52 protein-coding genes and 2 tRNA genes (2 of these 54 cut by a window edge) are annotated in these 57,671 nt (G+C 40.1%); 24 read left to right on the top strand and 30 right to left on the bottom strand.

What is annotated here, in order from left to right:
• Window positions 1–800 carry the 5' portion of an acyl-CoA dehydrogenase family protein gene (locus tag L0951_RS07870; RefSeq protein ID WP_234110679.1) on the bottom strand. It extends 340 nt beyond the left edge of the window, so only the first 800 of its 1,140 coding nucleotides appear in the window; it begins with the start codon at window positions 798–800; the stop codon falls past the left edge of the window.
• 171 nt (window positions 801–971) lie between these two features.
• On the opposite strand from L0951_RS07870, the gene L0951_RS07865 reads away from it, so the two are divergent.
• The 4 genes from L0951_RS07865 (at window position 972) to L0951_RS07850 (ending at window position 7,594) form a co-directional block, all read left to right on the top strand.
• The gene (locus L0951_RS07865) at window positions 972–2,750 is read left to right on the top strand and encodes an AMP-dependent synthetase/ligase (protein WP_234110678.1); all 1,779 of its coding nucleotides are present in this window, start codon (window positions 972–974) and stop codon (window positions 2,748–2,750) included.
• A gap of 84 nt (window positions 2,751–2,834) precedes the next feature.
• On the top strand, window positions 2,835–3,236 hold the full coding sequence (locus L0951_RS07860; RefSeq protein WP_234110677.1) for a VOC family protein: 402 nt from the start codon (window positions 2,835–2,837) through the stop codon (window positions 3,234–3,236).
• Window positions 3,229–3,576: a hypothetical protein gene (locus L0951_RS07855; protein ID WP_234110676.1), complete on the top strand. Its 348-nt coding sequence runs from the start codon at window positions 3,229–3,231 to the stop codon at window positions 3,574–3,576. The genes L0951_RS07860 and L0951_RS07855 overlap by 8 nt, the downstream gene beginning before the upstream one ends.
• A gap of 37 nt (window positions 3,577–3,613) precedes the next feature.
• Entirely contained in the window at window positions 3,614–7,594 is a 3,981-nt protein-coding gene (locus L0951_RS07850; RefSeq protein ID WP_234110675.1) for a T9SS type B sorting domain-containing protein, read from the top strand.
• Window positions 7,595–7,663: 69 nt separating this feature from the next.
• On the opposite strand, the gene L0951_RS07845 is transcribed toward L0951_RS07850, so the two are convergent.
• A complete protein-coding gene (locus L0951_RS07845) occupies window positions 7,664–8,488 on the bottom strand; it encodes a S1 RNA-binding domain-containing protein (RefSeq protein ID WP_234110674.1) in 825 nt (274 codons plus the stop codon).
• Between the two features lie 50 nt (window positions 8,489–8,538).
• Between L0951_RS07845 and L0951_RS07840 the strand changes: the two genes are divergently transcribed.
• Entirely contained in the window at window positions 8,539–8,742 is a 204-nt protein-coding gene (locus L0951_RS07840; RefSeq protein WP_234110673.1) for a KTSC domain-containing protein, read from the top strand.
• Between the two features lie 42 nt (window positions 8,743–8,784).
• Here the strand turns inward: L0951_RS07840 and L0951_RS07835 are convergent, their stop codons facing one another.
• The 7 genes from L0951_RS07835 to recQ all read right to left on the bottom strand — a co-directional run bounded on the left by L0951_RS07835 (window position 8,785) and on the right by recQ (window position 17,719).
• On the bottom strand, window positions 8,785–9,039 hold the full coding sequence (locus L0951_RS07835) for a DUF2442 domain-containing protein (protein WP_234110672.1): 255 nt from the start codon (window positions 9,037–9,039) through the stop codon (window positions 8,785–8,787).
• A gap of 85 nt (window positions 9,040–9,124) precedes the next feature.
• On the bottom strand, window positions 9,125–9,376 hold the full coding sequence (locus L0951_RS07830) for a DUF2442 domain-containing protein (protein WP_234110671.1): 252 nt from the start codon (window positions 9,374–9,376) through the stop codon (window positions 9,125–9,127).
• A 5-nt stretch (window positions 9,377–9,381) separates the two neighbouring features.
• On the bottom strand, window positions 9,382–9,639 hold the full coding sequence (locus L0951_RS07825; protein ID WP_234110670.1) for a DUF4160 domain-containing protein: 258 nt from the start codon (window positions 9,637–9,639) through the stop codon (window positions 9,382–9,384).
• 117 nt (window positions 9,640–9,756) lie between these two features.
• On the bottom strand, window positions 9,757–11,160 hold the full coding sequence (lpdA, locus tag L0951_RS07820; protein ID WP_234110669.1) for a dihydrolipoyl dehydrogenase: 1,404 nt from the start codon (window positions 11,158–11,160) through the stop codon (window positions 9,757–9,759).
• 140 nt (window positions 11,161–11,300) lie between these two features.
• Window positions 11,301–13,853 carry an adenosylcobalamin-dependent ribonucleoside-diphosphate reductase gene (locus L0951_RS07815; protein ID WP_234110668.1) on the bottom strand — a complete coding sequence of 851 codons (2,553 nt, stop codon included), beginning with the start codon at window positions 13,851–13,853 and terminating at the stop codon, window positions 11,301–11,303.
• A 219-nt stretch (window positions 13,854–14,072) separates the two neighbouring features.
• A complete protein-coding gene (locus L0951_RS07810) occupies window positions 14,073–15,152 on the bottom strand; it encodes a glycosyltransferase (protein WP_234110667.1) in 1,080 nt (359 codons plus the stop codon).
• 362 nt (window positions 15,153–15,514) lie between these two features.
• Window positions 15,515–17,719 (bottom strand): DNA helicase RecQ, encoded by a 2,205-nt coding sequence (recQ, locus tag L0951_RS07805; protein ID WP_234110666.1) that lies wholly within the window; start codon window positions 17,717–17,719, stop codon window positions 15,515–15,517.
• A 181-nt stretch (window positions 17,720–17,900) separates the two neighbouring features.
• Here recQ and L0951_RS07800 point away from each other — a divergent pair, with 181 nt between their 5' ends.
• Window positions 17,901–18,860, top strand: a complete 960-nt coding sequence (locus tag L0951_RS07800; RefSeq protein ID WP_234110665.1) for an SIS domain-containing protein — start codon at window positions 17,901–17,903, stop codon at window positions 18,858–18,860.
• Window positions 18,861–19,041: 181 nt separating this feature from the next.
• Window positions 19,042–19,866: a twin-arginine translocase subunit TatC gene (tatC, locus tag L0951_RS07795; RefSeq protein ID WP_234110664.1), complete on the top strand. Its 825-nt coding sequence runs from the start codon at window positions 19,042–19,044 to the stop codon at window positions 19,864–19,866.
• A gap of 259 nt (window positions 19,867–20,125) precedes the next feature.
• Here the strand turns inward: tatC and L0951_RS07790 are convergent, their stop codons facing one another.
• A complete protein-coding gene (locus L0951_RS07790) occupies window positions 20,126–20,587 on the bottom strand; it encodes an SRPBCC family protein (protein WP_317207197.1) in 462 nt (153 codons plus the stop codon).
• A 191-nt stretch (window positions 20,588–20,778) separates the two neighbouring features.
• Window positions 20,779–21,204: an SRPBCC domain-containing protein gene (locus L0951_RS07785; RefSeq protein ID WP_234110663.1), complete on the bottom strand. Its 426-nt coding sequence runs from the start codon at window positions 21,202–21,204 to the stop codon at window positions 20,779–20,781.
• A gap of 166 nt (window positions 21,205–21,370) precedes the next feature.
• Between L0951_RS07785 and L0951_RS07780 the strand changes: the two genes are divergently transcribed.
• The 4 genes from L0951_RS07780 to L0951_RS07765 all read left to right on the top strand — a co-directional run bounded on the left by L0951_RS07780 (window position 21,371) and on the right by L0951_RS07765 (window position 25,914).
• Entirely contained in the window at window positions 21,371–22,486 is a 1,116-nt protein-coding gene (locus L0951_RS07780) for an MBL fold metallo-hydrolase (protein WP_234110662.1), read from the top strand.
• 273 nt (window positions 22,487–22,759) lie between these two features.
• The gene (locus L0951_RS07775; protein WP_234110699.1) at window positions 22,760–23,719 is read left to right on the top strand and encodes an alpha/beta fold hydrolase; all 960 of its coding nucleotides are present in this window, start codon (window positions 22,760–22,762) and stop codon (window positions 23,717–23,719) included.
• Window positions 23,720–24,113: 394 nt separating this feature from the next.
• The gene (locus L0951_RS07770; RefSeq protein WP_234110661.1) at window positions 24,114–24,647 is read left to right on the top strand and encodes an FUSC family protein; all 534 of its coding nucleotides are present in this window, start codon (window positions 24,114–24,116) and stop codon (window positions 24,645–24,647) included.
• 49 nt (window positions 24,648–24,696) lie between these two features.
• Complete coding sequence (locus L0951_RS07765; protein WP_234110660.1) at window positions 24,697–25,914, top strand: acetyl-CoA C-acyltransferase; 1,218 nt, start codon at window positions 24,697–24,699, stop codon at window positions 25,912–25,914.
• A 414-nt stretch (window positions 25,915–26,328) separates the two neighbouring features.
• Here the strand turns inward: L0951_RS07765 and L0951_RS07760 are convergent.
• Together L0951_RS07760 and mce are read right to left on the bottom strand one after the other, a co-directional pair.
• Window positions 26,329–26,402 (bottom strand) — tRNA-Ile (locus L0951_RS07760).
• 75 nt (window positions 26,403–26,477) lie between these two features.
• Entirely contained in the window at window positions 26,478–26,876 is a 399-nt protein-coding gene (gene mce / locus L0951_RS07755) for a methylmalonyl-CoA epimerase (RefSeq protein ID WP_234110659.1), read from the bottom strand.
• A 95-nt stretch (window positions 26,877–26,971) separates the two neighbouring features.
• Here mce and rbfA point away from each other — a divergent pair, with 95 nt between their 5' ends.
• From rbfA to L0951_RS07725, 6 genes are all read left to right on the top strand, one after another.
• Window positions 26,972–27,334 (top strand): 30S ribosome-binding factor RbfA, encoded by a 363-nt coding sequence (rbfA, locus tag L0951_RS07750; RefSeq protein WP_234110658.1) that lies wholly within the window; start codon window positions 26,972–26,974, stop codon window positions 27,332–27,334.
• 59 nt (window positions 27,335–27,393) lie between these two features.
• A complete protein-coding gene (locus L0951_RS07745) occupies window positions 27,394–28,608 on the top strand; it encodes an ABC transporter permease (RefSeq protein ID WP_234110657.1) in 1,215 nt (404 codons plus the stop codon).
• Window positions 28,609–28,683: 75 nt separating this feature from the next.
• Window positions 28,684–29,808 (top strand): endonuclease, encoded by a 1,125-nt coding sequence (locus L0951_RS07740; protein WP_234110656.1) that lies wholly within the window; start codon window positions 28,684–28,686, stop codon window positions 29,806–29,808.
• Window positions 29,809–30,037: 229 nt separating this feature from the next.
• Entirely contained in the window at window positions 30,038–32,092 is a 2,055-nt protein-coding gene (locus L0951_RS07735) for an endonuclease (RefSeq protein ID WP_234110655.1), read from the top strand.
• Window positions 32,093–32,263: 171 nt separating this feature from the next.
• Window positions 32,264–32,998: an outer membrane lipoprotein-sorting protein gene (locus L0951_RS07730; protein ID WP_234110654.1), complete on the top strand. Its 735-nt coding sequence runs from the start codon at window positions 32,264–32,266 to the stop codon at window positions 32,996–32,998.
• A gap of 67 nt (window positions 32,999–33,065) precedes the next feature.
• Window positions 33,066–36,140 (top strand): VPS10 domain-containing protein, encoded by a 3,075-nt coding sequence (locus L0951_RS07725; RefSeq protein ID WP_234110653.1) that lies wholly within the window; start codon window positions 33,066–33,068, stop codon window positions 36,138–36,140.
• 139 nt (window positions 36,141–36,279) lie between these two features.
• On the opposite strand, the gene L0951_RS07720 is transcribed toward L0951_RS07725, so the two are convergent.
• Window positions 36,280–36,352, bottom strand: a tRNA-Met gene (locus L0951_RS07720).
• Window positions 36,353–36,440: 88 nt separating this feature from the next.
• On the opposite strand from L0951_RS07720, the gene L0951_RS07715 reads away from it, so the two are divergent.
• The 5 genes from L0951_RS07715 (at window position 36,441) to L0951_RS07695 (ending at window position 41,808) form a co-directional block, all read left to right on the top strand.
• Window positions 36,441–37,052, top strand: a complete 612-nt coding sequence (locus L0951_RS07715) for an L-threonylcarbamoyladenylate synthase (protein ID WP_234110652.1) — start codon at window positions 36,441–36,443, stop codon at window positions 37,050–37,052.
• Window positions 37,053–37,230: 178 nt separating this feature from the next.
• Window positions 37,231–37,989 carry a peroxide stress protein YaaA gene (yaaA, locus tag L0951_RS07710; protein WP_234110651.1) on the top strand — a complete coding sequence of 253 codons (759 nt, stop codon included), beginning with the start codon at window positions 37,231–37,233 and terminating at the stop codon, window positions 37,987–37,989.
• A 90-nt stretch (window positions 37,990–38,079) separates the two neighbouring features.
• Window positions 38,080–38,475, top strand: a complete 396-nt coding sequence (locus L0951_RS07705; protein WP_234110650.1) for an acyl-CoA thioesterase — start codon at window positions 38,080–38,082, stop codon at window positions 38,473–38,475.
• Window positions 38,472–39,032, top strand: coding sequence for a helix-turn-helix domain-containing protein (locus L0951_RS07700; RefSeq protein WP_234110649.1), 561 nt, complete (start codon window positions 38,472–38,474; stop codon window positions 39,030–39,032). The genes L0951_RS07705 and L0951_RS07700 overlap by 4 nt, the downstream gene beginning before the upstream one ends.
• Before the next feature lie 79 nt (window positions 39,033–39,111).
• Window positions 39,112–41,808, top strand: a complete 2,697-nt coding sequence (locus tag L0951_RS07695) for a copper-transporting P-type ATPase (protein ID WP_234110648.1) — start codon at window positions 39,112–39,114, stop codon at window positions 41,806–41,808.
• On the opposite strand, the gene L0951_RS07690 is transcribed toward L0951_RS07695, so the two are convergent.
• From L0951_RS07690 to queA, 5 genes are all read right to left on the bottom strand, one after another.
• Entirely contained in the window at window positions 41,805–42,782 is a 978-nt protein-coding gene (locus L0951_RS07690; protein ID WP_234110647.1) for a polyprenyl synthetase family protein, read from the bottom strand. The two genes, L0951_RS07695 and L0951_RS07690, sit on opposite strands and share 4 nt — an antisense overlap.
• Window positions 42,783–42,878: 96 nt before the next feature.
• Window positions 42,879–43,766, bottom strand: a complete 888-nt coding sequence (locus L0951_RS07685) for a hypothetical protein (protein WP_234110646.1) — start codon at window positions 43,764–43,766, stop codon at window positions 42,879–42,881.
• Between the two features lie 19 nt (window positions 43,767–43,785).
• Window positions 43,786–44,721, bottom strand: coding sequence for a sterol desaturase family protein (locus L0951_RS07680; RefSeq protein WP_234110645.1), 936 nt, complete (start codon window positions 44,719–44,721; stop codon window positions 43,786–43,788).
• Window positions 44,722–44,771: 50 nt separating this feature from the next.
• Complete coding sequence (rlmN, locus tag L0951_RS07675) at window positions 44,772–45,809, bottom strand: 23S rRNA (adenine(2503)-C(2))-methyltransferase RlmN (protein ID WP_234110644.1); 1,038 nt, start codon at window positions 45,807–45,809, stop codon at window positions 44,772–44,774.
• Between the two features lie 78 nt (window positions 45,810–45,887).
• The gene (gene queA, locus L0951_RS07670) at window positions 45,888–46,937 is read right to left on the bottom strand and encodes a tRNA preQ1(34) S-adenosylmethionine ribosyltransferase-isomerase QueA (protein ID WP_234110643.1); all 1,050 of its coding nucleotides are present in this window, start codon (window positions 46,935–46,937) and stop codon (window positions 45,888–45,890) included.
• Window positions 46,938–47,315: 378 nt separating this feature from the next.
• Here queA and L0951_RS07665 point away from each other — a divergent pair, with 378 nt between their 5' ends.
• Entirely contained in the window at window positions 47,316–47,864 is a 549-nt protein-coding gene (locus tag L0951_RS07665; protein WP_234110642.1) for a hypothetical protein, read from the top strand.
• A 32-nt stretch (window positions 47,865–47,896) separates the two neighbouring features.
• On the opposite strand, the gene L0951_RS07660 is transcribed toward L0951_RS07665, so the two are convergent.
• The 3 genes from L0951_RS07660 to L0951_RS07650 all read right to left on the bottom strand — a co-directional run bounded on the left by L0951_RS07660 (window position 47,897) and on the right by L0951_RS07650 (window position 51,347).
• Complete coding sequence (locus tag L0951_RS07660; protein WP_234110641.1) at window positions 47,897–48,622, bottom strand: DUF6090 family protein; 726 nt, start codon at window positions 48,620–48,622, stop codon at window positions 47,897–47,899.
• Window positions 48,623–48,818: 196 nt separating this feature from the next.
• Window positions 48,819–50,816 carry a S9 family peptidase gene (locus tag L0951_RS07655; protein ID WP_234110640.1) on the bottom strand — a complete coding sequence of 666 codons (1,998 nt, stop codon included), beginning with the start codon at window positions 50,814–50,816 and terminating at the stop codon, window positions 48,819–48,821.
• Window positions 50,817–50,858: 42 nt separating this feature from the next.
• Window positions 50,859–51,347, bottom strand: coding sequence for a PH domain-containing protein (locus L0951_RS07650; RefSeq protein ID WP_234110639.1), 489 nt, complete (start codon window positions 51,345–51,347; stop codon window positions 50,859–50,861).
• 166 nt (window positions 51,348–51,513) lie between these two features.
• On the opposite strand from L0951_RS07650, the gene L0951_RS07645 reads away from it, so the two are divergent.
• Window positions 51,514–51,786, top strand: a complete 273-nt coding sequence (locus L0951_RS07645; RefSeq protein ID WP_234110638.1) for a T9SS type A sorting domain-containing protein — start codon at window positions 51,514–51,516, stop codon at window positions 51,784–51,786.
• A gap of 76 nt (window positions 51,787–51,862) precedes the next feature.
• Here L0951_RS07645 and L0951_RS07640 read toward each other — a convergent pair whose 3' ends face one another.
• The 8 genes from L0951_RS07640 to L0951_RS07605 all read right to left on the bottom strand — a co-directional run.
• Window positions 51,863–52,207 (bottom strand): phage holin family protein, encoded by a 345-nt coding sequence (locus L0951_RS07640; protein WP_234110637.1) that lies wholly within the window; start codon window positions 52,205–52,207, stop codon window positions 51,863–51,865.
• Window positions 52,208–52,210: 3 nt separating this feature from the next.
• Window positions 52,211–52,675 carry a DUF2147 domain-containing protein gene (locus L0951_RS07635; protein ID WP_234110636.1) on the bottom strand — a complete coding sequence of 155 codons (465 nt, stop codon included), beginning with the start codon at window positions 52,673–52,675 and terminating at the stop codon, window positions 52,211–52,213.
• 108 nt (window positions 52,676–52,783) lie between these two features.
• Window positions 52,784–53,215, bottom strand: a complete 432-nt coding sequence (locus tag L0951_RS07630) for a DoxX family protein (RefSeq protein ID WP_234110635.1) — start codon at window positions 53,213–53,215, stop codon at window positions 52,784–52,786.
• 65 nt (window positions 53,216–53,280) lie between these two features.
• Window positions 53,281–54,162: a GTPase Era gene (era, locus tag L0951_RS07625; RefSeq protein ID WP_234110634.1), complete on the bottom strand. Its 882-nt coding sequence runs from the start codon at window positions 54,160–54,162 to the stop codon at window positions 53,281–53,283.
• Between the two features lie 357 nt (window positions 54,163–54,519).
• Window positions 54,520–55,287, bottom strand: coding sequence for a class I SAM-dependent methyltransferase (locus L0951_RS07620; protein ID WP_234110633.1), 768 nt, complete (start codon window positions 55,285–55,287; stop codon window positions 54,520–54,522).
• Window positions 55,288–55,453: 166 nt separating this feature from the next.
• Window positions 55,454–56,263 carry a type I methionyl aminopeptidase gene (map, locus tag L0951_RS07615; protein WP_234110632.1) on the bottom strand — a complete coding sequence of 270 codons (810 nt, stop codon included), beginning with the start codon at window positions 56,261–56,263 and terminating at the stop codon, window positions 55,454–55,456.
• A 345-nt stretch (window positions 56,264–56,608) separates the two neighbouring features.
• Complete coding sequence (locus L0951_RS07610) at window positions 56,609–57,040, bottom strand: BT0820 family HAD-type phosphatase (protein ID WP_234110631.1); 432 nt, start codon at window positions 57,038–57,040, stop codon at window positions 56,609–56,611.
• A gap of 94 nt (window positions 57,041–57,134) precedes the next feature.
• Window positions 57,135–57,671 carry the 3' portion of an acyl-ACP desaturase gene (locus tag L0951_RS07605; protein WP_234110630.1) on the bottom strand. The gene runs 441 nt beyond the window's last position, so the window shows 537 of its 978 coding nt (coding positions 442–978); its start codon lies off the right edge, out of view; its stop codon occupies window positions 57,135–57,137.

Here is a 57,671-nt window from a genome sequence, read left to right as displayed (position 1 = left end):
GTTTTAGCATATTTCAATGCCAATTCGTAGGCACCGGCTGCGATTCCCAATGCTTGAGAAGCAATACCGATTCTACCGCCGTTCAAAACAGCCATCGCGAAATTAAATCCAAAACCGTCTTCACCGATTCTGTTTTCTTTCGGGATTTTCACATTATTAAAAATAAGGGAATGGGTATCACTTCCGCGGATTCCCAGTTTGTCTTCTTTCGGTCCGATTTCGAAACCTTCCCATCCTCTTTCCACGATGAACGCATTGATTCCCTTATGTTTTTTTTCCGGATCTGTTTGTGCAATGACAATGTAGTAACTTGCGTTTCCGCCATTGGTAATCCAGTTTTTGATTCCGTTCAGAAGGTAGTAATCTCCCTTATCTTCGGCAGTAGTTTTTTGCGAGGTTGCATCAGAACCAGCTTCCGGTTCAGAAAGAGCGAATGCCCCGATCACTTCACCACTTGCAAGCGGTTTCAGGTATTTCATTTTTTGTTCCTCATTGCAGAATTTTTCTAATCCTGCACAAACCAGTGAATTGTTCACAGACATCACCACGGCTGCAGATGCGTCGATTTTTGCAATTTCTTCCATCGCCAAGACGTAGGAAATGCTGTCCATTCCGGCACCGCCATATTTCGGATCCACCATCATTCCTAGGAAGCCCAATTCTCCCATTTTCTTTACCTGCTCGTGTGGGAATTGTTGCAGATTATCTCTCTCGATCACTCCCGGCAGAAGCTCAGTCTGAGCAAAATCTCTCGCTGCTTGCTGAATCATCAACTGCTCTTCCGTTAAATTAAAATTCATAAAATTTACTGTTTATTTGAGGGTAAATTTACAACTTTTCCAAAAATGAAAAAATTTAATTGAACTGAGGCGAGTATTAGGTTTTGCCGGGTGAAATAAAAATGATATTTTTACATTAACTCAATATTAATAAACTCTGTTTTCAATTTAGAAATAATCAATCATTAAGCTATGACGATAAAAAGGATTTTTGATTTTGCTCACAATGCATTGGAGAAATATTCCAGAGAAGACATGTTTGTGACCAAATATCACGGAGAATGGGAGAAAACTTCCACTCAGGAATACATCAATATGGGCAATCAAATTTCCCGGGGGTTGTTGAAACTAGGCATCAAACCTGGTGACAAGATTTCGCTGATCACCACTGCAACCCGCACCGAATGGGCGGTGATGGACTTGGGAATTTCCCAGATCGGCGCAGTTTCGGTTCCGGTTTATCCATCCATCTCTCCGGAGGATTATGATTTTATCTTTAACGATGCGGAAGTGAAATACTGTTTCGTGTCGGATCGTGAACTGCTAGACAAAGTGATGCAGATCAAGCCCAATGTAAGCTCATTGCAGGGGGTTTTCACTTTCGATCAGATTGACGGTGCGGCAAATTGGAGGGAAATTTTGGATTTAGGAAAAGACGAAGAAACCCAAGGAGAAGTAGAAGATATTTCGAAAAGCATCGTTTCGGACGATTTGGCAACCATTATCTATACTTCTGGAACCACCGGAAAACCAAAAGGCGTGATGCTCACGCACAAAAACATTGTTTCTAATGTTTTGGCTTCTGATCCAAGGATTCCAAGAGTTAAGGGCATGGATTTTAAAGAAATTAAAGTTCTGAGCTTTTTGCCGATCTGCCACATTTTCGAAAGAATGTTGTTTTATCTGTATCAGTACAACGGCTACTCCATCCATTTTGCGGAAAGCATTGAAAAAATGGGTGACAATATCAAGGAAGTGAAACCACATCTGATGTCGGTAGTTCCACGTCTGATTGAAAAAGTTTATGACAAAATTTATGACAAAGGAACTTCAGCAGGCGGCTTGAAATCAAAGATTTTCCTTTGGGCATTGGGCGTAAACAAGGCAAAAAAGGAAATAGGCAAACCATCCGGTATCAAAGAAATCATAGCCGACAAACTGGTTTTCTCGAAATGGAGAGAAGGTTTGGGAGGAAACATCATCACTTTGGTTTCAGGCTCTGCAGCACTTTCGGCCAGGCTGAATAAAATGTTTCAAAACGCTGGAATACCTATTTTGGAAGGTTATGGTTTGACGGAAACATCCCCGGTAATTTCCGTGAACAGTTTCGGGAAAATTAAGATCGGAACGGTAGGTCACGTTTTGGAAAATCTGGATGTGAAAATCCAGGAAGATGGAGAAATCACCGTGAAAGGACCCTCCGTTTTTGTGGGTTACTTCAATAATGAGCAAATGACCCGAGAAGCATTTACAGAAGATGGTTACTTTAAAACAGGCGATATCGGACATATAGACGACGAAGGATATCTGCATATTACGGACAGGAAAAAAGAAATGTTCAAGACTTCCGGCGGAAAATATGTTGCGCCGCAAGTAATTGAAAACCTGGCTAAAGCGTCTAAATTCATCGAGCAAATCATGGTGGTTGGCGAAGGCGAAAAAATGCCGTGCGCTTTGATCCAGCCCGATTTCAACTTCGCGAAAAACTGGGCGGAAAGAAAAGGTTATCAACTGGGTGACCAGCCGGAACAGGTAGTAAAAAGCCCAGAATTGATCGCCAGAATCGGAAAAGAAATCGATTACCTGAATACCAAACTTGGAAGCTGGGAACAGATCAAAAGATTTGAGCTCACTCCGGATGTGTGGTCCATTGAATCGGGACAACTGACGCCTACGCTTAAATTGAAGCGAAAAGCGGTGAAAGAAAAATACATCAAACTGTATAACAAAATGTATGGTCACGAAGAGTAAAATTCAACCATAAGATTTTCAGAAAAATATCCGCTTACAAACGGATATTTTTTCTATATTTGAGGGAAGACAAATTCAATCATTTTGAAAATAAAAGGAGTTCATACTATTTTTTATGTCGAAAATAAGCAGCAGAGTACCGAATTCTATGAAAGAATCTTGGGAAGAAAGGCGGATTTGAATGTACCCGGAATGACCGAATTCAGGATTTCAGACGACTTTGTTTTGGGTTTGATGCCCAATTCGGGAATTGCCAAAATATTAGGAGATGAAACACCAAATCCGTCTTCGGGAAAAGGAATTCCGCGCTGTGAACTGTATCTGTATGTAGCGGATGTAGATAAAGTTTACATGGAAATCAGATCATTCAACATCAAAATTATCAGTCCGTTAGAAAAGCGAAATTGGGGAGATTACTCTTTTTATTTCTCGGATCTGGACGGACACATCATCGCATTTGCTGAAAAAATCGAATACAATGAATAACTGTCTGGAATGTGGCGACCAAATCATCGGGAGAAGTGATAAGAAATTCTGCAACGACGGGTGCAGAAACGCCTACAACAACAAACACAACAAGGATTCCACCAATCTGATGCGCAACATCAACAACAAGTTACGCAAAAATCACCGGGTTCTATCCGAACAGAATTATGTGGATGGAAAAGCAAAAACCACCAAAAACAAACTCACTTCCGAAGGCTTTAACTTTGATTATTTCACCAATATGCGCATTTACAAAAATGGTGCGGAATACCGTTTTGTTTATGATATCGGCTACAAATATTTAGAGGACGACTGGATTTTGCTGGTGAGGAAGGAGTGATTTGAAAAGTAATTAATCACTTATATTTACTTTCTTTATGAAAAAATTCTATATTTTTACTTTGCTTCTTTTTGGAATCACCACTTTCTGCCAACAGAAAGTTTCCAAGAGTTCCCAATATTTTTTTGCTGAAAACAAAGGCCAAATTATTGACCAAAAAGGCAAAGAAAATCATGCCGTGAAATACCTTTTCCATTCTTCGGGGTTGAATGTCCAAATAAAGAAAGATGGCTTTTCTTACGATGTTTATCAAGTTGAAAGAAGAGCCCGAAAATTAAGAAAGGATTCCGAAGACCGAGCAATTTCTGATTTAAAAAAAAGCCGAACAGAAACCGATTTTAAGTACCATCGTGTAGATATTGACTTTGTGAATGCCAACAAAAATCCTGAAATCATTGCCGAAGGGAAATCACCGGATTTTGATAATTACTACAATATTCCAGACAAACCAAATGGAATTGAGCGGGTTCATCGGTACGAAAAAATCACCTACAAAAACCTTTACCCAAAAATTGATCTTGTTTTCTTTAAGCCAGAAGATTCCACAAAAGCGGTTGAATATAATTTCATAGTCAATCCGGGCGGAAGAATTTCGGATATGCAGTTAAAATTCAACGGTGCTAAAACCAGACTGAAAGGAGGAAAGCTATCAATGAACCTTCGATTCGGTGAAATGCAGGAAAACATTCCACATTCTTGGGAAGAGCACGGAAAGATGAAAGAAAACATCAATGTGGAATTCCAGGATTTGGGAAGACAGGTTTTTGGATTTAAGGCAGAGAAGGACATTTCAGACAAAGTGATGGTGATTGATCCGGTTCCTACGCGGATTTGGGGAAGCTATCTTGGCGGCAGTGGAGAGGATTATGGCGATGTCAAAATTGACAAGAATAACAATGTTTATATATTTGGCACTACTGCAAGTCCTAATAATATCGCTACCAGCGGCACGTATCAAACTTTTTTATTCGGAGGTTATGATGCCTTTATCGTAAAAGTAGACAAAGATGGACAAAGGTATTGGGGAACTTACTATGGTAGATTGTATTACGATGAAACTGGCTCATTAGATACTGATGACAATCTTAATGTCTATGCAGCAATATATTCGGAAAAACCGAATCCACTTTATCCAGGAAACAAACTTTATTTTTATCCAAAAATAATATTCCTAAAACTTACTGTAAATGGAACGATGCTGTTCAATAACGAAATCGGGCCGGAAATTGGTAATCCTTGGTATTCATCCACCGATCTAATCAATATTTATGACTTAAGATTCGACAATGGAATTGCATACGTTGCGGGACAAACCGCAATTAATGGATTTGGAACACCCGGTGCTTTCCAAGTAAACAAGCCAAGTGCTTATTCGGGATTTTTCACAAGGTTTGACGGCACTACTGGTAATACTGATTTCTTTACTTATGTCGGTGGAAATAATGGAACATCAATTTACAACATCTTCAATATTGATGCTACCGGAGTTGAAATGACGGGCACTACTCGTGCAAATGATTTTCCAATGATCGACCCATTCCAGCCTGTGAATCCGAATCCTACCGGTTCTTACAACAATAATGGATTGTATATAAAATTCTCAACAAATGGAAATCTAGTAAAATCCAGCTACTTCGGCGGCAATGAAAACTATGTTTTCACGAGTACAAGACGCTTTGGAAATGAAGTTATTTTTGCAGGCAGAATGCAGTCAAAAAATAAGATTTGCTTTTATCGTGTTGACACCATCTTGAATACAATTCTTGATTATAAGGACGTAAACGTATTTGACAATTGGGGACATGTTTACGTAGATTCTCAAAGAAATATTTTTTCTGCAGGCATTGCTAGTCCGAATGATCCTTGGGTTAATCAAGTGACAACGCCAAACGCATATCAAACTACAATTGGATCAAAAATCTCAATTTTTCTCACAAAGTATGATTCTAATCTCACAAAAATTTGGTCAACTTTTTACCAAGGAAATGGAGGAACTCAAAGTGGAATGATGATGAAAGATTACAATGATCATCTTTATTTATGGGGAATGTCCAGCAATAACACCACCGGTATTGCAACCCCAGGAACTTTTCAGCAAACTGGCGGTCATCCATCGAATGATATTTTTATTGCGAAATTCTTGGATTGCACATCATATTCAGATCTAAATTCAAATTCTCCTGTTTGTCCTGGTTCCGACATAAAGTTATATGCTTCCAATGGTGCAAACTATTCATGGACCGGCCCGAATGGATTTACCTCCAACCTGCAAAACCCAACCATTCCCAATGCAACTGCTGCTAATGCTGGAATTTACTCCTGCGCCATTACAGGGACAGGAACATGTGATGGAACCTTTACCGTAGAAGTGAAAGTGGAAGACAAAACCGCACCAGTTCCAGATCTTCCGTCTTTGCCTAAAATTACGGGAAACTGCAAAACAATCATCACCACAATTCCCACTGCGACTGACGCTTGCAAAGGGAAAATCACCGGAACTACCACTGATCCACTTCAATATCAACTTCCGGGGAATTATGTGATTACCTGGAAATACGATGATGGAAATGGGAACATTTCCTCGCAAACGCAGAATATAACGATTACAAGTGAACCGCTTCCTACCGCTGCTCAAACCCAGAGTTTCTGCAAGATTACGAATCCAAAAATCTCCGATATCCAAATCACGGGAACTTTGATCAAATGGTACGATTCCACGGGAAATATTTTACCTTCAAACACTTTGCTGCAAAATGGATTGAAGTATTACGCAACCCAAACTTTGAATGGATGCGAAAGTGCCAAATTAGAAATCACTGTAAGCATCAATGATCCCAACTCACCAACCGGAAACGCAATACAAGATTTCTGTTCAGCCCAAATCCCGAAAATATCAGACATCGTCGCCGCCGGACAAAATATCAAATGGTATGACAGCACGGGGAATTTCTTGTCTCCATCTACTCTTTTGATTGATAATACCACTTATTACGCTTCCCAAACGGTGAACGGTTGCGAAAGTTCGCAAAAGTTTGCAGTGACGGTCTCGGTAAAAAATGGTGGAATCCCTGCAAATAACTATTCCATAACTTTTTGCAACGACACCACTTCAAATATAAAAACAGAGAACCTCAATAATTACAAAGCAGATCTTGCTACAAATCCGTCTCAGTACCAATTTGAGTTTTATACTGCAGGCAATCAATTGGTTTCGGACCCTGCAAAAGTCAGTTTAGATATCGGTTTGAATGTGTTTAATGTAAAGATTTCCAACAATCTCGGCTGTTTTGTATGGGTAAAACTGAATTTGACTTTAAATCCAAAACCTGCCATTACACTTCCCGCAACACATGAATTCTGCGAAGGTCAATCTGTCAATCTCGATGCGGGAAACTGCACCAGTTGTACTTTTGAGTGGACAAAAGATGGTGGTTCTGCGATTATTTGGAATCAACAAGTTTTAAACGTTTCCGCTGTTGGAACATATACTGCAAAAGTCGTGAATCCTTTTGGCTGCAGCAATTCGGCAAGTACAGTGGTCAAAACATCGATTACCGCTACGATTCTCCGAGTTGATATTATCAACAATACCGCAACGGTGATCCTTTCTGGAAGTGGAGATTTTCTTTTCTCCTTAGACCATGGTATTTTTCAGTCTTCCAATATTTTCCAAGATCTCTCCAATGGAAACCACACCGTAATGGTGAAAACCACGGGCGGTTGTCTCATCGGATCAATCACATTCACCATTTTCAATGTTTCCAATGTAATTACGCCGAATCAAGACGGAATAAACGATACCTGGAAAATTGAAGGCATAGAAAACTATCCGGGATCTGAAATTAAGATTATTGACCGATATGGAACAACCGTTTTGGAAGTAACCACAAACGGCATTTTTGAGTGGGATGGAAAATCCAATTCCAGAAATTTACCGACGGGAAGTTACTGGTACCAAGTGAAGATTTCTGACGGAAGGATTCTTACCGGTTGGTTGCTGCTGAAAAATAGGGATTAGTTTTAACTAAAGCCATTAAGAACTTCAAAAATAAACGGACCAAAGTCCGTTCCTATTGATATTTCTGATTTATAATAACCTGATCTTATCCTCCAGAATTTCAATCTTTTTGTCCTTATAAAGTCCGCCGATTGCTTTCTTGAAGTTCTTTTTGCTCATCTGCAATTCGTCCTTGATTTCCTCCGGCGAAGATTTATCTGAAAGATAAAGCAAACCATAATTTTCATTTAGTTTTTCCAGAATGATTTTTTGGAATTCGTCAATATGGGCAAATCCTTCCGGCTGCAAAGTCACATCAATTTTACCATCTTCGCGGATGGTTTTGATATAGCCGATTTCTTGGGACAATGGATAAAGTTTCTTGTAAACGTCTGACGCATAAATCAGTCCGATATATTCTTTGTTGATGACCACATTCCAGCCGAGTTCGCTTTCGCCCATCAAAATCAAATCTACTTTATCACCACTTTTAAAAGGCAGATCAGTGTATTGCGGATTCCGCTTAAATTTGGTGGTTCCGGTAATCAGTCCTGTTTTTTCGTCCACATAAACATAGACCAGATATCTTTTCCCTTCCTGGATTTTCAGTTTCTGTTGGGTATATGGAATAAACAGATCTTTGATGATTCCCCAATCCATAAATGCTCCGCTCGGCAAAGTCTGAACGCAGCTCATCACCGCAAACTCCCCTACTTCGGCATTAGGTTTTTCGGTGGTCGCCTTTAATTTGTCATCGTCCTGATAAACAAAAACTTCAATTTCATCACCGATCAATGAGTTTTCGGAAGCGAAAATTTTTGGAAGAAATGCCTTTTCCTCATTTTCGTCAACCAGGATAAAACCTGAAGAATTGTGCTCGTGAATCTTTAATGTTTGGGTTCTGCCTATATTCATCCTGCAAAAATACGCTAAATGAATGGAATGGAAATTGCAAAAAGATAAACATGCCATCAAATGTTGTCAAAAAATATTCTTACAACACGGAACAAATGATTCTCACGATCATGTTTGTTTCAGGGAAAGTTTACGACTATTTCCAGGTTCCGCTCTATACTTTTGAAAATTTCAGGTCAGCGTTTTCAAAAGGAAGTTTCCTCAATCGATTTATTAAGGGAAAATTCAGGTATAAAGAGCGGCTCATTGTTTGACGAAAAATTTTGAATATTACCAAAAGATGGTTTTCGCAGAAATCACGAACAACTCAACTCAGTTTCATTCGGCAATCCGTAGAGGAATTCCGCCGCGAAATGAGCTCCGTTTTCCCAGACCAAATTCCCATCTTCAATCCTAAAGTCTTTGAAAACTTCTTGGCCTTTTAATGCAGAAAATTCTGGTTTTTCAATAAATCGTTGAAGGTTTACGGTCATTTTTTCGTTGGTGCTAAATACCAGATTTACAGTGTAGTCAGAAATATAGCTGGCTTTAGTTACTTTAATATTATTCATGTCTTTTACTTTTTAGGTATTCAAAGTTAGCCATAAAAAGACCGAATTCCGGGAAAAACAAAGAGAAGCCGAAACTTCTCTTTATTTATAAAATCAATTCTTTGTCAGATTTTAACGAATATAAGAACTCCGGGGAAAAATCTGCCCCGTTTTCCCATTCTATTGTCCAGGAATTGAGCTTAAAACTTTTGAAATAATCTTTGTTTTTCAGTTCTAAAAAAATCCCTTTATCCAGATATTTCTCCAGATTTACAATTATTTCTTCGCCTGTGTTAAAGGTAAGACTAATCTTGTATTCTGAAATGTATTCTGCTTTTGTAACCCAAATTAAACTCATCATAATTATTTTAGAGGTTCTATAGCTTTTGGTAACTCTCCTTTTTGGGCAAGCTCCCAATTTTTCATTAATTCATCTTGATGAAGTTCCATCCATTCAAACACCAATTTTAATGCCTTCGAAGTCATATTTCCCTCCACTATTCCATTTTCGATCGTCATCACCGCACGATATTCTCCATAAGTTATATGGAAATGCGGCGGATTATGATCTTTGAAAAACATCTGAATAATGATTCCGTAAAATCGACTTATTTCCGGCATGCTTCTTTATTTGTGCTAAGTTAATGATTTTGAAATAAAAAGAGAAGCCGAAACTTCTCTTTATTTATAAAATCGATAGACATGGACAAGTTGCAACCTGTCTCTAATTGTATCTTCCTAAAAGTGAATGGCAATTTTACCAGTCGCATCCAAAGCTGCTTCTTTCACCGCTTCTGCATAGGTTGGGTGTGCGTGAGACATTCTCGCGAGATCTTCTGCACTTGCTCTGTATTCCATTGCTACCACGGCTTCTGCGATCAAATCCGCCGCTCTTGCTCCAATCATGTGCATTCCCAGGATTTCGTCGGTTTTTTCGTCCGCAATGATTTTGATGAAACCATCCAAATCACCTGAAGCACGGCTCCTTCCCAAAGCTCTCATCGGGAAATTTCCAACTTTTATCGCTATTCCTTCAGCTTTCAGTTGCTCTTCGGTTTTTCCCACTCCGGCAACTTCTGGCCAAGTATAAACTACTCCCGGAATTAGGTTGTAATTGATGTGTGGTTTCTGACCTGCCAGTTGTTCAGCGACCAAAATTCCTTCTTCTGAAGCTTTGTGAGCCAGCATCGCGCCTTGAATTACATCACCGATTGCGTAAATATTGGAAACATTGGTTTGAAGGTGCTCGTTTACTTTCACTCTACCTCTTTCGTCCATATCCACTCCTGCTTTTTCAAGGGAAAGTCCATCTGTATAAGGTTTTCTTCCTACAGAAACCAAGCAATAATCTCCTTCAAATGTAACTTCTTCTCCTTTTTTGTTCTTAGCGGTCACTTTCACGGTGTCTCCATTTCTCTCCACAGCCGAAACTGCGGTAGAAAGTTCGAATTTCATTCCCTGTTTTCTCAGGACTTTCTGCAATTCTTTAGACAACGCGCCATCCATTCCGGGAATGATTTTGTCCATAAATTCGATCACCGTTACTTCTGCACCCAATCTCAAATAAACGGAACCCAGTTCCAATCCGATGACGCCACCTCCGATTACCAGAAGCTTTTTCGGGATTTCCTTTAAGTTTAACGCTTCTGTAGAAGTGATTACTCTTTCTTTATCTAAAGTTATGAACGGCAAATTGGATGGTTTGGAACCCGTTGCGATGATGATGTATTTGGAATCAAGAACTTCGGTGGAACCTTCATTCTTTGTCACTTTTACCTGAGTTGGAGATTCAAAACTTCCCACTCCTTCGAAAACGGTAATCTTGTTTTTGTCCATCAGGAATTTGATTCCTTTGGTGGTTTGGTCCACGACTTCATTTTTTCGCTCCACCATTCTGCCCAAATCAGCTTTCGGCTCGTTGATGATGATTCCGTGGTTGGCAAAATTGTGTTTGGCATTCTCGAAATGCTCGGAACTGTCCAAAAGTGCTTTTGAAGGGATGCATCCCACATTAAGACAAGTTCCTCCCATAGTAGGATATTTCTCGATAATGGCAGTTTTGAAGCCCAACTGCGCTGCTCTGATTGCCGCCACATAACCACCTGGACCGGAACCGATGACGGTAACATCGAATTGACTCATTTTTATTTTTTTATTGTTATTTAAATAGAATTTAGAATAACTACAAAATTACGGAATTTTTCAACTGCTGGAAAGCTTATTTTGAATCAAAACTATTTTCAAAATAATCAGCAATCTTGTTTGAGCTTCCATCTTCTATCTTATCCGCACTTTGAGCTGCCACAATTCTTACAGGTCAAACAGCCTTCCTGATACATCACCTGGTCTGATCCGCAACTTGAGCATTTTCCTGCAGCCTGCGTTCCATCTGCGATATAGCGTTTCAGCGCGCGAGCAACTCCCGCTTTCCAGTTATTGATGGATTCCAAGTTCAATTCCATTCTATTGACCAGCTCTACCACGCTTTCCAAAGGCATTCCGTGTCTCAAAGTTCCGGAAATGAGTTTCGCGTAATTCCAGAATTCGGGATTGAACTTATGAGAAAGTCCTTCGATAGTTGTTTTATATCCGCGTAAATTCTTGAACTGGAAATCGTACCGGGATTTTCCGTCTTCGTCGCGGTTTTTAATAATCAGTCCGTCGTTTACCCAACGTGGAAGCATGATTCCTTCCTCATCATCCGCCAAACCGGTGAAAATTTCATAAGGTTTTCCGTCGATCAGTCCCACGAACGCGATCCATTTGTCTTTGTTGTTTTGGAAACGCACCACATCTGCTTCCAGAATTTGCGGACGTTTTGTCGGGAAAATGGTTTTCTGAGCTTCAGCACCTTCCTCTTTTTTGTCTTCTGTAGAAATCAAAACACCGGAACGTGAACCATCTCTGTAAACAGTAACTCCTTTGCAGCCGACTTCCCACGCTTTGATGTAAAGTTTGTTCACCAATTCTTCGGTCGCTTCGTTCGGAATATTAATGGTTACGGAAATTGAGTGATCTACCCATTTTTGGATCGCACCCTGCATCTCCACTTTGCTGAGCCAATCCACATCGTTGGAAGTGGCTTTGTAGTAGGGAGAAATCTCGATGATTTTGTTGATTTCTTCCTGAGTGTATTTTCTATCAGTATCTATATCATTCGCTTCCATCCATTGCTTGAAACGGTGGTGGAAAACCAGATATTCTTCCCAGGAATCGCCAACTTCATCCACGAAATCCACACGAACCTCCTTGTCATTCGGATTTACCTTTCTTCTCCTTTTGTACACCGGCAAGAAAACTGGTTCGATTCCGGAGGTGGTTTGCGACATCAGCGAAGTACTTCCGGTAGGAGCAATGGTGAGCAATGCGATATTTCTTCGTCCGTGCTTTTGTAAATCTTTATACAATTTCGGATCGGCTTCCTTTATTCTTAAGATGAACGGATTTTTGGTCTCCCTCTTTGAATCATAAATCGCGAATGCTCCTCTTTCCTTCGCCATTTCCACTGACGAACGGTAAGCGGCTAAAGCCAATGTCTTATGCACCAAAGTCGAAAATTCATTTCCTTCCCTGCTTCCATATCGGATTCCCAAAGCAGCCAACATATCGCCTTCTGCGGTGATTCCAACTCCAGTTCTTCTTCCCTCGATGGTTTTTTTGCGGATCTTGATCCAAAGATTTTTCTCGGTGTACTTGATTTCTTCAGTTTCCGGGTCTTTCTCTATTTTGTCAAGAATTGCATCAATCTTCTCGATTTCCAGATCAATGATATCGTCCATCATCCGTTGAGCGTAACCGACATGTTCTTTAAATAAATCAAAATTGAATTTCGCTTTTTGGGTGAATGGATTTTCCACATAAGAGAAGAGATTGATTGCCAAAAGTCGGCAGGAATCATAAGGACAAAGCGGGATTTCTCCGCAAGGATTTGTGGAAACCGTTTCGTAGCCGAGATCCGCATAGCAATCCGGAAGCGATTCCCGAATAATGGTATCCCAGAAAAGCACGCCTGGTTCTGCGGATTTCCATGCATTGTGGATGATTTTCTTCCAAAGATCGGTGGCCTTGATTTCTTTTTTGAATTTCGGGTGATCGCTGAAAATTGGATATTTTTGAACGTAATCTTTATCTTTCACCACTGCTTTCATAAAATCGTCGTCGATTCTTACCGAAATATTAGCGCCGGTGATTTTTCCCTGCTCCATTTTCGCATCCACGAAATCCTCTGAATCCGGGTGATTGATGGAAACTGACAGCATCAAAGCACCGCGTCTTCCATCCTGTGCCACTTCCCGCGTGGAATTGGAATAACGCTCCATAAATGGCACCAAACCTGTTGAAGTCAATGCAGAGTTTTTCACCGCCGAACCTTTCGGACGAATGTTTGACAAATCGTGACCCACTCCGCCCCGCCTTTTCATGAGCTGAACCTGCTCCTCGTCAATTTTCATGATGGAACCATAGGAATCGCCATCCGTTATGCTTCCAATCACAAAACAGTTGGAAAGCGACGCAATCTGGAAATGGTTTCCAATACCCGTCATCGGACTTCCTTGCGGAATGATGTATTTAAAGTTTTTGATCAGATCGAAAACTTCCCGCTCAGAAAGTGGATTCGGATATTTTGCTTCGATTCTTGAAATCTCGGATGAGATTCTTCGGTGCATATCGTCAGGAGTTTGTTCATAGATATTTCCGTCGGAATCCTTTAATGCATATTTACTTACCCAGACTTTTGCCGCCAAATCGTCGCCTTCGAAATAATCCAAAGTTGCGCGGTATGCGTCATCATAGGTATAAATCGTTTTCTTTTTTGTCGCAGCTTTCGTCTCCATAATTTTATTTTTTTGTCGAAATAAAACTACAAAAGATAATCGGTTTTACAAAAAGTTTACAAAAAATAAATATTAAAAGTTTGATTTTCAATACAATAAAAATTACAATCAAATGAAAAGTTTGCAAATTTTTATAATAAGAATATGATTGCAATCATAATATTCTTATGTGAAATTTAAATTTAATTTAAAAAAAACTTTTGCAAATTAGAATGGTTGTCAAAGTTGCGAAAGCAATTCTTCATACCTTTCCAAAATAATCTCCTTAGAAAATCTTGACTGAATCGAGTTTTTTATGACTTCAGAATTGTGAGGTTTTTCTAAAATTTCCTGGATTTTCAGCGCAAATGCTTCGATATTTTCAATACCAAATAGCTCACCGTTGATTCCTGGCTGGATAATTTCGGAAATTCCTCCTGGACAGGTGTTTGCCAGAGAATATGTTCCACATGCTCCGGCTTCCAGCAATACATTAGGAAACCCCTCATACCGCGAGGAAAGAATGAACAAATCAGCAAACTTTAAGTAGGGATAGGGATTTTTCTGTGGTCCGTGAAAGATGACATTCTTGAGTTCCAATTCATTTTTCATTTGGTGAAGCAGTTCGCGGTCTCTTCCGTCACCTAAAATATGGAGTAGGATTTTTTCCTCTTTCAGGTGGGTGAAAACTTTCAGCAGATTATCGAAACCTTTTCTGGAAGAAAGGTTTCCTATGGCGACGATATTTTTGAAATCACTTTTAAAGCTTTCCGGTTTGACGGATTCGGCTAATTTTTCAACAATAAAGTCAAAATCAACCGGATTGTTGATCTTAGCAATTTTGTCTTTTTTAATATTAAAGTTCTCAACCAAATCCTTCTGCATGTCGTCACTTTGGCAGATGATTCTGTGGAAATTATTGTAGAACTTATAGAAAAAGCGGATGTCTTTCCGGGTGACGTGTTTGGAGACCACGTTGGTTTCGCGCGCAATGAATTTTATTTTCGGAAACATTTTGATAAAAAAGGAAAGATATGCATTCACCTCACCAAAACCGCTGAATACAATTTCCGGTTTCCTTTTCCTGATCTCATTTAAAATGGGTAAAAGCGAGTTTCGGATTCGCCGCGTTTTTAGGTCGATAACTTCTACATCATCCTTAAGGATTTCCAGATAAGTACCCTCTTTTCTGAGTAAAAGGATTTTCGGCTCGAATTTTTCCCTTGGAAGGTGGTTTGCAATCGTTGTCACGATTCTTTCAGCACCGCCTGCTTCCAAATCCGGCAGGATGAAAAGGATGGTTTTTCGTGGGTGATTCATCAAAAAGATTCTGGAATTCCAAATTTACAATAATTGTGAGAAGTTTGTTGACTGCTTTGCTATGATATGGTTGCCCAGAAAACAGCGACAAGATTTGCAGAAACAATTTTTTATTATTTCCCGAACCATTCACGAATTCTCCGTTTTGATTGTGCTCAAATGATTTCAATTCAATCCTCTTTTTTTCAAAATTAAGCTTCACCTGCATTTAATTTGAGGCTTAGAAACTACATTTTACTGCTCATAATTATTTTTCAAATCAAACCGCCGCTGCATCATCGCCCGACTCTCCAAACCAATAATCCATTGCAGGATTTCATTTTTTGTGGTAGAATCGTGCCGCCCATTATTTATTTCTCATACTAGTTCGCGACATCCGAGATGAATTTGATCCTCAACATTCTCACTTCTTCATCGGTCAAATCGTCGCCGAATTCCTTCAGCAAAATCTTCATGCTGTCACTCTCGCTTTCCCGCATAAATTCCATGAACTCTTCGACGATGTCTTCGTCAAAGTTTTCGTCGATATAGTAATCAATATTGAGTTTGGTTCCCTGATAAACGATCTGCTCCATTTCCTTCAGCAGTTCCTGAATGGAGAGGTTTTTCGCTTTGGCGATGTCTTCCAGATCGATTTTCTTGTCGGTACTTTGAATGATGAAAACCTTGTGGCTGGATTTATTCGCGACCCCTTTCAGCACCATGTCCTGAGTGCGTTCGATATCATTTTCCTCCACATACTTTTTAATGAACTCGGCGAATTCTTTTCCGTATTTTTTCGCTTTTCCTTCGCCAACACCGTAAACTTTACCAATTTCTTCCACAGTGATCGGATATTGCACCGTCATATCTTCCAGACTTGGATCCATAAAAACGGTGTAAGGCGGAATTCCGTGTTTTTTGGCAACAGTTTTCCTTAAATCTTTCAATTGGTTGAAAAGTTTTTGATCTAACCCACCGCTTTGTTGCACCTGGATTTTCTCGGAATCTGCTTTCTGCTGTTCCAGGTTATATTCTCTGTCTTCTGCGATCAGGAAAGCATTTTTGTACTTTCCGTCAATGACTTTCTGACCTTTTTCGGTTATTTTCAACACCCCGTACGTTTCAATGTCTTTCGCCAAAAAATTCTGAACCGTCGCTTGTCTGATAATGGATTTCCAGAAGTTTTCGGATTGGTTCTTGCCGATTCCGAAATGTTTTGTGGATTCCAGTTTATAGGACTTGGTCACTGAATTTTCTTTGCCTACGATAACTGCAATCAGATCTTTTGTTTTAAATTTTTCCTCTAAATCTTTGACCAAAGTCAACACCAGTTTCAATTCTTTGGTCACATCTTTCAGTTTTGGCGGATTCACGGAATTGTCGCACATCTGTGCTCCATCACCATGGACAGGGTCAAATTGTTCCCCAAAATAATAAAGGATGTACTGTCTTCTACTCATGGAAGTTTCTACATAACCCACCACTTCGTTCAGCAACTGTAAACCAATTTCCCTTTCAGAAACCGGTTTTTGCGCCAAAAACTTTTCGAGTTTTTCGATATCTTTCGGATCATAGAAAGCGAGGCAATGTCCTTCACCGCCGTCTCTTCCGGCTCTTCCTGTTTCCTGATAATAACTTTCCAGTGATTTTGGGATATCGTAGTGAATCACAAACCGCACATCCGGCTTGTCGATTCCCATTCCAAAAGCAATAGTGGCCACGATCACGTCACATTCCTCCATCAGGAATTTGTCCTGATTGGCGACTCTTGTTTTTTGATCTAAACCAGCGTGGTAAGGAAGCGCATTGATTCCATTCACCTGCAGAAGTTGTGCGAATTCCTCCACTTTTCTTCGGCTCAGACAATAGACGATTCCTGATTTCCCCTTATTTTTGTGGATAAATTTCACGATTTCTTTGTCCACATTGATTTTAGGGCGGATTTCGTAGAACAGATTCGGTCTGTTGAAACTTTCCTTGAACACCACCGCATTCGTCATTCCCAAAGTTTTCTGGATATCGTCCTGAACTTTTGGAGTTGCAGTGGCGGTCAATGCGATTACTGGAACATCCGCAATCTTGTCGATGATGAGTTTCAGGTTTCTGTATTCCGGGCGGAAATCATGTCCCCATTCAGAAATACAGTGCGCCTCATCAATCGCCACGAAAGAGATTTTCACCTCCTTTAAAAATTCAAGATATTCTTCCTTAATCAACGATTCTGGAGCCACATATAAAAGTTTGGTTTTTCCGGATTTGATGTCGTCGAAAACCTGTTTGGTCTGGGTTTTATTTAAGGATGAATTTAAAACGTGGGCGACTCCTTCCGCTTCGGAAAGTCCATTGACCGCATCCACTTGGTTTTTCATCAGTGCGATTAATGGCGAAACCACGATTGCGGTTCCTTCAGAAATGAGTGCAGGTAACTGATAACAAAGCGATTTCCCACCTCCGGTCGGCATTAATACGAAAACATCCTTTCCATCGAGCAGCGTTTGTATGATTTCTTCCTGTTGTCCCTTAAATGTAGAGAAGCCGAATAACTTCTTCAATTCCTTCGATAATTCGGCGATTTTTGTCTTCATTGAATATTGTTTGCTAAATTTGCATTTTACCCAAAGTTAGAAAATAAAAATCAGATTAGAAAAAAATGAAACTTTTCTTTGCTTAAATTTTTGTTAAAATTGAGGAATCAGTTCATAAAAAACCCGGGCCGTTTTCACCTATATCTTTAAGGCTCAACAGTCTAAAACCTGAAATTCGAAAATGAATAACGAAAATATCCTAAAAATCGCGAAAGAATCTCTTTCCATAGAAATCTCAGAACTCGAAAAGCTGAAAAACCGACTTGACGAAAACTTTCTGAAAGCTGTTGAAATCATAAATTCCGCAAAAGGAAAACTCATTATCGTGGGAATCGGGAAATCGGCTCATGTTGGAAACAAAATCGTGGCAACGCTGAATTCCACCGGAACACCGTCTCAGTTTCTGCACGCTTCGGAAGCGATTCACGGAGATTTGGGGGTGATCCAAAAACGAGATGTTGTTCTATGTATTTCCAACTCGGGAAACTCGCCGGAAATCGTCAATCTCGCACCATTTTTAAAGGATTATTCTTCCGCATTAATCGCCATGACCGGAAACCCAAATTCCAAACTCGCAGAATTTTCAGATATCGTTTTAAACACCTATGTGGAGAAAGAAGCTTGTCCGATCAAACTCGCTCCTACAAGCTCTACTACCGTTCAAATGGCTTTGGGAGACGCTTTGGCGGTTTGTTTAATGGAGATCAATGATTTCCAGCAAAAAGATTTCGCCAAATTCCATCCAGGCGGAAGTCTGGGAAAAAACCTCACCGCGAAAGTGGAACAATACCTTTCTTCACAAAAACCATTGGTTTCTGAAGATGCCGAAATCCGCGAGATTATCATCTCCATTAGCGGTTCCAAGCACGGAATTACAGTAGTTACCAATGGCGAAGAAATCACAGGAGTCATTACCGATGGCGATTTAAGGAGGATGTTAATGAGTGAACAGGACCTCACAAAGCTTTCCGCAAAAGACATCATGTCCAGGAACCCGAAAAGCATCGAAAAAGACCGTCTCGCAAAAGAAGCGATGGCAATTTTAAAAGAGAAAAATATCGGACAACTCATCGTGACCGAAAACGGAAAATACTTCGGAATTATTGATATTCACAGACTTTTGGACGAAGGGATAAATTAAAATATAAGAAACAAGTTTATTTGCTTTGTGGTGAAACCGCAGATTCCACGAAGCCAATTTTCCTGCGAAAGTCAATTTTTTTGAGCGAATCCGTGTCGGACTTTTTTTCAAATAGATTCCAGAAACTCGAACCTCGCATCTTTTTTGTAATTTCGCAACCTCAATTATTAAATCAATTTTCGTGAGCGAAGGAAAAGAAATGTCATTTTGGGGGCACATTGGCGAACTGCGCGGACATCTCATCCGTTCTATTCTAGCCATTGTGGTAGGTGCCGTTGTGGTCGGTTTCAATATCAACTGGATTATGGATCACGTATTCTTTGGACCTACCAGAAATGAATTCCCAACTTTTCGCGTTGTCAACCACTTTTCAAATCTGCTTCTTGGTCATGACAGCATTACGCTTCCGCACGATTTCCCGGTCCGTGTGCAGAAACTTTACCAGCAATTCAATGTGATGATGGCTGTTTCCATGTTTGGCGGAATGGTTTTGGCATTTCCGTACATTATTTGGGAACTTTGGCGGTTTATCAGTCCTGCTCTGCATCCCAAAGAAAGAAAAAATTCGGTCTTCATGATCAATTTTGTGTGGATCCTTTTTCTTGCCGGAATTTTATGTGGATACTTCCTAATTTTGCCTTTCGCGATCAATTTTGGCGTCATTTTCAAAATTTCAGACATCATCGTTCCTCTTTACGATCTGAGCGACTACACCACCCTGTTCTTACAGGTCGTTTTGGGAATGGGGGTCATTTTCCTTTTCCCCGTTATCGTTTATTTCCTTACCAATATCGGAATTCTCACACCAACTTTCATGAAAACATACCGGCGCCATGCAATCGTATTGATTATGGTAGTAGCCGCAATCGTCACTCCTGCCGATGTTTTAAGCATGCTCATGGCAGCATTCCCATTACTGCTGCTGTACGAATTCAGCATCATCATGAGTTCCTACACCTTCAAAAAACTGGAGAAAAGAAACCAACTGGAGGCAAAAACAAAATAATTGATCAGGAGCAACAAGATTTGGAACCGTCCCAAGATGGGTCCCGCTCTCCACTATATCTTTTTTGGTGATGGGAAGAGAATGAGACCTTCAAGGCGCGCAAATCACCAAAAAAGGATGCCGTTGCGATCGGGGCTAAATACCAAAGCAGTCGCTTCTGCACAGGGATTTTACCTCGAACAATCTGAATTCGAATATTGGGCACGCAAGGTTTAAGTGTTAAACTGCCAACTTAGAAAAGCAAATATACCTCGCTAAATCACTTTCCCAGTGGAAACCGATCCCCAATCAAATTCAAATGAATCCCGTGTTCCAGCCACGCTTTGCAGCCCGCCATCACCAGATTGAAACCTCCGGTAGAATCACGGATCTGTTTTTTCATTTCGTCGGCATTTCCTTTGAATAAGTCATTGACCACAGTGACAAAAGTCTCGTTCTCAGAAATCTTCCGGAAATTGAAAACCACTCTGGTCATTTCGTTATAATTTCCCCATTCCACCTCAATCAGTTCGTTGGGAACAATCTGCGCTACTTTTACCGGAACATGGAGGTCATACATTTCCCAGGTCCAGATCACTTCCTCCCCTTCCTCCAATTTTCCGGTTGACTTGGTGAACCAGAAATTAGTGGTAACTGCGGGATCTAGGAACGCGTTGAAAACTTCCGAAACCGGCTTTCTGATCAACATTCCTGCTTCTGCAAAATTTTGGTTTTCCATCATAATTTTTTACGAATATTTGTTTCGAGCCATAAAATATTTGCCCATTAAGAAAGTGAGCGGTTAACTTCTCTTTGACTTCCATTTTAAAATGGGTGAGTTCATCATAAAATTAGACAATCATCAAAGTTTTTGTTGGATAAAGTTAAAAAAAAAGCGGGCTTAAAAAAAACCCGCTCTGAAAAAATATGTCGTCAATTTTCTACAAACTCTTTTAGGCTTTTGCCTATGATTCCGTTCCATCCTTGCTCGAAACTCTTTTTTTCGAAATCTTTGCCCAAATGTTCAAAGTTTTCAAGTCCTTTGTGCGTCAAAGTCACCATGGTTCCGTCTCCGTCTGGTTCCAGTTCCCATCGCACGATGGTTTTTTCCTTAGAAAATTCCGGATAAGTCCAGGTGTGCTTCAATTTTGCGTTCGGTATTACTTCCAGGATCTCTGCGTGGTGATGGAATTTCTTCTCGTTTCCGGGTTCGTAAAAATTGAACTGTTTGTGAATGCCAACTTCAAAATCAGGAATATCGAAATACCATTTTTTCATTTGCGCTTTATCGGTAATAGCGCTCCAAACTTTGTCTACAGGTGCGTTAACTCTTTGTTTAACGACTACATTATCGTGCATAGCTGTAAATTTTTAAGGTTGATTAAAATTAAATAAAATAACCGAGAGAAAAAATTTTTTATTTAAAATTAACTTCATAAATGATTTTTATCAATCAGATTCGGCATTATTTGAACGGACTAAAAATTTTTAAGGTAATTTTGCCGGCAATCCGTCCTTGCCAACAATGAAAATACTGAAGCGAACCGCATTATTAATTTTAATACCTGTTGGAATCCTTTTGGTTTCTGCCTGCTTTGTCATGAAACAGAAAAAATTTGGAAAACTTCCTTCGGGAGCACGTTTGGAAAGAATCCTGAAATCCCCGAATTATAAAGATGGGAAATTTCAAAATCTAAGTTACACGCCCCAACTCGCGGAAGGAACTTCGATGCCTGAAGCAATATTTCGCTTAATTTTCGGGAAAACCCCGAACAGATTTCCTGCGAAAGTCTTTCATTTTGAGAAAAGTGATTTGAAAAACTTGTCCCCCCACGAAAATGTGTACGTTTGGATGGGACATTCGTCTTATTTCCTGCAAATTGATGGCAAGAGCATCTTGGTGGATCCCGTACTGAGTGGTTATGCATCGCCGTTTTCCTTTACTACAAAAGCTTTTAAAGGAAGTGATCTCTACAAACCTCAAGATATTCCCGAACTGGATTTTCTGGTGATTACGCATGATCATTGGGATCACCTGGATTACGGAACCGTCACCAGACTTTTCCCGCGAATCAAGAAAATCATCACCGGATTGGGAACAGCTGAACATCTGGAGTTTTGGGGATTTGACCCGAAAAACATCATCGAACTAGATTGGCACGAAAGTTCTGATTTGGGAGAAGGTTTTAAGGTTACCGCAGAACCGGCACGGCATTTTTCCGGACGCGGATTGAAGGCCAACCAGTCGCTTTGGTCGAGTTTTGTTTTAGAGACGCCGAACCAGCGGATCTATATCGGCGGCGACAGCGGTTACGATTCCCATTTCAAAAAAATTGGCGAGAAATACGGCAGTTTAGACTTGGCCATCCTAGAAAACGGTCAGTACAACAAAGACTGGAAATACATTCACTTTCTTCCCGGGCAGAATATTCAGGCGATGAAGGATCTGAACGCAAAACGGATGATTCCCGTGCACAATTCCAAATTTTCTTTGGCGCCTCATTCCTGGTTTGAGCCCCTTCAAAAAATGGCGGAGTTGAATTCTGAAAATCTTAGGATTCTTTACCCAAAAATTGGCGAAAAGATCGATTGGATGAATGATGAGCAATTATTTGGAAAGTGGTGGGAAACTTATGAGTAATAGCACAATAGCAATGTGAAAAAATCATGCACGATTGTCCTTTATGTTGAACCTTTTTCAAAACTTAACAATAAAATTCAAAAAAAATCTACTTTATTTCTATTAATATTTTAAGGCGAATTGCACTGCATTCTTCTATACGTTCTAACATGGACGCGTAACTTTTCAAAAGTATCGCCTCACCGCTTCTTAAAATTTCCTTAATTTTACGCAAATCTCAAGAATATGAACCCCAAAAAAATCCTTCCATTTCTGTTTTCCGTTTTCTTCATCATGTCTGGCAAAGCGCAAAATTTATCCAGACTTGAGCCATTAGATGCCGAACTTTCCACGGTGACCTATCCTTTTCCGGTGACATTTAAAAACATCAAAAACCAGGGACAGGATTTGAAAATGGCATATATGAATGTAAAACCCAAGAAACCAAACGGGAAAACCATCCTTCTGCTCCATGGAAAAAACTTTAATGGCTATTATTTCGAGCAAACTGCGAAAGTACTTTTAAAAGAGGGTTTCCAGGTGGTGATGCCTGATCAGATTGGCTTTGGGAAATCTTCAAAACCCAAACAGTACCAATTTAGTTTTCATCAACTCGCAGAAAACACCAAATCGATTATGGATGATTTGGGAATCGATAAATTCATGGTTTTGGGACATTCCATGGGCGGAATGTTGGCTTCCAGAATGGCGGTGATGTATCCCGAAAATGTGGAAAAACTCATCCTCGAAAATCCAATCGGGCTGGAAGATTACAAACGTTTTTCGCCTTACCAGAATATTGATAAGCTCTATGCTTCAGAACTGAAAAACACCTTCGATTCCTACAAGAATTACCAGTTGAAATTCTATTATGACGGAAAATGGAAACAGGAATACAACCAATGGCTGAACCTTCTTGCCGGTTGGACCATTCACAAGGATTACCCCATCATTGCATGGAATGCAGCACTCACCACTGACATGATTTACACGCAACCTGTCATTTATGATTTCGAAAAAATTACTGCTCCTACTCTTCTGATCATCGGAACCCGCGACAGAACTGCGATTGGTAAAGGTTTTGCACCACAGGAGCTGCAGCCTTTAATGGGACTTTACCAAAATCTGGGAAAAGAAACCCAAAAGAAAATCAAGAATTCCAAACTGGTTGAACTAGACAATGTGGGGCATTCTCCGCATATTGAGGTTTTCGACAGGTTTATCTCACCGCTTTTGGAATTTGTAAAAAACTGATTTTCTGGTTTAATCTCTGATTTTAGCTGAAACGTTTCATGTAATCTACTTTTTACGTAATTTAGACAATGATGCAGAAAACCTATTTCAACGGTGTTTACGAGCAGCAGAATGCGACATCATCAATGTCCTTGCATTGGATGAAGTGTTCAGAAAATCAGGCTACTCCGTGAAATCTCACGCACAACCAAAATAATCAGTGGAAAGGAAAGGGGTTTCGTACCGGGAATCCCTGGAAATGGGGCTTTTGTTCGCGCATGGAAAGCCGACACCACAGGAAATCTGCAATACAGAATGACTGAACAAAACTTCCGCGAAATTAGAGGAAGATTTGGGCTAAAACTTCATCATTAAAATAGCAAAGGTTATTTTTGCAGAAGAAAACATTCATCAAATGGATAAATCTGCAACCCTTTCGGGATTTCGGGGATTCATTTTCTCGCCACTCTTCATCTATATCTGTAGGTCGTTGATCGGTTTCAGCATCGGTTATGTGCTGATGAAGACCATCCCACAATACGATTTGTTTTGGGCGCTGATATCGGTTTTGCTGGTGATTTCCCCCGAAGCGAAAGACAGTTGGAAACTATCCATAGATCGGGTAAAAGCCAATTTCATCGGTGCGCTGTCTGGTTTTGCAGTAGTATTTTTTCCTATCGACACTTATTTGAAGGTGATGATTGGAATCATACTCGGAGCCGTAATCTGCAAAACTTTCAACCTGTTGAATGTGGTGAGAACCACCATCGTTGCAATGATCATCATCTTGATTGAAAAGCCAGACGAAGGTTTCATTGCGCCAATTGAACGGTTTATTTCCGTTTTACTCGGATGCCTCATTGGACTTTTGGTAGTTTTGATCACGGCATATCCAATCCGCTATTTTCACAAGAAAACTCTTCAAATTGAACATAAGTTAAGAGATTAACATTTTTTCTCACCAAAGAAATAACCTATTTTTAAAACAAATTAAGAAAATGAGTAAAAACGCATACCTTATCGATGGAACCCGTTCCGCAATCGGAAACTTTAAAGGTCAACTCGCAGCAGTGAGAACAGACGACTTGATGGCTTCTGTGATTAAAAGTTTATTGGCCAAAAATCAGGAATTACCTTTAGATAAATTTGACGATGTAATTATCGGATGTGCCAATCAAGCCGGAGAAGACAACCGGAATGTAGCGAGAATGGCACTATTGCTTGCTGGATTGCCCGTAACCGTTCCGGGAGAAACAGTGAACCGACTTTGCGCATCCGGAATGAGCGCCATTGTGCAGGCATCGAGAGCCATCAAATCAAACGAAGGCGACCTGTTCATCGCAGGTGGTGTGGAAGGAATGTCCAGAGGTCCCTATGTCCTTTCAAAATCTGAAAACGCTTTCGATACTACCCAAAAAATGTATGATTCCTCTTTCGGATGGCGTTTCATCAATCCAGAAATGGAGAAAATGTACGGAACAGAAGCCATGGGAAAAACCGCTGAAAACCTCGCAGAAATGTATAAAATCTCAAGAGAGGAACAGGACGAATTCGCTTTAAGATCCCAGCAAAAAGCTACAAAAGCGCAACAAACCGGAAGGTTAGCCGAGGAAATCTCAGACCTCGTCATTCCGCAAAAAAAAGGAGATCCAATCATCATCAACAAAGATGAATTCATTAAACCGCAGAGTTCTATGGAAGTTTTAGGAAAGCTTCGAGCCGCCTTCGTGAAAGAAAATGGAACCGTCACTGCGGGAAACTCTTCCGGTCTGAATGATGGTGCCGCTGCAGTAATAATCGCGTCTGATGAAGCTATTGAAAAATACGGATTAAAACCTTTGGCAAAAATGGTGAGTTCGGGAGTTACTGGAACCGAGCCAAGAATCATGGGAATCGGCCCGGTTGAAGCCACAAAACTTGCTTTAAAAAGAGCGAATATTACTTTAGACCAAATAGACATCATTGAATTGAATGAAGCTTTTGCTGCTCAAAGTATCGCAGTTTTAAAAGAACTTGGAATCGCGAATGACGATCCGAGAGTCAACATCAATGGCGGCGCAATCGCACTTGGTCATCCACTGGGAATGAGCGGAACCAGGATTACTTATTCTGCAGCACTCGAATTGCAGAAAACCGGAAAAAAATATGCTTTAGCGACGATGTGTATTGGAGTTGGACAAGGCTATGCCGTTATTTTGGAGAATGCCGCACTTTGATTTGAGCTTGCTTTCAAGAGGAATCATGAATTCGGTCGTTTTGTAATATATTATTTTAGTTGAAGAGGAGTTTAACAGATATTTTTAGGAAGAAAGGATTAATGCGCAAGAAATGAAAAATCTTAAACATTTTCGCTTCACATGTGCATTGGCAAGAAGTCTGGATATTTTGAGAGATAAATGGATCTTTTTGATACTTCGTCATATCACTGCATTCTGAAAAACCACTTACAAGGAGCTGTCTCAGATACCGGAAAAATCCGCTACCAACACTTTGGCAGACCGCCTTGAAAAAATGACCTACAATGGATTGCTGACCAAGACAAATTGGAGATGATGTAGAAAATCAGGAAAATTTTACGGCTTATACTAAAAAAATTCCCCAGAAAATCAATGTTTTCCAGGGAATAATTGTGGCCCAGCTTGGGCTCGAACCAAGGACTTACTGATTATGAGTCAGTTACTCTAACCAACTGAGTTACAAGGCCTGAAAAATGGTATTTGAATACGCCTTTTCTTTAGGTTTGCAAAAATAAACTTTTTTGCGTGTTCTGCAAAAATTATCACGCTTTTTCCTGACAAAGTTCCACCAAAACTCCGTTGGTAGATTTGGGATGCAGGAAAACCACCAGTTTGTCGTCAGCACCGTCTTTCGGTTCTTCAGAAATAAAGATGAATCCTAATGCTTTAAGACGGGAGATTTCTTCGTAGATATCTTCCACACCAAAGGCGATGTGATGGATTCCTTCGCCTCGTTTCTCAATGAACTTCGCAATTGGGCTTTCAGGATTGGTGGCCTCCAAAAGTTCGATCTTGCTTTCGCCAACATTATAAAATGAGGTGGTCACTCCTTCCCTTTCCACGGATTCGTGCTTGTAATTTTGTTTTGACAAAAGCTTTTGGAAGAGATTGTCTGAATCCTGAAGCGATTTCACGGCGATTCCCAGGTGTTCTATTTTCATAAACGGTTTCTGATGATTGATAATGTTAAAATTTGGGAGTTCCGACAATGATTGTCAAACTTCCAACTTTCACACAAAAATACTAAATTTGCGGAATGAACGAAAGCAACAGACAAAGAAAAGTAGCACAGATTATACAAGAAGATTTTGCGGAACTCTTCCGGAAACAGGCAGCCGAAAGCAAACAGAGTTTTTTGGTGAGCGTTTCGGACGTGAAAGTGACTGCAGATCTGAGTATTGCGAAAATTTACCTGAGTATTTTTCCGCAGGATTTCCGAAAGCAGATCATGACCGAAATTGAGGAGAACAAATCTCATTATCGAAATTTTATTGGCCAGAAAATGGCGAAGCAGGTGCGGATTATTCCGGAACTGCAGTTTTATCTGGACACTTCGCTCGATGATGTGGAAAGAATTGAGAAGGAATTGCGCGGCGAAGGAGACAATCCCGTTTTGTAATCGTTTAAAAAATCGCTTCGCAAAAAGCTAAACTTCCTATTCCAAATTCATAGATTGATTTGAAGAACACCGCATTTTACATCGCTACCCGTTATTTGGTTGCCAAAAAAGGAAGCACCGCAGTTACGTTTATCACGTGGCTTGCTGCTTTGGCTATGATGGTGGCGGTCACTGCTATGTTCATTATTATTTCTGTTTTTTCTGGATTGGAAGATCTCAATCAGGATCTGATCGCAAATCTTCACGCAGACCTTACTATCAAAAGCAAACAGGGAAAAACACTTCCTGATATAGATCATGTAAGCAGCGTTTTAAACAAAAATCCGGATATTGCCCATTATTCAAAAGTAATTGAAGAGAAGGTGTACGTAAACTTCCAGGAAAATGGTGATATTGCAAACCTTCGAAGTGTGGATTCTGCTTATATTTTTGTAAATCCCATCCAAAAAAGCATTTTTTATGGAGTTTATCCGTCTTATAAATATTCCAACGAAGTCTTGATGGAAAACAAGCTCGATAACCGGCTTGCCATTCCGATCGGAGGAGACGGTCAAACTTCCGCAGTATTGATGATGCCGAAACCGGGAATCGGAATTATCAACAAGGAAGATGACATTTTTAATAAGAAGGAGATTTTTGTTTCTGGGGTATTTCCCGGAAATGACCAACTCGACAATACCATCATTTCGCCGCTGGAACTGGCTCAGGAACTTTTGAGCCTGCCGAAAAATTCAGCGTACCAGATTGTCATTAAACTGAAAAATCCAGAAAATGCAGATCTAGTAAGATCAAACCTTTCTTCTCAACTTGGAAACAAATATGATTTGAAGACAAAAAGTGAAGAAAACGCTGCATTTTGGAAGATGATCAATACCGAGAAACTTTTCATCTACCTCATTTTCGCGTTGGTGATCTTCATTACCACATTTAATTTGGCAGGAGCAATCATTATTCTGCAGCTAGACAAGAAAGAGCAGGCTAAATCGCTGGTCTCTTTAGGAATGAGCTTGAAATCGCTGAGAAACATCTACTTTTATACCGGAATCTTAATCGTGACTTTCGGGATTATCTGCGGATTGGTTTTGGGTACTGCTATCAGTTACTTCCAATTTCAAACCGGAATTTTCAAGGCGGGAGCAAACACAGACCTTCCTTTTCCGGTGAGGATCAGGCTTGTGAATTACTTTGTGGTGACTTTTACCGCCGCATTATTTGGCGTGGGAATTTCCTGGATTTTTTCAAGGGTTAATAAGTCTTTCCTTACGAATATTTAAGGAAATTTTAACCGGAATCCAAATTTCCACCAATTCTTTTTTCTCTAAATTTGCGGCATAAATAATTCTTTATCAATGAAAAAGAAAATTACCTTAATAATCGGTATTTTAACCGCAGGAATTACTTTTGGCCAGATCCCACCAGGTTATTATGATGGGACTTCGGGATTAACTGGTTATGCCCTTAAGTCTAAGCTCAACGAAATCATTTCAAACGGAGCGCTGGATTTGGGTTACGGAAGCGGAACAGGTGGTTTGTGGCTAACTTACCAGACTTCTGACCGAGACTATTTCTACGAAAATAATGGAACCATTTTGGATATGTATTCTGAAATCCCAAGTGGACCGGATGCCTATGAATACATTTGGGGACAGGCTTCAGTGGGCGGCAACCAATGCGGAAACGGTGCAAACCACGAGAATTCTTGCTACAACAGGGAACATACTTTGCCGAAAACCTATTTCGGAGGTCAGAATGCAGTTCCAATGGCGAATGACGCTCATTTTGTAATTCCAAGTGATTATTATGTGAACAGCATGCGTTCCAATTATCCGTATGGTGAGATTTCCAATCCAACGTGGACCTCAACCAACGGAACTAAAATTGGAAGCTGTTCATTTCCGGGATACGGCGGCACGGTTTTCGAGCCGATCAATGAATTCAAGGGAGACATCGCGAGAATGCAGCTTTTCTTCGTGACCCGATATGAAGACAGACTCGCCTCTTTTGTGCCTTACCAAACTGCATCAAGTCCATTGGATGGCACGGTGGATAGAGGCTTTAAGCAATGGTACATTAACCTGCTTCTGAAATGGGCGGCACAAGATCCCGTTTCACCAAGAGAAATTGCTAGGAACAATGCAGTTTATGCCCGACAAAAAAATAGAAATCCTTTTATCGACCATCCAGAATGGATCAATATGATCTGGACTTCTACCATGTCCACAAGCGAAACTGCTGCATTGGACCGGACGATATCCATTTATCCTAATCCGGTTAGAAACCAAACAGCGCATCTTGCAGGTTATGGCTTGGATGAGGTGAAAGCGGTACAAATCTACTCATTGGATGGAAAGCTGGTGCAGACCATTTATCAAGATTTCAAAACCTCAAAAACGATTGTTCTGAATAATCTCGCGAAAGGAACCTATATTTTACGAACAGACAGCAATCAATCTCTAAAGTTGATTGTGCAATAGAATTATTTTTATTCAGATACTCAAAAACCATCGTCCACCGGTGGTTTTTATATTTTATTTACTGGAAATAATGCTCAAAATCTTTATTACAATTCAATATTTTTAATGGATTTTTTTCTAATGACATTTAATTGACAAAGCAATTATGTTAAATTTTATTCAAAACATAGAAAACAAATTTGTGGATTTCATTTTTTGAGTAACTTTGCCCTCCCAATTTTATTTAGATATGAAGAACCTTACTACACTTATTTTGGCATTGCTCTTTTCTCTGGGATTTGCCCAGGAACCTGCAGGATATTACAACGGAACCGCTGGTTTGACGGGAGCAGCCCTAAAAACAAAACTTAACTCCATCATTACTGCAGGTCACAAAGACAACGGTTATGATGGGTTATACAACGGATATCCGACCACAGATTCCGATCATTTTTACGAAAATGACGGCTCCGTACTGGATATGTATTCTGAAAGACCGAATGCCGCTGATCCTTACAAATATATCCATGGACAAAAAAAATGTGGAAATTACAGCGTGGAAGGCGATTGCTACAACAGAGAGCACGTGGTTCCGCAAAGTTTTTTCAATTCAAAGGCACCAATGGTTTCCGATATTCATCATATTCGGCCAACGGACGGAAAAGTAAACGGAATGAGGAGCAACTATCCTTATGGAGCAGTGGCAAACCCAGCTTTCCTTTCAAAAAATGGAACTAAGGTGGGACCCAGTGTTTCCCCAGGGTATAGTGGAACGGTTTGTGAACCCATCGATGAATTCAAAGGAGATATCGCCAGAATGATTTTCTACTTCGTGACCCGTTATGAAACACAACTTGCGGGATTTTCTACCGGAAATATGTTGGGAGGTTCAGCATATCCTGGACTTCAGACCTGGGAAAGAGATGTGCTTTTGCAATGGTCTGAGCAAGATCCGGTTTCGCCATCAGAAATCGAGCGAAATAATGCAGCCTTCGTTTTCCAAAAAAACAGAAACCCTTTCATTGACCATCCGGAATGGGTTCAGGCTATTTGGGGAACGGTAATCACTGATACCCAAGCTCCTACTGCTCCAACCAATTTGGCAGTAATTTCCACTTCCACAGCCTCTGCAAATTTAACATGGAATGCTTCCACAGACAACGTAGCGGTGACATCCTACAAAATCTATGTGAATGGAATATTCAAAACCAGCTCCAGTTCTACTTCAGTGACCGTTTCAGGGTTGAACCAGGGAACAACCTATACTTTTTATGTGGTGGCATCCGATGCAGCCGGAAACCTTTCGCCTCAAAGTAATAATGCAGTGGGAACGACTTTGACGGACAGCATTGCACCAACTGCACCTACCAATCTTTCAGTAGTTTCAGTGGGAACAAATAATATTGAAGTGCAATGGACGGCAGCAACAGACAACGTGGGCGTAGATTCTTATGATGTTTATGCCAATGGTGTTTTAATGGGTTCTACAAGCGCCATTTCAACCAATATTGCCAATTTGAATCCTGTCACAAACTACTCGATATATGTAGTAGCAAAAGATGCGGTGGGAAATATCTCCCCACAAAGTAACTTGGTGTCGGCAACCACTCTCGCTGTAGGAACTACGTGTGGTGATGAACATTTTGACAATCTTATAGTCGTTACAAACCAATACTCCACCTACAACTGGGTGAGCAACGGAATTTCTTGGACTTCTGAAGATTCCAGAACCGACGAAACCATCAACGGAAAAGCATTGACTATCAGAAACGGATCGCTTACTGCACTTTCTGTACCTAATGGAATCGGTGACCTGAAAGTTACTACCCAATTGAAATATTCCGGAAGCGCCGGAACACTGAAATTGTTTGTGAATGATGTGGATACGGGAAAAACAATCCCTTATGGAGGAACAGCTTCTGCACCAATCACCACTACCCTCACCGGAATCAATATTTCGGGAACGGTGGAAATCCGTCTGCAGCAAAATGGTGCTCCTACAAACAGGGTTGCCATTGACGACATCAGCTGGACCTGCTATATGGCATTGGGAACCAACGAAAATGCAGCTTCCAAAAACTCTTTTTCTGTTTATCCAAATCCAGTGAAGAACGGTGAACTCAACGTTTCCGGTAAAGATCTAAACCAGGTGCAAATCGCCTATATTTTCGATTTCAGTGGAAAACTGGTACAGACCATTGCGCAACCTTTCAAAAATTCCGGTAAAATTTACTTGAACAATTTGCCGAAGGGAGTTTATGTACTGAAAGCAGGAACATCCGCTGCTAAATTTATGGTAGAATAATATGCTAAACTGATTTCAATTTTTTTAAAGACCGTTTGCCGACGGTCTTTTTTTTTGGGATCTTTCCATGTTTATCCATTCTTGATGCAATCCAATTTGGTGAATAGAATGTTTTTTTTTGACAAATTTGATTTTTTTATATCTTTAGTCCCATAATATTAAAAAAAGAACATGAAAACTTTCAAAACAATTTTAAGCATCGCAATGATTTCCACCGCATCAGTATGCAGTTATGGTCAAACTGCTGATGAAATCGTGAATAAGTATCTGGAAACCATCGATCCAGGAAAAAAACTGAGCAATCTGGAAGGCTTAAAAATGGATATGGTGGCAAAAGCACAGGGAATGGAAATCCCGGTGTCCCTATTCTCTGCTAAAAATGGAGAAATTCTTATGAATATCAACCTTCAGGGAAAAGAAATTACCCAAATGGCTTTTGACGGTAAAGAAATGTGGTCAACCAATTTCATGACCATGAAAGCGGAAAAAGCAGATGCAGAAACTACCGACAACATGAAGCAGAATATAGATTTCCCAGATCCTTTCTTAAATTATAAGGCTAAAGGGTACAAAATTGAATATTTAGGTAAAGAAACCAAAGACGGAGCCGATACCTACAAAATCAAACTGACAAAAAAACCAATCAAAGTGCAGGGACAACCGCAGGAAAATATTTCTTTTTACTATTTTGATGCCGATAGCAATTTACCGATTGTGACTGAAGCAGAAATCCACGAGGGACCCATGAAAGGACAAAAATCCACCTCGAAGATGAGTGATTATCAGGAAGTGGACGGCATTTATTTCCCTTTCTCACTTCAGATGATGGGACAGGAGCTCAAGGTCAATAAGATCACGGTGAACCCGATTATTGATAAGAAAATGTTCGCATTTCCTGCACCATAATTTCTAACCTCATTACCTCATGCCATAGCAATCGCTGTGGCTTCTTTTTAAACTAAAACTTCACAAAATGAAAATGATCAGATTAGCATTAGCGTTTTCGCTGACGTTCCCGATCTCCTATTTTTCCCAGGGAGAAGCAGGAATCACCTTGAAAGGAAAGGAACTGTTTGGCGATATCAAAGCAAGACATATCGGACCGGCTTTGATGAGCGGAAGGATTACCGACCTGGAAATGCACCCAACCAATAACAAAATTATTTACGTGGGAACTGCAGGTGGCGGCGTTTGGAAATCCAGCAATGGCGGCGCTTCCTTTACTCCCGTTTTCGATGAAGACCACATCCAATCCATTGGAACAGTGGCGATAGACCCGGCAAAACCTGACCAGAATATTTGGGTAGGTTCAGGCGAAACATGGACCAGAAACAGCGTTTCTGTAGGTGACGGAATATACAAATCAGTAGATGGCGGCCAAACCTGGAAAAATATGGGACTTGAAAAATCAGACCGCATTTCCTCCATTATCATTAATCCAAAAAACAGCGATGAAGTTTGGGTCGGCGTTTTGGGATCACTTTGGTCAGACAGTGATGAACGAGGAATATACAAGACCACAGATGGCGGAACAACCTGGCAAAAAATATTTGGCATAGACCAAAAAACGGGATGCTCGGATTTGACCATCGATCCCAAAAATCCAAATACAATGTATGCGAGTTTTTGGGAATTCAGACGTACGGCATGGTCCTTCAGTTCAGGTGGAGAAAAATCTGCGCTCTACAAATCCATAGACGGCGGAAAAACTTGGAACAAAATACATCATGGATTTCCGGTAGGAAAATTAGGCAGAATTGCAGTGGCAGTAGCTCCTTCCAGTCCGAATATACTTTATTCCGTGCTGGAAACTGAGAAACCCGAAACCAGCGGTCTTTATCGCTCCGATGACGGCGGAAACTCCTGGAAACACCTGAACAGCGATTTTGGTTTAGTGGTAAGACCTTTTTATTTTTCTAGAATTGTGGTAGATCCAAAGAATCCGGATGTGGTGGTGAAAGGCGGACTTTACGGTTCCATCAGCAGAGACGGTGGAAAGACCTTCAAAAACCTAGGTGCAATGCATGGCGATATCCACGATATTACTTTTGACAATTTGGATAGCGAAAGGATTTATGTAGGAACTGATGGCGGTGTTTACCGTTCCTGGGATGGTGGAAACACCATGGATATTGTAAAAAGTTTGCCGGTTTCCCAATATTATCATGTCAGTTTGGATCAAAATGAACCTTATAATATATATGGAGGCCTGCAAGACAATGGCTCTTGGTACGGACCTTCAAAGGGTGATGGTGGCATAGAATCCCGCGATTGGCATCGAGTGGGATTCGGCGACGGTTTTCGTGTGGTAAAACACCCGACCAAAAACATCATCTACAGCGAAATGCAGGGTGCGGAAAATGTTTGGCGCTATAATATCGATACCAAAGAAATCGTCACCGTGCAACCATTGCCGGTAAAAGGCGACCCGAAACTGCGTTTCAATTGGAATGCTCCCATCTTGACAAGTTTGCATCAGCCGGACCGATTTTTTGTGGGAAGTCAATTTCTGCATAAGTCCGAAGACATGGGAAAAACCTGGGTAAAGATTTCTCCGGATTTAACCACGAACAATAAGGTGAAGCAGAACCAGGAAAATTCCGGAGGATTATCTAAAGACAATTCCGGAGCGGAAAACCATTGCACCATTTTCACCGTCGCCGAATCTCCGAAAAATGAAAAAGTAATCTGGGTGGGAACTGATGACGGAAATGTGCAGGTCACCAAAGATGGCGGCCAGAGTTGGAGCAATGTAACGGCGAATATTCCGAATCTCCCAAAAAATACCTGGGTGTACCATATTGAGGCGAGTTCATTTGCGGAAGGTACTGCCTATGCTGTTTTTGATGGACACACCACTGGCGATTACAATCCATATGTTTATAAAACGAAAGACTTTGGTAAAACATGGACTTCTATTACAACTCCGGATATTAAAGGATTTGTAAGGAATTTGCAGGAAGATTTCCAGAACGAAGATCTGCTTTTCCTGGGAACAGAAAAAGGACTTTTCATTACAGTGGACGGTGGAAAAAACTGGTCACATTTTACCAACAACATGCCGAATGTGGCGGTTCACTACATCGATCTGCACCCAAAAACCAACGATTTGGTGATGGCAACTCACGGGCGAGGAATCATCATCCTGGATGACATTTCAGTTTTAAGGGAAATTACGCCCGAAGTTTTAGCTAAAGAGGTCTATTTTTTTGAAACACCAGATGCCATTATAGAGGAAAAATCCAGTTATGGCGGGAATGCTTCCGAACTGGAATTTGTAGGTGAAAACCCTTCTACCGATGCAAAAATCACCTACTATCTGAAGAAACGACATGTTATGGGCAAAATGGATCTGGAAGTGCAGGACATGAACGGCCAAAAAGTGGTTTCATTATCTCCCGGAAAACAAAAGGGAATCAATGTGGTCAACTGGAACTACAGCACGAAATTTCCGAAAATCGCTGCAGCAAAAACCATTTCATTTGCGGGGTTCAATTCACCGAAGGTGAGTGCGGGAACCTATAAAATAGTAATGACCAAAGGCAAAGAGGTCTATACCAAAAACATCGTAGTCAAAAACGATCCGAAAAGCAAAATCAGTGCTGAGGACCGAAAAAAACAGTCAGAATTGTCTCAAATCCTTTTTGACATGAATGAAAATTTAGCCTACAAAGTTTACGAACTGGATGAAACCTTAAAAGTACTGAACGAACTGGAAAAAAAGGACAAATCCTTCACCAAATTAAAAGACGCTTTCCAGAAACAGAAAGAAAAAATGGTGATCACCACAGGAGACAATTATGTAGGTACGGCAGAACCACAATTGCGGGAAAAACTGGGCGAGCTCTATTCTTCGGTCGTTACACAGTTCGCGGCTCCTACCAATTCACAGCTCCAGAATTTTGAAAACGTAAAGGAACGTTACGATAATTCATTGGAAGAACTGGATCAGCTCAATGCTAAAAACCGGAAGAAAATTGAGGATAAGGCAAAATCAGAAAATATTCCATTTGTTTTAAAGACCAAAGATGAATTTATTAGTAGTTAGAACCTTTAAATTCATTAGGATACAAATAAAGACTGGTTTTTTGACCGGTCTTTTTCATTCACTTTTGAAAACTATATTCTAAAATCTACGAACTTCAAATAAAAAAAAGAGAACTCTTTTCAGAATTCTCTTTGCCTAGTAGCGGGGACACGACTCGAACGTGCGACCTCCGGGTTATGAGCCCGACGAGCTACCTACTGCTCTACCCCGCGGTATTGTGCTGCAAAGATACAAATTTCATTCAGAACTGCAAATCTTTTATGAAAATTCTTTTTTCACCGATTTTTCCTAAATTTGTGTATGGCTAAAATCCTAAAAATATATCCTGATAATCCGCAGGAAAACCTGATCGAAGAAGTGGTAAAAACGCTGAAAAGTGGCGGGTTGATCATCTATCCTTCCGATACGGTTTATGCTTTGGGTTGTAATATTTTTGACATTCGGGCGATGGAAAAACTGGCTCATCTAAAAAAAACCAAACTTGAAAAAGCCCAGTTTTCCATTATCTGTAATGATTTAAGCCACCTATCTGAATTTACCAGACCCATTGATTCCACCACTTTTCGTTTTCTGAAAAACCGGGTTCCCGGACCTTTTACCTTTATTTTGGAGGCCAACAAAAGCCTGCCTTTGGCTTATAAAGGAAAAAAAACAGTCGGAATCCGAGTTCCAGACCATGCGGTTCCAATGTTGATCGTGGAAAAACTGGGACATCCGATTGCGTCCACCTCTATTAAAGATGACGACGAAATCATCGAATACTCCACGGATCCTGAACTGATCGCCGAAAAATACGACCATCTTGTCGAAATCGTCATTGATTCTGGTTATGGAGATAATGTGGCCTCCACAATTGTTGATTTAACGGGTAGTGAACCTGAAATCATTCGGGAAGGAAAGGGGATTTTGTGAAAGAAGCAATTTAAAAAAACTAGTTTTTGCACCAATTTCTTAAAGTAAATTTTAAGGGACACTGATTCCCCTCTTCTATCTCCCGAAAGTCAGTTCCTAAAGGGTAGCTTCCACACTAATCGAAGAAGGGCTGGTTCAAACAACTTCAAACAACATCAAATTATATCCAAAGAAATAAATGAAAATCCTCACCTCTCCAGCAAAACTAATGAATATTGAGAATTCAAGTACTTTGTTGAAATCCACAAACCCAAAATTCATTGAAGATGCGGCATTCATCCAATCCTATCTAAAAGAAAAATCTCCACAATACTTATCAGATCTGATGGAAATTTCGCCCAAACTGGCGGATGAAAACTGGGCAAGAAACCAAAAATGGAAACCCAATCCGTCATCAAAAATGTCCGCTCCCGCTCTTTTTGCATTTACCGGTGAGGTTTACCGCGGTTTGGATGCACGTAGCTTAGACAAAGAATCCATTGCTTATTTGCAGAAAAATTACAGGATACTTTCGGGATTATACGGATTGCTGAAACCTTCGGATAAAGTCATGCTTTACCGTCTAGAAATGGGGAGAAATTTCAAATTTGACCAGTACAAAAATTTATATGAATTTTGGCGGGAAAAAGTCACCGCGCAAATCAATGCAGAACTCAAATCAAAAGATATCATCCTAAATCTTGCAAGTACCGAATACTTCAAAGTGGTGGATCAAAAGAAACTGAATGCTACCGTCATTGATTTTGAGTTCTACGAAATGAAAAGCGGAAAACCAAAAACCATCGTGGTTTACACGAAACATGCAAGAGGTTTAGTCGTAAGGTTCTGTGCAATGAGCAAAGCCAAAACGCTGAACGACGTGAAAGCATTCAACCTGGAAAATTATAGAATCAACGAATCTTTGTCTACGAAAACAAAACTCGTTTTCACCCGATAATTTAATGCTCAGAATTTTGAATGTGACCCAATTTACAGTTTAAACCCACCTGTCTGCAGACAGACTTCAAAGCTAAAAAAACAAAGGCATATGAATTACCATACCAGAAAATGGATCAAACCAGAAGACCTCAATCCAAACCATACCTTATTCGGCGGACGACTGCTGCAATGGATTGATGAAGAAGCCGCACTTTATGCGATCGTGCAACTGGAAACACCGCGCTGCGTGACTAAATATATTTCAGAAATCAATTTCGTGAGCTCGGCAAAGCAGGGCGACATCATTGAAATCGGGATTGAGGCAACCAATTTTGGGAATACCTCGATCACACTTCAGTGTGAAGTTAGAAACATGATGACCCGTCAAACCATCATTACCATTGACAAAATTATTTTTGTAGGGGTGGATGAAAGCGGAAAGCCGACCCGTCACGGAAAAACCAAAATTGAATTTATCAAGGACCGGTTAAATCAGGAAGAGTGAAAATCTTCATCAAAAATATGGTTTGCAACCGCTGTATTGATGCGGTAAATATGATTTTTGAGGATTCAGAAACTGAAATAAAATCGATCTTGCTTGGAGAAGTGGAGACCAGACAAGACCTATCAAAAAAACAACTTCAGGAAATTTCTGAAAAATTAAAGCAGAAAGGATTTGCAATTTTGGAAGACTCCACTCAAAAATTTCTTGAAAAAATCAGGAAACTCATCATCCAAAAAATTGCGGAACTCGATATCGCAGAAGATTTCCTGCTCTCTAAATTTATCACTGAAAATCTGCACAAAGATTACGGCGCTGTTTCCAGGCTTTTTTCCCAAAATCATGAAATTACGCTCGAGCAGTTTTTCATTCTCCAAAAAATCGAAAAAGTAAAGGAACTGCTTTTTTATAACGAATTCTCTTTGACGGAAATTGCCGGAAAACTTGGCTACAAAAGCGTTCAGCACCTTTCAAGCCAGTTCAGAAACAGTACGGGGTTTACGCCAACCGAATTCAAGCAAAAGAAAGACAAAAACCGTCTGCCTTTGGATTTGCTCTAAATTCTGTAACTCTTTTCCCGAAATCTATAACTGAGTCCGGTTTGTATTGACGAAATTTGTATCACCAAATTCAATGACAATGGAACAAAACCATCACAATCACGAACATCACCACCATCATCAAAATCAAGATATTCTGCCTAAAGACCGAGTTTCGCCAAGTTCCGTCTATTATTGCCCGATGGAATGTGAAGGAGAAAAAGTCTATTTTCAGCAGGGAAAAAGGTGCCCGGTCTGCAATATGTATCTTGTTCCCATTGAGGAAAAAGAGGAATACAAGAACAAGCCGCAACAATTCACTAAAACAAATCTCCCCGAAACTTTTCAGGGTAAACTTGGTCAGTATTTTTGCCCGATGTTTTGTGAAGGTGATAAAACCTACAGCTCAGATGTGGGATGTCCAGTTTGTCATATGCATTTAGAACAAATTGAAGAGAAGTTGATTGCTCACATGAAGACCCACAAAGCTGCAACGCATCAACACAGTTCGAAAGTCAATATACAGCCCTCCGCAAGCAGCGGCTACTATTGCCCGATGTTCTGCGAAGGCGACAAAGTCTATGATTCGAATGTCGGTTGCCCAGTGTGTGGAATGGATTTAGTGAAAATTCCGGAAAAAAAGAAAGTGATTCAATACACCTGTCCGATGCATCCGGAGATCATTCGCGATGAACGCGGAAGTTGCCCGATTTGCGGGATGGATCTGGTTCCCATCCCCTCAAAGAATGAGGCGAATGAGGATGAAACCTACAAGATCTTAAAGAGAAAATTTTGGATCGCGGTCGTTTTCACCATTCCGGTTTTTATACTGTCGATGGGAGGAATGTGGTTTGATTTTCCTTTCTCCAACCAGGTTCAGGGATATTTGGAACTGATTTTATCTGCGCCGGTTATATTTTATGCGGGTTGGTTTTTGTTGAAACGCGGTTGGATTTCCTTTAAAACCTGGAATCTCAATATGTTCTCATTGATTGCATTGGGAGTGGCTGCAGCGTTTATATTCAGTTTGATTGTGCTGTTCATCCCCAATATTTTACCTCATGAATTGATCCATGACGGAAAAAATCCTTATTACTTTGAATCGGTTTCTGTGATTCTCACCTTGGTGATTATGGGACAAATGTTGGAAGCAGGCGCTCATCAACGAACCGGAAAAGCTATTGAGGAACTGATGAACCTTTCCCCCGATGAAGCCACTTTAGTCGTAGAAGGCACTGAAAAGAAAGTTCCGCTCTCAGAAGTGAAAATTGGTGATTTCTTGCGGGTAAAACCCGGGGAGAAAATTCCGGTTGACGGGAAAATTACGGAAGGAAACTCAAATGTAGATGAAAGCATGATTACCGGCGAACCTATTCCGGTGGAGAAAAGTCTTAATGACAAGGTGACTTCCGGAACCATTAATGGAAACGGCGTATTCACTATGATTGCCGAAAAAGTGGGCGATCAAACATTGCTTTCGCAAATTATCAAAATGGTTTTCGAAGCGAGCAGAAGCCGCGCTCCGATTCAAAAATTGGTAGATAAAATCTCTGCCATCTTTGTTCCGGTGGTGATCGCAGTTTCCATTCTGACTTTTGTTGGATGGATGGTTTTAGGCGGAGAAAACAAAATGATTTATGCGTTCGTAAATGCCGTTGCAGTGCTGATTGTTGCTTGTCCTTGTGCTTTAGGTTTGGCAACACCAATGAGTCTGATGGTAGGAATTGGCAAAGGTGCGAAAAACGGAATCCTCATTAAGAATGCGGAATCTCTGGAAGAAATGCATCGAATAAATGTGCTGATTACCGATAAAACAGGAACTTTAACGGAAGGAAAACCAAGCGTGGAAAGTGTGGAAACCATTATTGATTCCGATAAATTTGAAGTGTTAAAACTGGCTGCATCTTTAAATCAGAACTCAGAACATCCTTTGTCAAAAGCAGTTTTATATGAGTTCCGTAAAATGGAATTTATCATCACAGATACTCCTGAAAGTGCTTCGAAGGAATTTCAGATTCAAAAAGTCGAAAATTTCGAAAACATAACCGGAAAAGGAATTAAGGGAAAAATCAATGGCGAAGAGGTTTTCCTTGGAAATGAAGCCATGCTGAATGAGGCCAAAATTGAAATCCCGAATCCGCTGAAAAATCAAGTGAAACAAAACCAGGAGAAAGCAAACACCATTTCTTATCTGGTACAAAGTGGACAAGTCCTTGGTTTCATCACGTTTTCAGACCCATTAAAATCCACTTCAAAACAAGCCATTCAATATCTTCAAAACCAGGGAATTGAAATCGTAATGATGACCGGTGATAATGAGCACTCGGCGAAATCCGTTTCTCAGGAATTAGGCATCAATTCCTATTGGTCCGGTTGTCTTCCGGAGGACAAAATGAATGAGGTGAAAAGACTGCAATCCGAAGGAAAAATTGTAGCAATGACCGGCGACGGAATCAATGATGCTCCTGCTTTGGCACAATCCAATGTGGGAATCGCAATGGGAACCGGAAGTGATGCCGCAATTGAAAGTGCCGGAATTACTTTGATCAAAGGCGATATTTTGGGAGTAGCGAAAGCAAAAATCCTTAGCGAAAAACTGCTGAAAAACATCCGACAAAACCTCTTCTTTGCCTTTATCTACAATACTTTGGGAATTCCCATCGCAGCAGGTTTGCTCTACCCTTTCTTCGGAATTTTACTGTCTCCGATGATTGCGGCGGCCGCGATGAGTTTTTCTTCGGTTTCGGTCATCTTAAATTCATTGAGGTTGAATGGAGCGGATTTAAAACTGGATTAGAACTTCCTTTCAATCACATAATCCAGCATCAGGTGAAGCGAATTCTTAGCATCAGAATCTGGAAACTCGTTCAGAATGTCCTTCGCCTTTTGCTGGAAATGCTTCATCACGCCAATTGCATAATCAAGACCTCCGGATCTTTTCACAAATTCGATAAGTTCTTTCACTCGTTTCGTGTTGTTGTTATAGCGCTTGATCGTGTCGAAGAAATATTTACGGTCGGTCTCACTCGCGGTCTTTAAGGAATAAATCAGCGGCAAAGTCATTTTTTGCTCCTTAATGTCGATTCCCACTGGTTTCCCGATGATGTTGGAAGTAAGGTAATCAAAGAGATCGTCTTTGATTTGAAAAGCCATCCCAGTCAAAGTCCCAAATTCCTTCAGTTTCTTTGCCATATTTTCATCAGCATTATTGGAAAGCACACCGATTTCACAACAAGCTGCAATTAATGTGGCAGTTTTTTGGCGGATGATTTCGTAATAAACATCTTCTGTAATGTCTAGTTTTCGGGCTTTTTCAAGTTGCAGCAGTTCTCCTTCCGCCATTTCTTTAATGGTTCTGGAAATCACTGCGAGCAAATCATATTCTTTGTGGTCCGTAGAAAGCAAGACCGCTTTTGATAATAAGTAATCGCCCACCAATACAGCGATCTTGTTCTTCCAAAGTGCATTGATCGAGAAGAAATTCCTTCGTTTGAAACTTTCATCCACCACATCGTCGTGCACCAAAGTAGCGGTGTGAATCAGCTCAATCATAGAAGCGCCACGGAAAGATTTTTCATTCACTTCTCCCACCATTTTAGAACACAGGAAAACAAACATAGGTCGCATTTGCTTTCCCTTTGTGGTCACGATGAACCGGGTGACTTTGTCAAGCAGCGGTACATTGCTCTGCATCGATTCATAAAACTTTTGCTCGAAAAGCTTCATTTCCTGTGCAATCGGTTTCTTGATTTCTTCTACGATATTCGCCACTTTGTTATAAGTAATCGGTAATTAGTTATGAGCAATGATTCAGCAGTGATTTGATCGACAAATATAGTCAAAAAGGAGGAATCTATGGGAATTTTATCATGGGCGAATATCATCGTTCGGGACAAAGTAAAAACACTGTTTAATTTTCCCAAAAGGAGTTCTGAACTCCTCTCCGGAAATATAGATCCCATCTCCGTTCACTGCAATTCCCTCGATTTGTCCGATAGACATGGAAGATCCTAAATAATATTTTTTCGGTTTTTCTGTAAAGAAAATTCCAGTTTCGGTTTCCGTGAAAATGGATAGGAAGACTTCCGTTTTCTTGGTATATCCTACCAAATAAAGTTTTCCGTCAAAATACGAAGCATCAGTGACTGCGAAATCTATTTGAAAGTTTTCGATTTTTCGAGCCGGCTGCTGATCTGAAACTTCCGGGTCTATGATATAATGAGTGGTTTTTCTAGAAACCCATTCCTTAGTAAAAAGGTGGATTTTCCCATTCAGAAAGACCATCGCTTCCGCATCGAAATCATTGTTGATGTTTTTGGGCTTGAAATCGGTTTGCTCAGGATAATAAAATGAAATAACTTGGGCATCGTGGTTAGCGTTTGAAGTGCCGACAAGGCTATCCAAATTAATCCGATAAATCTTCAAATCTTTCCTGGCGCCTGCATTATTCCCAAAATCACCGATATAGATTGTTCCAGAATCGCTGGTCATCGCCTCCCAATCCTTGTTTTGAAGATTTGTTTTAATAACATTTAAAATCTTTCCCGAGTTCTTATCGATCTCGAAAATTTCGGAAGTATTTCCGCTATCGTTGAAGGTATAGAGTTTGTTTTTGAAAAAATGCAGACCTGAAGTTTCCCGGATCGAATCCGAAAGTTCAGCCACTTTATATTGACGGATTTTCAGAAATTCGGTTTGCTGCGAGAATCCATTTTGAAAAAAGAAAAAAACGAAAAGGAAAAGAAGGTTCTTCATTGCTGATCAATCAGTAAAATTATGCCACTTTTTTCTTGACCGATTTTCGTTTTTTCGCCCAATATTCCTTTTGGAAATTTCGGACGGTTTTTCCGGTTCCATCATGTCTCCAGCCGGGTGAATTGAAAAGATAATTGATCCGGTCGGTTAACTTCAGTTTCGGTTGTTTTAAGTCTTTCCAGATCTTTCGCCATTCGTAGAAAATCGTGGTGACTGCGCCATTGTCGGGCATCTTTGGATAAATTCCGTATTTCACGGGAACTTTTGGATCTTCAGCTTCAAAAGTTCCGAAAATCCTGTCCCAAATGATAAAAACCATCCCCATATTTCGATCCAGATATTTGATGTTGCATGCATGATGAACACGGTGATGTGAAGGTGTAACCATGAAATATTCCAAAAAACCCATTTTTTTAACCGTTTGAGTGTGAACCAAAGTTCCGTAGATCTGTCCTAAAGAATACATCACCATAACATGCCACGGATTGAATCCCAATAAAGCGAGGGGTGAGAAAAACAAATACCTGTAGAGCGGCTGCAAAACAGGACTTCTGAACCCTGTAGTGATATTGAAATGCTCCGAATTGTGATGCGTGATATGCACTGCCCAGAAAAACCGGGAGTGATGATCGACATAATGATGCACAAAATAGGCGAAATCGGTCACCACAAAACAGGCGATGAAATACCAAACATTCAGGTCAAAATCAAAAATCCGATGCGTGAAAAAGAAAAACATGACCAACATTGCGAATGTCTTCATCACCAAATCCAGCCCGAAGTTGATTAGTGCAAGAAAAACGTTCATCGCTAAATCTTTTCCCTTATAGAGCTGTCTGTTACCGAAATAACTGAAAAGCATTTCCGCAAAAATCACGACTGTAAAAAAAGGAATGGTATAAAAATAGAGGATCGTTTGTCCGTGTTCAGTCAGAATGTTGGAAAAATCAAGCATACTTTATTTTTGACGAAAGATATATAGAATTTTTGTGGTGCAGAAATAAATTATTCTTCTGCAGATTTATTCGCTAATTGTCCGCATGCAGCATCAATGTCGCCACCTCGGCTTCTTCGGACCATCACGGTGATTCCCGCTTTGGTGAGTTCCCGAACATATTTTTCTTCGGCGGCAATACTCCGGTGATCAAATTTACCTTCACCAATCGGATTGTATTGAATGAGGTTGACTTTACTGGGAACTTGTCGGCAATATTTAATTAATGCCTTTATATCTTCATCTTTATCATTGATTCCGCCCCAAACACAATATTCGAAAGTGACCACATTTCCCGTTTTTTCATACCAGTATTTCAGGGAATCCATAATGTCAGTCAAAGGAAAATTCTCCGAAAACGGCATGATCTCGTTGCGTTTTTCTTCTATCGCAGTGTGAAGAGAGAGTGCCAGTTTCACCTTCAAATTCTCATCGGCAAGCATTTTAATCATTTTGGGAATTCCGGAGGTAGAAACGGTGATTCTTCGTGGCGACATTCCCAAACCTTCAGGTTTCGTAATTTTCCGGATAGCTTCCACCACGTTTTTGTAGTTCATCATTGGTTCGCCCATTCCCATGAACACGATGTTTGAAAGAGGTCTGTCAAAGTAAAGTTTGCTCTGTCTGTCGATGAGCGCAACCTGATCGACGATCTCTGCAACTTCCAGATTGCGCATTCTTTTTAGTTTGGCGGTTGCGCAGAATTCGCAATTGAGCGAACAGCCAACCTGGGAAGAAACACACGCTGTGGTTCTGGTTTCGGTGGGAATGAGTACCGATTCCACCAATAACCCGTCATGAAGTTTCACACCGTTTTTGATGGTTCCATCTGACGATTTTTGAAGCAGATCAACTGCGATTGGATTGATGGTGAACTCCTGCGAAATCCTTTCTCTCAAACTTTTTGAAAGGTTCGTCATCTCGTCTAAGGAGTGGAGATTCTTGCTCCACAACCAGTCGTAAACCTGTTTCGCACGAAATGGTTTTTCACCAAGAGTTACGAAGTAATCCTTTAGTTCGTCCAGTGATAATGTTCGGATATCTTTCATAAAAAAAGTGGGGAAATGGAAGAGGGAAGAAAAATGGATGCTGCAAAATCTTCCAGCATCCAATATCCTGCTTCCACTTTATAGAATCAGCATTGCATCACCATAAGAATAGAATTTGTATTCATTCTTGATGGCTTCTTCATATGCATGCATCACGAAATCTTTTCCGGCAAATGCGGCGATCATCATTAATAATGTTGATTTTGGCGTGTGGAAGTTGGTAATCATTGAATTTGCGACTCCAAAATCATGCGGCGGGAAAATGAATTTGTTGGTCCAACCGTGATAAGGCCCGATTTTTCTATTGGATGAAACCGAAGTTTCCAGCGCTCTCATCGTCGTAGTTCCAACTGCGCAAACTCTCCTTTGTTCCTCCACGGCTTTGTTGATGATATCTGCATTCTTTTGGTCGATGATGGCTTCTTCGGATTCCATTTTGTGTTTGCTCAAATCCTCCACCTCGATCGGGTTGAAAGTTCCCAAACCAACATGCAAAGTGATTTCCGCAAAGTCGATTCCTTTGATTTCCAATCTTTTCATCAAATGTTTGGAGAAATGCAGACCTGCAGTGGGAGCAGCAACTGCACCTTCAATTTTCGCATAAATCGTCTGGTAGCGTTCCGCATCTTCAGGCTCTACTTCCCTTTTGATGTATTTGGGAAGTGGCGTTTCTCCCAATTCTTTCAACTTCGCGCGGAATTCTTCATAGGATCCGTCATACAAAAACCTCAATGTTCTTCCTCTGGAAGTGGTGTTGTCAATAACTTCTGCCACCAAAGATTCATCTTCAGTAAAGAATAATTTGTTCCCAATACGGATTTTTCTTGCGGGATCCACCAAAACGTCCCATACTCTTGTTTCTTTATCGAGTTCCCTTAACAGGAAAACTTCGATCTTAGCTCCAGTTTTTTCTTTGTTTCCATATAATCTAGCTGGGAAAACTTTGGTATTGTTAAAGATAAAAAGGTCGTGTTCATCAAAATAATCCACCACGTCTTTGAAAAGCTTATGCTCGATGGTCTGATCTTTTCGGTTCAGAACCATCAGTTTTGCTTCGTCTCGGTGTTCGCTTGGATGCTCTGCCAAAAGGTGTTCTGGCAAATGAAAATTAAAATCGGATGTCTTCATTTTTTTAAATTACGGTTTAAAAATTTAGCCCGGAAATCATGAAAATTTTCGGAATGCAAATATACAACTTAAAAAAGGCTTTGTCAAGAGCTGTCTTGTCATTAAAGAAGGCAGTTCGGGTATTTCTAATCGTGTGATCATTACTGAAATCGTCTGTATTGAAATAGGTCATCCTATGCGGATCCGATTTTTTTTGATTCGTATTTGGTCAAAAAACCGAAGGAATAAAGTGGGAAATTCAGAAGAGAGAAGACCAAAAACCAAATTAAAATAGCAAGGTTTTTCTTAGAATCAACGGAAATATTGATTGAAATAAAATACATCGATTTTCTAATTTGGAACAATTAATGCAATGCTAAAAAAGTAAAATATTGAAAAATGAAAAAATTATCACTCATCACCGGAATAATTTTCCTATTGTTAATGGGTAGCTGCAGAGATATTGTAAATGCTGTTTTAGATGTGCTGCCACCATTTGACGCACCTTTTTCAACCACTATTGAGGTTCCGTTTGCTGCGGTAAGCACCACTTCTTATACGCGTTCTCCGGAAATGAATATGAACATTGACCTTGATGCGCAGATTAAAGCTCAAAATTCAAATTTTTCAATCAATAATTTGAAATCAGTTAAGCTTAATGCTATTACGGTGGAATATGTGAGTTCTCAGCTGGGCAACAAACTTGATGTCATCAAAAACGCAAATCTTTACATCAAATCGCCCAATCTGCCGGAAAAATTGATTGCCAGTGTACAAAATAACACCAACCCAAACTCCATCACATTCTCATCCAACGATGCGGAACTGCTGGATTACTTCAGGACCAATCAAAACTCGCTCATCATGGAAATCATGGCGAGCTATCCCTCTACCGATATCATTCGGATGAAGCTGAATACCGGATTTAAGGTGAAAGTGCAACTCTGAAAAAAAGCTGGAGAAATTTCCAGCTGTTGCTATTACTTGTGCTCGGGATAATGTTTGTCTATTCCCGTGATGATTGCATCTATTTTTGAGAGGCAATCTTTATAATAGACAATGATATGAGCCACTGAAGCCAGATACATATTGCTTCGGTTTTTCACCGGATCCGAACCCAAAACCACAGGCAGGTTTCCTTTGGGAAAATCAGTGGTTTTTTCAATGATAAAGTCATTCAGTTTCAATTTTTCATTCTTGTAAAAATTGGTTCCCTGAGTAAGAACGGGAATACTTTCTTCATAGAAATCCAAAATATTGTTCTGGAGTTCATCATCTTCTATAAATAAAATCTTTCCCGAAGATTTAAACCCTTCATACCGACCGGTATTCCCCATAAATCCGGTAAAAGTTTTTAGGTCATCAGCATATATCTTCATGCTGTCGGAATTGGCAGACTGTCCCTTTTGTAAGTTCGCAAGGTATCTGAAGGCTTTTCTTTGATTTTCATAACTATTGATGTCATGATTCATTTCCTCCCTGTCTTTCTTCAAATCATTTCTAAGACCTGTAAGAAAGATTTTTACTTCGTGTTGCTGATGTCTCTCCTCACTCCATGTGTGAAGCCCAATCGACAGAGAAACCGCAAACATGATGATCAGGATTTCCGAGGAAATTTTCTTGAATTTGCTCCAGAAAGATTCGTCCTTTGATTTTGCTGTGCTGAAAATTTTTTTGGTAGATTTTACAACTTCTAATTCGGCCATAATTTATTTTTGCGATAAATATAATGATTTTAGCGGTTTCGAGGATTAGAGAAAACAAAAAACGGACAGCTGAACGTCCGTTTTTGATATTTTTTTTTGAGAGTTCCAATCATCTTCTTCAGGCCTCCATCAAAAGAGGTTATCTTTTTTCACAAAAAATTCTGAATGGTGGTCCGATTCAATTGGAAATTGTTTTCTAAAGCGTTTCTTTCAACCACTCAAAAAATTCCCTTTGCCAAACCAAACCATTGTGCGCGTGAAGAACCCAGTGATTTTCATTGGGAAAATAAAGGAATTTGGATTTCAAACCGTGAAGTCTTGCCGCCTGAAAAGCTTCCTGTCCCTGTTCATATGGAACCCGGAAATCGATTCCGCCCTGGATGATCATAATCGGTTTGTTCCACTTATTCACAAAATTTGAAGGATTAAATTCGGTGTAAGATTTCGGAACCGGGTTATCATAAGGCGATCCGCCCAAATCCCAGTTCGCGAACCAAAGTTCCTCGGTCGTCAAATACCAAGATTTCATGTCGAAAAGTCCATCATGTGCGATAAAGGTTTTGAAACGGTTTTCGTGGATTCCCGCCAACATGAAAACGCTGTATCCGCCGTAACTTGCGCCAACTGCACCGAACCTGTCGCCATCTACATAAGGCAAAGTTTTTGCGAAATCTGTTGCAGCCAAATAATCCTTCATTACTTGTCCGCCCCAATCTTTGGAAATATCTTCATTCCATTTGGTTCCCCATCCCGGCATTCCTCTCCGGTTTGGTGCTACCACAATGTACCCGTTTGCCGCCATCAAACCTAAATTCCATCTGGTGGAAAAGAATTGGGTCAATGCGGATTGAGGTCCTCCTTGACAATACAAAAGGGTTGGATATTTTTTGGCGGGATCAAAATCCGGCGGATAAATAAACCAAACTCCCATCTCTTTCCCATCGGTGGTTTTCACCATTTTAAGCTCGGTTTTTGCGGGGGAAAGTTTTGCATAAGTGGATTTGTTGATATCTGTCAACTGCTTCATTGCTCCGCTTTTCAAATCCACTGAAAAAAGGTCCGGATTGTGGTTCATATCATTTCTGGAAACCAGAAGTGTATTTTTTCCCTGTGCATAAATCTCGTTCACATCGAAATCGCCTTTGGTAATCTGGGTGATTTTCGAGTTTTTCGGATCGAGGCTGAAAAGCTGTTTCGTCCCTCGAAGTGCAGTGGTAAAATACATCGTTTTGGAATCGTGGGAAAAGAAAACATCGCCCACAACACTTTCGTCCCAGTTTTTGGTAAGATTCGTGGTTATTCCGGTTTTCCAGTCCATCACTTTGATCTCGTTTTTATCGGCTTCATATCCGTCTCTTTCCATGGACATCCAGGTCAGTATTTTGCCGTCGGGAGAGAATTTCGGATGGGTATCATAACCTTTGTTCGATGCAGTAAGGTTTCGAACATTTCCTGTTGCCAATTCGTAGGCAAAAATATCGGTATTGGTGGAAAGTGCATATTCTTTACCGCTCAATGGTTTCATCACATAAAGCAGTTGCGAGGAATCCGGGCTCCAAACAAAATCCTCAGTTCCCCCAAAAGGTCTTTGTGGCGAATCCCAGGTTTTTCCATCTAAAAGATCTTTGGCTTTATCCACAGAGTCGGAAGCATTGACCACGAAAATATGGTTGTATTTTCCTTCATTGAAATAATCCCAATGACGGTGGTTCAAATCTGTGTAGATATGTGCAGTCGATTTGGGAACATCTGAATATTTGTCTTTTCCTAAATTTTTCTCCACCGACACTTCTTTGCTAAAGGCGATTTTCTTTCCATCCGGAGAAATCACGATGTTGTCAACTTCACCGATGGTGTAAAATTCTGTCCACGTATTTCCCGCGTCTTTCGAAAGGTAGATTTTATCATCTTCGGTTGCATAAATTCCATTTTTGTCCCACTGAACAAGCGATTTCTTTCCTAAGTCAAGGTTCGTGGAGGAACCGTCTTTAACATTGAAAAAGTAATTCTTCTTGTTGGTTTTCTCGGTTTTTAAATCCACTTTTCCAACGGAATAAATCAACGATGACTGGTCCGGCGAAACTGCGGTAACACTGATTTTATTTAGGGTCCAAAGGATTTCAGGCGTCATCACGTTTTGTGCGTTCATAAGAAACGGGGCTGCAACTGCAATTAAGGTATGTTTGAGGTTCATTTAGATTGAGGTTAAAATTAAGATTAAAGTTCACGAAAATACTCAATTTCCGGGAAAATCAGTTTGCGTTTGGATATAGTTGATAAATTCATCAGGATTTTCCGGCGAAAGCATATAGACTTTTCCTGATTTCATCTTAATCTGTACTTTTTTTCTTCGATTTGTTACGTACCACACATCGTTTCCATTGAAATATCCGAAATTCCCAAAAAGTCCACCCACACCGAAAGTTCGGATGACGAATCTTAATTTTTCGATCCTCGTGATTTCAGCCACCTCGGAAAACCGGATTGGGAAATCCACAAAACTGTTTTTCACCCGGATTTCTCCTTGGTTTACGCTGATTTTCGGAATCAGCAAATAGGAGGTGATGAGCGCCGCCAAGACAAGTATTCCCGGAAAAATCGTAAAATACTCGCCAATCCATATCTGATAAACAGCGGTGAAAATTACCGCTATACAAATTCCGCCAAAAAAAAATGTCATCATTAACATGATCTTATCCATTTTTGCGGTCGGGAATTCTTTCATTAAAAAAAGTGTTATGGTTATTGAATACTGAAGTCAAAATTAATCATTTCGGAATGAACAGTTTCACTTCCGGTTTAGAAAATTGCGGGATTGTACAGGTGTTCAGATGGAAATGCACATTCGCTTGCTTCTTCCATAAATAATTTGTTTGCCTTTATGTGCCATTATGAAGAACTATAAAATCAACTTTATCCCTAATTTCATTTTATTCGCCACCGTTTTCTTTGCACAGGGAACCCTTTTCTCGCCTTACGAAGGCTGGATGGCAAATCCGGTGGCAGAAATCCTAAATTTTGAAAGTGCCTTGAAATTTGATTCGTACGAAATTTTGGATGATTCGGGAAAAGTCTTATCCCAGAACATGATCAGCCAAAAAAGAGTCAATGTTACCCAACCTCCAAACGGAGTGTATTTCTTGAAATTATTTTCTGATGATTAGAAAAATGAGCACTTTATCAGATTCATTAAAAAATAAAGAAAAGCGGTTTGATCATGAACAGTTTTCTATTTTTGATTTAGTCTTTCGAAGCGAAAATCCCGTTGAGTAGGGAGGTACTCAGTGAAAGTGCAATGCTGAAAATAAACGCCCACCAAAATCCGTCAACATGCATCCCGGAAACGAATTTCTCTGCGAGCAAAATAATCACCGCATTGATGACCAATGCAAACAAACCGAATGTAATGATAGTCAAAGGTAAGCCGAGGATCGAAAGAACCGGTTTGACAATCAAGTTTAAAATCGCCAAAACGATGGCAAAAACCACTGCCGTGGAAAATCCGTCAAAATGGATTCCAGGTAGCACATATGGAATTGTATAAGCCACCACTGCTGTGATCAGAAGTCTAATAATCAAATTCATAATTTATTTTTTTGTAAAAGCTGATTCATTGATTTTCATGAAATTCATGGTTTTCCCAATCCATTTGAATTTCCAGTATCCGCGCACTTTCATCGATCCCGTCTTAGTTATCCTTGCCGACGAATCCCAATATCTTCCAGAGGTTGCATCGTAGATTTTACCGTTTTCCCAACTTTGGCTGCTTGGTTTGTATCTTAATCCTTCTAGAACTTCCATGCCAATGATTTTTCTGTGCCTCAGTTTAGGATTTGGATTATCTGTATCTTTTCTTTCATGCATAGGAATTCCGCTGCCCAATCTGTCATCGAACCACACTACTTTTGCATGAAAATTTTGATTGACTTTATAAACTTCAACCGCCACAGAGTGATCTTCCGCGATCCATTTTCCAAGTACATCATTTTCAGAATATTGCGCAGAAACAGCGATAGAGAACAGAAATAAAAAGAAAAGCCAGTTTTTTTTCATTACTCTATTTTCGCTTCAATTTCTTTGCCAATTGAATTCAAAAAAAATATTTTAGTGGATTTCGGGAAACATCAGAAAGATGAAACGAGAACAGAAAACCGACGAATTCTACCAGTTTTCTGAATTCCTTTTCCGGCTGATCATGGCATCCACAGAATATTTGCCCGGACCAAAAGCGAACAGCAGCAGGAAAATAGAGAGGTAGAGCAAACTCATTTCCATTTTATTGAAAGGATCCGACGAGTGAATGATAAATCCAGCCACCACCATGGTGAAGGCTAAAAAGAAGAGTGCAATTCTGGAAAAAAGCCCCAGAATAAGGAAAATGGAGCATACAAATTCTGCAAAAACCGCGCAAAATAAAGACGCTTTCTCACCGATTCCCATAAAATCGTAAAACTGAATTTCTTCCCCGGAAAGTAATTGCTGGAGTTTCGGGTAACCATGTGAAAGCATGGCGAAACCCACAAAAATCCTAACCAAAAGCAAAACAAGATCTACGATGTAAACATTGCTTTTAACAGAAGTGAAATAGCTCATTTTTAAAATTTTCAGCCAAAAATAACAAAAATCCCAATACTAATCCCGTTTTACACCAAAAGTTTTTATCGATAACCGAAATTTTTTAGATCCCTTTCATTTTTTCTCCAGTCTCTTTTCACTTTGACAAAAATATTAAGGTGAATTTTCTTATTGAAAAACTTTTCCAAATCAATCCTGGCCTCAGTTCCCACTTTTTTGAGCGCCTCGCCTTTGTGCCCGATGATGATTCCTTTCTGAGTGTCTCTTTCCACATAAATAATGGAATCAATGAAGATAATTCCCTCTTTTTCTTTGAACTGTTCGGTAACCACTTCCACAGAATAGGGAATTTCCTTCTCATAGTTCAAAAGAATTTTTTCGCGGATGGCCTCATTCACAAAAAACCTTTCGGATTTATCGGTAAACTGGTCTTTGTCGTAATAGGGTGGATTTTCCGGAAGAAGCGATTTCAGTTTTGGCAAAATCACATCCGTGTTAAAGCCTTTCAATGCAGAAATCGGTAGAATTTCAGCTTTTGGGATTCTTTCATGCCACAATTCCATGGTTTTTTCCAATTCCTCCTGGTTGGACTCATCTATTTTATTGACTAAAATCAAAACCGGAACCGGAATTTTATTCAACTTTTCCACCAGAAATTCAAATGGTTCCGTTTTGTCTAAAATGTCCACTATAAAAAGGAAAACATCGGCATCCTGCAAAGAATCCTTCACAAAATCCATCATCTTTTCCTGCAACCCATATTTCGGGTCCAAAACTCCCGGTGTGTCGCTGAAAACGATCTGCAGATCATCTTCATTATAAATTCCAAATATCCGGTGACGCGTGGTTTGCGCCTTTTGGGTGACAATGGCTAATTTTTCGCCCATCAACTGATTGAGCAATGTAGATTTTCCCGCATTCGGTTTACCTACTATATTTACAAAACCTGCTTTATGATTGTTCAAGACTCAAAGTTTAAAATTCAAAGTTTTGCAAAGGTAGGAATTTTGGATTTAGACCGGGCAAAGTCTGATATTTTCTTCATTTTATGGAATGAAAGTCCGGTTCACACCTGAATCCTAACATATTTGAATGTGTTCGGAAAGCTTTGGAATCCATAATCCAATTTGATGCAGGATATTTATTATACTTTAGAGTAAATCACGACATCGAAATGCCCAAATAGGATTCACAGGAAGCAGGAATACTGGGTTGGTTAATTTAAAACATTTCCCTTTTTGAACCAATTTATCAAATAAAATGGAATCAATGAAATTGATAAGACACGGTTCATTTTCAGAAATTACCGAGAAAAGGTGATGCTATTTCTTACGAACCAGCGGTAAGATTTCATTCTCTAACAAACCAAATTTTTTAATTTCCTCACGTGAGAATTTCCTTGAATAGAAATTGATATCCACTTCAAAACCAGCAGATTTCAATCGATCGAAATAATCCATTCCATACCAGCGAACGTGGTCGTATTGTCCGAAATGTTTTTGTCTTTCCTTGGGATCCTTGATGGTGAAATCTTCATAGGATTTTTCCAAAGAGTTTTTCATCGGAACCTGAAAAATTCCCCAACCTCCTTTTTTCATCACCCGGAACAGTTCGCTCATCGCTTTGCGGTCATCTTCAATGTGTTCCAATACATGGTTGCAAAAAATCACGTCAAAAGATTCGTTTTCAAAAGGCAGATCCAAAATATCCGCTTTCACGTCCACAATCGGCGAGAACAGATCTGCAGAAGTGTACTCCAGATTACCCATCTTCTTGAATTTTCGCAAAAATTCCTGTTCCGGCGCGATGTGTAAGACTTTATATTTTTTGCTAAAGAAATCGGTTTCATTCTGAAGATAAAGCCACATCTGCCGGTGTCTCTCCAAACTTAAAGTTCCGGGAGAAAGCGCATGCTCACGTTGTTTTCCATATCCATAAGGCAGAAATGTGCGGTAAGATTTCCCGTCGATGGGATCTAGAAATTGATTGCCTTTGAAAAATTGATAAATCAGCGGACGAAGAAAAATGCTCAGATTGATGAGCATAGGTCGCGGAATTTTATTGAGCAGGAATTTGGCTAAACTTTTCATTCTCAAAGTGCGAAAATAGTGTTTTCACCACGAATTCTCGAATAATTTTTTCTTTGAAAGATTCTTTATCAAAATTCACTAAAAATAGGTTCATCTGATTTATGAAAGAAAAACGACTCAATCTGCAAGATTCTGAGCCGAATTTACAAATATTTTGAGCCGAAATTTAGAAATCCATCGTAAATGGATCCTCTTCGTCACTGACAATGCCCAATGCTTCATAAATATATTTAAAAGTAGAAAGCAAAACCGGTTTTCCGTTGATGATGCAAACATCATGTTCGAAATGTGCAGAAGGCGAATTGTCCCTTGATGTGACCGTCCAACCATCATTATGGAAAATAACTTCATGGGTTCCTAAATTAATCATAGGTTCTATAGCGAGTACGATGCCGTCTTTCAGTACTTTTCCGCTTCCTTTTCTTCCATAATTCGGAACTTGTGGATCTTCATGCATTTTTCTTCCCAAACCGTGACCGACTAATTCTCGCACCACCCCATAACCATGACTTTCACAATGAGACTGGATTGCATAGGAAATATCTCCCACCCTTTTTCCACGGACGCATTGCTCGATTCCTTTGTATAAAGACTCTTTGGTAACTTTCAGGAGTTTTTTCGTTTCCGGTGCCACTTCTCCAACTTCGAATGAGTAAGCGTGGTCACCATAGAAACCGTTCATATAAACTCCGCAGTCAACCGAAAGAATGTCGCCTTCAAGCAGAGGTTTGTCGTTGGGAATACCGTGAACAACTTCTGCATTGGGAGATATGCAAAGATTTTTAGGAAAGCCGTACATTCCCAAAAATGCCGGTTCACCACCGTGGTCGCGGATAAATTCGCCACCAAGTTTGTCCAGATGATTGGTGGTAGCGCCGGGTTTTATTTCTTTGGCAAGGACGCCAAGTGTTTTGGACACCAGTTGTGCGCTTTCGCGCATGAGACGAAGTTCGTCCAGAGTTTTTAAAATAATCATTATTTATTCAGATACAGGATACAAGGCAAAAGATAAAATTTTATTTTGTACCTCTTAATTTTCATTATTGTCGTTATTGTTGTCTTTGGAATTACTAAGGATTGCTCCTAAAATTCCTCTAAAATTGAAACTTTCTTGCAAAAAAACCAGCTTCTGATTCCTCATCATTTGCTCCCACAGAAATACTGTTTTTGCATCATTGAAATCGAAAAGTTCTTTAGTAAGGAAATTTGACCAATTTCGCAAAAACTGTGCGGTATCGACGCCAAAACGAAAAGTTCTTTCAAGCAACTCATTCTCAAGTAGTCTTGTTCCTTAAGCGCCTTTAGTCTCGTTAATTTTCTTTTACCAGAACAATCCTTTTTTTCTTTCTTTTTTCATTTTTGAATAGGGCAAAACCTCATTTCCTTCTACACGGAATTCAATTCTTTCGTTGATGATGTTGTAGATTTCGCCCCATCCAGGGAAACCGCCCAGATTTCGGTCGTCAATGAAAAGGTCTGCATCGATTTTTCGGGAAGCCCCTGCAGCATCAAAAATCTCTCCCTCAAAACTTGAGTTCACTGCATAGAATTCCACCCCATTTTTTCGGCAGAATTCCACTGCTTCTTCCAAAGTTTTCCCATGTCTATAAGTCCAGAGAATTAACCTATAGCCTTCGGATTGCAGTTTCTTCAGGGTTTCAAAGGCGAAAGTTTTTGGCTTTCCAATTCCTGGATAAGCATCCTCTACAATTGTTCCATCGAAATCAATGGCTAGTTTTTTTGTGCTTTTCATCAAAATAAATTTTGGCAAGGCAAAGATAATAAAATTAAAGAGCGGGTGAAAAATCCAGCCGCTCTTCGAAAATATAGTTTGATATGATTTGGTTCTATGATTTCACCCACTTGAATTGGTATTGCAGATCCGGCGTGGCAAGCCGATCTGTGATTCGTTGCAATCTTGTCGGAAGTTTCATCAGGTATTCCTGTGCTTTTTGCGCCTGCTCAGTTAATCCGTCGATGTGTTCAATTTTCCAGTCATTCAATAATTCGCTGAGAATATTGATATAATCCTGACCGGTATAAACCATCGCCCTTTGTGCCGCATCTGAAAAATGAGACCAAAGCTCGCCCGCTTTCTGTCCGGATTCCCTCATGAGATGTGCAGGCATCACGATTTTTTTCTTCATCATATCTTCAAAAGCGAGCATCATTTCAGAAGGATCCAGTTCGAAAATCCTAGTCACAAAATGCTTATAGGCTTTTGCGTGTCTTGCTTCATCTGCAGCAATTACTGCACACATTTTTGCAAGTTTGGTATTGCCGCTTTGTTTAGCTAAGGTTCCCACTCTCCTATGGGAAATGTTGGTTGCAGTTTCCTGAAAGCTGGTATAGACAAAGTTTCGGTAAGGATCCATGGAGGTTCC

It is taken from the genome of Chryseobacterium sp. R2A-55, assembly GCF_021401085.1.
Lineage (GTDB): Bacteria > Bacteroidota > Bacteroidia > Flavobacteriales > Weeksellaceae > Kaistella.
The sequence above is the reverse complement of the archived record's forward strand: the minus strand, read 5'-3'. Positions and strand labels throughout refer to the sequence as shown.

Bases quoted from the DNA above. Each gene is read 5' to 3' on its own strand.
- L0951_RS07865 (WP_234110678.1), top strand. From the start codon at position 972: ATGACGATAAAAAGGATTTTTGATTTTGCTCACAATGCATTGGAGAAA.
- L0951_RS07855 (WP_234110676.1), top strand. From the start codon at position 3,229: ATGAATAACTGTCTGGAATGTGGCGACCAAATCATCGGGAGAAGTGAT.
- L0951_RS07850 (WP_234110675.1), top strand. From the start codon at position 3,614: ATGAAAAAATTCTATATTTTTACTTTGCTTCTTTTTGGAATCACCACT.
- L0951_RS07845 (WP_234110674.1), bottom strand. From the start codon at position 8,488: ATGAATATAGGCAGAACCCAAACATTAAAGATTCACGAGCACAATTCT.
- L0951_RS07840 (WP_234110673.1), top strand. From the start codon at position 8,539: ATGCCATCAAATGTTGTCAAAAAATATTCTTACAACACGGAACAAATG.
- L0951_RS07835 (WP_234110672.1), bottom strand. From the start codon at position 9,039: ATGAATAATATTAAAGTAACTAAAGCCAGCTATATTTCTGACTACACT.
- L0951_RS07830 (WP_234110671.1), bottom strand. From the start codon at position 9,376: ATGAGTTTAATTTGGGTTACAAAAGCAGAATACATTTCAGAATACAAG.
- L0951_RS07825 (WP_234110670.1), bottom strand. From the start codon at position 9,639: ATGCCGGAAATAAGTCGATTTTACGGAATCATTATTCAGATGTTTTTC.
- lpdA (WP_234110669.1), bottom strand. From the start codon at position 11,160: ATGAGTCAATTCGATGTTACCGTCATCGGTTCCGGTCCAGGTGGTTAT.
- L0951_RS07815 (WP_234110668.1), bottom strand. From the start codon at position 13,853: ATGGAGACGAAAGCTGCGACAAAAAAGAAAACGATTTATACCTATGAT.
- L0951_RS07810 (WP_234110667.1), bottom strand. From the start codon at position 15,152: ATGAATCACCCACGAAAAACCATCCTTTTCATCCTGCCGGATTTGGAA.
- recQ (WP_234110666.1), bottom strand. From the start codon at position 17,719: ATGAAGACAAAAATCGCCGAATTATCGAAGGAATTGAAGAAGTTATTC.
- L0951_RS07800 (WP_234110665.1), top strand. From the start codon at position 17,901: ATGAATAACGAAAATATCCTAAAAATCGCGAAAGAATCTCTTTCCATA.
- L0951_RS07790 (WP_317207197.1), bottom strand. From the start codon at position 20,587: ATGATGGAAAACCAAAATTTTGCAGAAGCAGGAATGTTGATCAGAAAG.
- L0951_RS07785 (WP_234110663.1), bottom strand. From the start codon at position 21,204: ATGCACGATAATGTAGTCGTTAAACAAAGAGTTAACGCACCTGTAGAC.
- L0951_RS07780 (WP_234110662.1), top strand. From the start codon at position 21,371: ATGAAAATACTGAAGCGAACCGCATTATTAATTTTAATACCTGTTGGA.
- L0951_RS07775 (WP_234110699.1), top strand. From the start codon at position 22,760: ATGTCTGGCAAAGCGCAAAATTTATCCAGACTTGAGCCATTAGATGCC.
- L0951_RS07770 (WP_234110661.1), top strand. From the start codon at position 24,114: ATGGATAAATCTGCAACCCTTTCGGGATTTCGGGGATTCATTTTCTCG.
- L0951_RS07765 (WP_234110660.1), top strand. From the start codon at position 24,697: ATGAGTAAAAACGCATACCTTATCGATGGAACCCGTTCCGCAATCGGA.
- mce (WP_234110659.1), bottom strand. From the start codon at position 26,876: ATGAAAATAGAACACCTGGGAATCGCCGTGAAATCGCTTCAGGATTCA.
- rbfA (WP_234110658.1), top strand. From the start codon at position 26,972: ATGAACGAAAGCAACAGACAAAGAAAAGTAGCACAGATTATACAAGAA.
- L0951_RS07740 (WP_234110656.1), top strand. From the start codon at position 28,684: ATGAAAAAGAAAATTACCTTAATAATCGGTATTTTAACCGCAGGAATT.
- L0951_RS07735 (WP_234110655.1), top strand. From the start codon at position 30,038: ATGAAGAACCTTACTACACTTATTTTGGCATTGCTCTTTTCTCTGGGA.
- L0951_RS07730 (WP_234110654.1), top strand. From the start codon at position 32,264: ATGAAAACTTTCAAAACAATTTTAAGCATCGCAATGATTTCCACCGCA.
- L0951_RS07725 (WP_234110653.1), top strand. From the start codon at position 33,066: ATGAAAATGATCAGATTAGCATTAGCGTTTTCGCTGACGTTCCCGATC.
- L0951_RS07715 (WP_234110652.1), top strand. From the start codon at position 36,441: ATGGCTAAAATCCTAAAAATATATCCTGATAATCCGCAGGAAAACCTG.
- yaaA (WP_234110651.1), top strand. From the start codon at position 37,231: ATGAAAATCCTCACCTCTCCAGCAAAACTAATGAATATTGAGAATTCA.
- L0951_RS07705 (WP_234110650.1), top strand. From the start codon at position 38,080: ATGAATTACCATACCAGAAAATGGATCAAACCAGAAGACCTCAATCCA.
- L0951_RS07695 (WP_234110648.1), top strand. From the start codon at position 39,112: ATGGAACAAAACCATCACAATCACGAACATCACCACCATCATCAAAAT.
- L0951_RS07685 (WP_234110646.1), bottom strand. From the start codon at position 43,766: ATGAAGAACCTTCTTTTCCTTTTCGTTTTTTTCTTTTTTCAAAATGGA.
- L0951_RS07680 (WP_234110645.1), bottom strand. From the start codon at position 44,721: ATGCTTGATTTTTCCAACATTCTGACTGAACACGGACAAACGATCCTC.
- rlmN (WP_234110644.1), bottom strand. From the start codon at position 45,809: ATGAAAGATATCCGAACATTATCACTGGACGAACTAAAGGATTACTTC.
- queA (WP_234110643.1), bottom strand. From the start codon at position 46,937: ATGAAGACATCCGATTTTAATTTTCATTTGCCAGAACACCTTTTGGCA.
- L0951_RS07665 (WP_234110642.1), top strand. From the start codon at position 47,316: ATGAAAAAATTATCACTCATCACCGGAATAATTTTCCTATTGTTAATG.
- L0951_RS07660 (WP_234110641.1), bottom strand. From the start codon at position 48,622: ATGGCCGAATTAGAAGTTGTAAAATCTACCAAAAAAATTTTCAGCACA.
- L0951_RS07655 (WP_234110640.1), bottom strand. From the start codon at position 50,816: ATGAACCTCAAACATACCTTAATTGCAGTTGCAGCCCCGTTTCTTATG.
- L0951_RS07650 (WP_234110639.1), bottom strand. From the start codon at position 51,347: ATGAAAGAATTCCCGACCGCAAAAATGGATAAGATCATGTTAATGATG.
- L0951_RS07645 (WP_234110638.1), top strand. From the start codon at position 51,514: ATGAAGAACTATAAAATCAACTTTATCCCTAATTTCATTTTATTCGCC.
- L0951_RS07640 (WP_234110637.1), bottom strand. From the start codon at position 52,207: ATGAATTTGATTATTAGACTTCTGATCACAGCAGTGGTGGCTTATACA.
- L0951_RS07635 (WP_234110636.1), bottom strand. From the start codon at position 52,675: ATGAAAAAAAACTGGCTTTTCTTTTTATTTCTGTTCTCTATCGCTGTT.
- L0951_RS07630 (WP_234110635.1), bottom strand. From the start codon at position 53,215: ATGAGCTATTTCACTTCTGTTAAAAGCAATGTTTACATCGTAGATCTT.
- L0951_RS07620 (WP_234110633.1), bottom strand. From the start codon at position 55,287: ATGAAAAGTTTAGCCAAATTCCTGCTCAATAAAATTCCGCGACCTATG.
- map (WP_234110632.1), bottom strand. From the start codon at position 56,263: ATGATTATTTTAAAAACTCTGGACGAACTTCGTCTCATGCGCGAAAGC.
- L0951_RS07610 (WP_234110631.1), bottom strand. From the start codon at position 57,040: ATGAAAAGCACAAAAAAACTAGCCATTGATTTCGATGGAACAATTGTA.